This is a genomic window from Roseovarius sp. MMSF_3281 (assembly GCF_030733685.1).
Classification (GTDB): domain Bacteria; phylum Pseudomonadota; class Alphaproteobacteria; order Rhodobacterales; family Rhodobacteraceae; genus Roseovarius.
This window is the reverse complement of the sequence record NZ_JASHIM010000016.1, coordinates 1-54,421: the sequence shown is the minus strand read 5'-3', so window position 1 is coordinate 54,421 and position 54,421 is coordinate 1. Positions and strand designations below refer to the sequence as shown.

Sequence of the window (54,421 nt, the reverse complement as noted above, 5' to 3'; positions counted from 1 at the left end):
TGCCTCGGGCTGGCCCAAAACCCCGATTGACGCGGGCGCACTGGCGCTGGCCGACGGCGAGATTGCCCTTGTCGCCGATAGTGTCGACCTGGGCGATTTCAAAATCGGCAAAACCCGCACCCTGATGACACTGGACCGCGCGCGCATGGTCTTTGAACTGCGCGAATTGCAGGCCTACGACGGGATGATCACCGGGCAATTCGTGATGAACAACCGTTCTGGCCTGTCGGTCGGCGGGGACATGGCAGCACGCGGGATCGACCTTGAAACCTTCCTTGCCGATGCCATCGATGTCTCGCGTTTTTCTGCCAAGGCCGATGGCGATTTGCAATTCCTCGGTGTCGGCAATTCGCTGCATGCCATCATGAACAGCCTTTCCGGCGATGGCGCCATCAAAACCGGGCGCGGGGTGATCTCGGGCATCGACCTTGATCGCCTGATGCGCTCGGGCGATGGCACCGGCGGCACGACCGTGTTCGACAGCCTTGGCGCCAGTTTCACAATGCAAGACGGCAACCTGCGCAACGACGACCTGTTGATGACCCTGCCCCTCGCCAAGGCCGAGGGCGAGGGGCGCATCGGCCTTGGCGCACAGGACATCGATTACCTGGTCACGCCGGTGCTTCTGGAAGGCGAAAACCGCCGCGGCCTTGCCATCCCGGTGCGCATCCGCGGCCCATGGGCCAATCCGCGCATTACCCCCGACCTGGAAAAAGCCATCGACCTGAACCTCAAGGAAGAAAAGGAAAAGCTGGAACAGCGCGTGCGCGAGGAGCGCAAGGAACTGGAGGCCAAGGCCGAAGAGGAAGTGAACCGCGCCCTTGAAAAGGAACTGGGTGTCACGCGCGAAGAGGGGCAATCGGTCGAGGATGCCATCAAGAACCGTGCCGAAGATGCCCTGAAGGACGAACTGCTTAAACTCTTCGACTAAAGCGTGCCGCCTTTAAAAGGAGCGGCTGCGCCGCGCAGGATAAGCGCGCTTATGCGCGCCCAATGGGGGCTTTGCCCCCGGTTGAAAATGGGATTTTCAACCTCCCCCAGGATATTTCGGGCCAGAAGAAAGGGGCCGGAGTGGATTTGCAATCCTCTTGCTAAAGCGTTTCGCGAAAAACCTGAATCACAGATTCTCGCGAAACGCAGTGCTCCGCTCAATCGTTGCACGCGTTCCGCCTTTCGCTGATGCATCAGGTTAAAGGCGGAACGCTTTAGGCTAGCGGAGATTCACCTGGGCTGCATGTCGCGAAACGCTTTGGGCCCATCGAAAAAGGGGCCAGCCTGGCCCCTTTCATCAATAGGATATCAACACCGCTGTTACCGCTTGCGGTCGCGCCGGTTGCTCATCGGTTGGAAGGCCACGCCGACATGCGCTTCGCAATAGGGCTTGCCCGATTGGACCGGCAAACCGCAAAACCAGAAATCATCGGTCGCGGGGTCGCCCACGGGCCATTTGCAGGTCCGCTCGGTCAATTCCATCAGGCTGAGTTTCTTGGCCTTCTTCTCGACCTCGCTTACCTTGGCAAGGGCCTCGGGGGCGATTTCATTGGCCGAGGGTTGCGGCGGCAAGGGCTGCCCGGCCGGGATGATCTGCTTGGCGCGGCTCGCCGGGGCGGCGGGCGCGGGCGTGGCCTCCTCGGTCGGCTTGGCGGCGGCCTCGGTCTCGGCCTTGGGGGCCGGGGCCGGTTTTGCCGCCGCCTTGGGCTTTGGCTTGGCCGCCGGTTTCGCGGCGGGTTTGGGTTTTGCACTTTCCGCCGCGGCCCCGCCCGAGCCATTGCGGTTCGACAGGCCCAGACGATGCACTTTGCCGATCACCGCGTTGCGGGTCACCCCGCCCAGTTCCTTGGCGATCTGGCTGGCCGACTGGCCCTCGCCCCACATCTTTTTCAGCAGTTCAACGCGTTCATCGCTCCAGGACATGGCCCGTTTCCTTATCTCAAAAGGCGGCCCCCGCCGGTGCCGCCCTGCAAAAATCCTCTGGGGGCCTATTCTAATCACTCATGGGTAAGTTACAAGGCATCGAATCACAGGCGAAAGGGCAGGGCATGAGCGAATCGACCGATATGGGCACACGCCGCTTCGGGCGGGTGAACTGGCTGGGCCTCTACACCTTGGCCGGCCGCGAGGTGCAACGCTTCCTCGCGGTCTGGACGCAAACCCTCTTGGCACCGCTCGTCACCGCGGGGCTTTTCATGCTGATCTTCTCGATAGCCATCGGCCCGCGCCGGGGCGATGTCATGGGGGTCAGCTTTACCACCTTCATTGCACCGGGCATCCTCATGATGACGGTGATCCAGAACGCCTTTGCCAATACCTCCTCGTCGATCGTGATCTCCAAGGTGCAGGGCAATATCGTCGACACCCTGATGCCCCCGCTCAGTGCCGCCGAAATGGTGCTGGGCTACCTTGCGGGCGGCATCGGGCGCGGGCTTTTCGTGGCAATGGCCATCGCGATCGGCCTCTGGGTGGTTCTTGGGATCACCCCGGCGCATCCGCTTCTGGCGCTGGCCTTTGCCACGCTTGGCGGGGCCTTCCTTGGCGGGCTTGGCATCGTGGCCGGGATTTTCGCCAACAAGTTCGATCAAATGGCGGCGATCACCAATTTCATCATCACCCCGCTGGCCTTCCTGTCGGGGACGTTCTACTCGGTCGAGGCGCTGCCGCCCTTGCTGAACACGATCACGCATTTCAACCCGATCTTCTACCTGATCGACGGCGCGCGCTATGGGATGATCGGGGTGTCGGACAGCCCGCCCATGCTTGGCCTTGCGGTCGGCTGCCTTTCGACGCTTGCGATTTGCCTTGTCGCCTGGGCCATGCTTGCCCGGGGCTATCGGCTCAAGGCCTGAACAAAACCTTGGGTGACAATCGGGATGGGCGTGACAAGACCAGGTTGGACACCGCAGCCACAATGAAGATCACACTTGCACAACTTCGGGCCTTTGTCGCCGTCTCAAGGGAAGGCTCGTTCACACGTGCCGCCGAACTTCTCGACACGTCACAGCCCTCTGTAACGACAGCCATCAAACAATTGGAGGCCGAGGTCGGTTTCAAGCTTTTTGACCGATCCACAAAGGTCTTGTCGCTGACAAAGGCAAGCAAGGATTTCCTGCCCGGAATCGAACGAATCCTCGAAGATCTCGATGCAACCCTGGCTGATTTCCAGGCCACGGCGGACGGCACACAAGGAAGCGTCGCCGTCGCGGTGCTGCCGTCGGTGGCGACCGCCGTTTTGCCAAATACAATCAAAAGCTTTTCGGCCGCGTTTCCAAACACGCGCATTTCCCTGCGTGATGACAATTCCAGCGGCGTTTGCGAACGTGTCTCGACGGGCGAGGTCGACCTTGGCGTTGCCGGGCGCACCAATCACAATCCCAACCTGCAATTCGATCCCTTGTTGCGTGACCCCTTCGGCGCAGTCGTCCACAAGGCGCACTCCCTTGCCCGGGAAAGCGGCCCGCTCACCTGGAAGGAGCTTTCGGGTTACCCGTTCATCTCCTTTGCCTCGGACACGGGGTTGAGGCCAATACTCGATACCCTCACCGATGTTCCCCAGAACATTAAATCGCCGTGGATCGAGGTCTCGAACATCGGGACTGTTCTCTCGCTCTTGAAGACGAACCTGGGCATCGCGGCCTTGCCGCAAATGACCGTGGCCCAGATCGACAATGACATTGTCTTTCGGACCTTGCTGGACCCGCCATTGTTCAGGGAACTGGGGTTGATCACCCGCAAGGGGCGGTCGCTATCCCCCGCAGCCCAAAGATTTGTCGAACATATGAAAGAAACACTGCGCCCGGATTGGGCGCGTTGAACGCTGTCGGCGAATATATCATTCGCGTATCCATTTATTTGGTTTGCTTATAAAAGGGGCTTTTTAATCTGCAATTCGCATAATTTGATTGGCCTGTCACAAAAAACTGTGTCTCCCTGATTTTCATCAAACCTTGGAGGAGACCCATGAAAAATTCGATTCTCAGACGCACCATGCTTGCCGCAAGCGGGGCGCTCGTTGCCACGCTGTCTTTCGCAACGCCAAGCCTCGCCCAGGACCCGGATTTCCTGAACATCGGTGGTGGCCCAAGCGGGGGCACCTTCAATGTCGTGGCGACGGGGTTGGGTGACCTGCTGCGGGGTGAATTCTCCGACAGCATCATCGGCGTGCAACCCGGTGGCTCCGGCCCGAACCTTCTGCGGGTGTCGTCGGGGGACGTTGACCTTGGCATCACCTCGGCAAGCAATGCCGCAGATGCCTGGGCCGGGCGCGATCCGGCAACCCCGGAAAACCCGATTCAGAACGTTCGGGGTTTGATGAGCTTTTTCCCAAGCGCCATCCAGATTTGGGTTGCGGCCGATTCCGATATCCAATCGGTCGAAGATCTTGTCGGCCGCCAGATCAGCGCCGGACAACCCGGTCAGACATCGTGGCTGGCATTCCAGAACCTGCTGTCTGTCTACGACATGACGATCGAGGATATCGAAACAGACGGTGGCAAGCTGCATCACCTAAGCTGGTCGGAATCCCAGAACGCACTGCGCGACGGGCAGTTGGACGCCGTCATGTGGGTTGCCCTTTATCCGCATTCCACCGTGCTTGCGACGGAAACCGCCCGTGAAATCCGCGTCCTGTCCCTGGATGAGGATCGCGTGTCGGAATACCTCGACCTGCATGGCGCAGGGTTCTCGAAGGTGACCTTGCCAAAAGGCCTTTATCAGGGTCAAAGCGAACCTGCCTTGTCGGTGGGGACAACCACGTTCCTCTTCGCCTCCGAGGACATGACCGACGAGACAGCCTACCGGGTGACCTCCGCGATCTGGAACAACCTCGACCGCTTTCAAAAGACCCACGCGCTTTTGAAGTATATCGAGAAGGATACAGCCGGCCGTGGCATGTTCGTTCCGATGCACCCGGGCGCTGCCAAGTTCTATGACGAACAAGATATCCCGACGGATGAAGCACGCCTGAAATAACTGCATGAATACGCGGGCAGGCACCGGCCCCGGTGCCTGCCCGCGTACCCCCAACAAATGGTCCCCTGTTCCTGCACTCCGGCAGGGTGATGGTCTTGCCTGTCAGAAAAGGTATAACGATGTCCGTTTCTCTGGAGAAATTGGTGACAACCCTCGCTGTGGTGATGGCGTTGTTCCACCTTCTGGTGGCCTCACCGCTTACGCTTTTCCCGGATTTGATCGTGCGCGGCACGCATTTGCTGCTGGCCCTGGTGATCGGGTTCCTTGTCTACGGCATGAAAGGCGGCTGGGCACGCAAGGCCGTCGATCTGGGGCTTATCGCCCTGTCGGTCTTCTGCTTGGGCTACCTGATTGTCTTTCATGCCTCCATCGTGGTGCGCCCGCCCTGGACCCGCGCGGCAACCCCGATGGAGCTTTTCGTGGCCCTCGGAACCGTTGTCGTCGTTCTGGAGCTGACAAGGCGTGCCTTGGGCTTGGCCATCTCGGCGCTTTGCTTGATTTTCATTCTTTACGGCTTCTTTGGCCCTGACCTGCGCCATATCGGTTTCCTGCGGCCGCTGGCTCACAGCGGGGTCGGCATCAATGAATTCGTCGATCAGATGTATTTCAGTTTCGAAGGTATCTTCGGTGTCGCCTTGGGCGTGTCCACGAACTTCATTTTCCTGTTCGTGGTCTTCGGCGCCCTGTTGCAGGTCATCGGTGGCGGTGATTTCTTCGTGAATGTCACCAAGGCCGCAACGGGGTCAACCCGCGGCGGCCCTGCCAAGATGGCTGTTCTGGCAAGCGCGCTCATGGGGACGATGTCCGGCAGTTCCGTGGCCAACGTGGCCACGACCGGCGCCATTACGATCCCGATGATGAAAAAGCTCGGCTACCCGAAAAACTTTGCCGGTGCGGTCGAAGCGGTCGCTTCGACCGGCGGTCAGATCGCCCCGCCGATCATGGGGGCCGCAGCGTTCCTGATGGCGGCGATTCTGGGCATCAGCTACCAGGAAGTTATCACTGCAGCGGCACTACCTGCCGTGTTGTTCTTCGCCTCGCTCTTCGTCGCCGTCCATTGGGAGGCCCTGAAGCACGGTTTGCAACCGATGGAGCGCAGCGAACGTGGCGCCACCCTGCGCGAATTCATGGCCGGTTGGACCTTTCTCTTGCCGCTTGTGGTCATCATGACGTTCCTCATGATGGGCTATACTCCCAGCCTTTCGGCCTTCTATGGCGTGCTGGCCACCTTGGTCACGCCCTACCTGCGCCGCTCCACCTGGGTATCGCCAAAGGTTCTGGCCAACGGGTTGAACTTTGGCGCACGCGCCGCCGTGACGGTTGCCATTGCCTGCGCTTCGGCAGGGATCATTGTCGGTATCGTGCAGATTTCGGGGCTTGGCTTCCGCTTCAGCAGCCTGGTCCTCGCTTTTGCCAATGGCAATCTTTACGCCGCGCTGTTCCTCGCCATGATTGCGGCTTTCGTTTTCGGCATGGGGATGCCAACCACGCCTGCCTACATCATCCAGGCCACGCTTGTGGCACCTGCCTTGGTGGATCTCGGGGCCAACCCGCTTGCGGCGCATCTTTTTGTTTTCTACTACGCCGTGCTTGGGCAAATCACGCCGCCTGTCGCGGTCGCGGCTTTCGCGGCAGCGCCCATCGCGGGGGCAAGTTCCACCGCCGTTGGTTGGCGCGCCTTTGCACTGGGTATCCCGGTTTACGTGATCCCGTTCCTCTTCGTGGCCAATCCGGTGTTGCTGGGGGCAGGAGAATGGACCGATCTTTTGATCGTTTTGTCGCGCTCGGCGGCTGCAATCATCTGCCTGTCCATAACCTTGACCGGATGGTTGGGCGGGCGCCCCCTTGCTTGGATCAGCCGAGGCATCCTGTTGCTCGCCGCGGCCCTGCTGATTGCGCCTAACCACGTACTCAGCGCGATTGCCGTGATCCTGATAATAGCGGTGTGGTCCCTCCAGCGTTCGGGATTTGCCTTGCTACGGCCAAAAGGAGATGAACGTGACTGAAGTAACTGGAACCCGGGTCGGGTCTTCAACCGAAGACAGGACCGACCTTAACGCCGTGGCCGAATGCCTGCCCAAGCCCGAGGGCACGAAATACCCATATGAACTCGTGACCTTCGAGGGGCGCACAGCCTATCTTGCCGGTCAAATCCCGAAACGCGACGGCAGGCTTGCCATCGCGGGAAAAGTCGGCCGCGAGGTGGCTTTGGAGGACGCGGTAACAGCCGCCCGCATCTGCGCGGAACAGGCCCTGGCATGGCTCAACGACTCGGCTGGGGGGCTTGGAAACGTAAAGCGTATCCTCAGGGTGACCTGCTATGTCGCGCATGATGACGATTTCGAGGATATCTCGGCGGTGGCCGACGGGGCATCAAACTACCTGAACGATATGCTTGGCGACCAGGGGCGCCATGCTCGGTCGGTCGTTGGGGTGAAACGACTGCCAAGAAACGCTCCGGTGCTCATCGAACTTACGGCGGCACTCCGGGAGCCGTTGTGACGGGGTGAACGGCCATTGGCGTGCATTCCTGTACGCGGGGGGCAACCCCCCGCGCAGGTCACGCCGGGTCCGGCGCACCGCGCCGACGGGTTGAGTTGCTCCAGACCCCGATCGCCAGCGCGATCAGGGCCACGGCGGCAGCGGCGACAAAGGTCATCGTGAAGGCCTGCGCGACCTCGACCTTTTCCGCCTCTGCCGCATCACCCGTTCCCATGAGGGCCACAAACAAACTGGACATCGCCGAAGCACCCGTCATCAGCCCAAGGTTGCGCGACAGCCCAAGCAGGCCGGAAAGGCGCCCGCGCTGCTCGGGCGAGGCGCCGGACATGACCGCGGTGTTATTGGCCGCCAGGAACATTTGAAAGGCCGGTGTCAAAGCCATCAGGGCGGCAACATATCCACCGACGCCGAAATAGCGTGGCAAAAGGGCAAGACAAAGCAGGCCAAGCATTGTCTGCACCAGCCCGGCCAGCATCACGCGCCGCGCGCCGAACCGATCCGTCAATCGCCCTGCCGGCACCCCGGACAGCGCGGCGACCACCGGCCCGACAGCCAGAACCAGACCGACAACCGCCTCCTCCAGCCCAAGCGAGAAAGTCAGGAAGAACGGGCCGACCACCAGCGTCGCCATCATGACGGTACCCACCAATATGTTCATGATAAATCCGGCCCCCGTCATCCTGTCCATGAGAACCGCCATCGGCACCAGCGGCGCGCTCACGCGGGTTTCGACAACCACGAAAACCACCGTCGCGATGAAGGTGCCTGCCATAAGCATGGCCGGTGAAACCGCAACGCCCGAGGCCCCACCGCTTGTGGCAAGGGAATAGGTCACAAGCGCCACGATCAAGACAAGACTTCCCGGAATGTCCAAGGACCGGAACGATGCCCCGGCGCGCGTGCCGTCACGCCCTATGGCGAGAACAGCCAGCACCAGTGTCAGCACGGCAAACCCGGCAAGAAGCCAAAAGGCCATGCGCCAATCGCTCCAGGCCAGCACGAGGCCTCCAAGCGACGGGCCAAGCGCGGTCCCGGCGGCCGAGGTGGTTCCCAACAGGCCCATGGCCGTGCCAAGCTGCCCGGGGGGCACCATATCCCGCGCGATCGACATTGGAAGCGCGATCAGGATCGCCCCGCCCACCCCCTGCAGCGCCCGGCCCGTGATCAACGTGCCAAGGTCCGGCGCGGTCGCGCTCAGGACCGAGGCGGCAATGAATACGATCAGGCCGAAGATCATGACCCGGCGGCGGCCGAACAGGTCGCCAAGCCGCCCGGCCGAAACAATGGTGACCGTCACCGCCATAAGATAGGCCAGCACGATCCATTGGGCCTCCGACACGGTCACGTCAAAACGGCGCGTCAGGGTGGGCAGCAGCACCGAGGCGACGCTGATCCCAAGCGACGCGGTCAGGGTTGCGGCGGCCAGCGCCATCAGGATGGGAAACGGCGCGCGCGCCTTTTGCGGGTTCGTCATGGTCAACTCTCTTGCGGTCAAGGTCTGTGGCGGCTACCTTGCCACTTCAAGTCAACTTGAGGTCAACAGTGAAACTGATAGATATCGGGATTCTGTCGAAACAAAGTGGCGTCGCCCCCTCGACGCTGCGCTATTACGAGGAAATCGGGCTGATCCAATCCGTCGGGCGGCACGGGTTGCGGCGCCAGTTCGAGCCACAAGCGATCACCCAACTTGTATTGATCTCATTGGGTAAGATGGCGGGCTTTTCGCTGGAGGACATCAAGGGCATGTTCGCAAGGGACGGAACGCCGCAATTGCCGCGCGCCGAACTGCACCTGCGCGCCGATGCGCTCGATCAGCAGATTCGCGATCTCACACGGTTGCGCGATGCCCTGCGTCACGTGGCCGATTGCCCCGCCGAAACCCACATGGATTGCCCGAAATTCAAGCGCCTGATGGGGTTCGCCTCGCGCACTGCCACCAAGCACAGAACATAAGAACACCCGGCGCTGTCACGCGCGAAAAGCCGCAATGTGCCCAAGGCCTATCGCCCCCGCGTGGCGCGGCCACGCAATCGCGTCACGGGATCAACCGCACAGTTGCCGGGCGCGCGTGCCATAGTCCGCATAGGCTTCCCAGAACCGCTCATTCGAGGACCGATCCGATTGGCGGATTTCCTGCGCCGAATGCGGGTCGCGGTAGAATTTGACGGCCCGGCGCTGTTGCGACCCGCTCAGGGTCTGATCGGCGGCGGCTTGAATGCATCCGCACAGCGCCCTTGAACGGGCCTTGCGGTCCGAGGCCATGCAGGCCTTGGAAATCGGACCAAAGGCCATGGGCGCCCCGCGCGCGACCCGGTCACCGCGAAAACGGTCACCGCCGCCACAGCCCGCCAAAACCAAAACCAGTCCAAGAATAATCGCCTGCCGCATGGGTCCAATCCCCGTTTTGCCTCTTTGTGCGGCGGCCCGGTTGGCCCGGGATTGCAGCCGCTTTTTCTGCTGTTTCTATATCTGCCTCAATCGGGTTGATTTTTCAATTCACAAGATGCGCCCGGGCTGCGACACTTGCCGCGATCAAATCGGAGGCGATGCATGGACTTCAGTTTTTCAAACCTGATTTTTCTTGTCCTCGCGGTGATGCTGCTTCAACCGCTGTTGTCCGGGCGGTTTTTCGCGATCCGCCGGGAGCAGGCAATCCGCGCCATCGAGAAAAAGCGCCGAAGCCGGGTGATCACCATGATCCACCGGCAGGAAAAACGCAGCTTTTTCGGCATGAATGTCTCGCGGCAGATCGACCTTGAAGATGCGCAATCCATCATTTCGGCCATCAAGTCCACGCCCGACGACACGCCGATTGATCTGGTGCTGCATACCCCCGGAGGGCTGGTGATCGCCGCCATGCAGATCGCCCGCGCGGTCGAGGCGCACCCCGCCAAGGTCAGCGTTTTCGTGCCGATCTATGCCATGTCGGGCGGCACGCTGATCGCGCTGGCCGCCGATGAGATCGTCATGGGCGAATTTTCCATGCTCGGCCCGATTGATCCGCAGATCATGGGCATCTCGGCGGCCTCCATCATCGCCGCGCGCGATGCCAAGCCGGTGGAACATGTCTCGGACGTGGCCCTTGTTCTGGCCGATGTCAGCGAAAAGGCCGTCAATCAGGTCAAGGCCGGCGCGGTCGAGATCATGACCCCACGGATGGACCGCGCCGATGCCGAGAAACTGGCCGAAACGCTGGCCTCGGGCACATGGACGCATGATTATGCCCTCACCCCCTCCGAGGCCTCGGCGCTGGGCGTGCCGGTTACCGTGGGCCTTCCCAAGGACATCCTTGACCTGATGAAACTCTATCCCGCCCCGGTGCAGCAATCGGCAGTCGAATTCCTGCCCTTCGATCCGCCGGGCAAGCGGTTGAACTGACCGCCTTTGCCTCACACGGACGTGAGCGGTGGTAAGGGAACACCACAGCGCCCATTGCGTTTTGCGTCAAAGGAGGTAACGCAAATGGATAGATTAAGCTTGGTCCTCATTCTTGCCACCGGTCCCGTCCTCGCGGGCGGCCTGGTTACCATCCTGATGAGCCTTGGTATCTACGGATGGGCCTATGTGCTGCCCGCTGGCGTCATCGGCTGGCTTCTGGCTTGGCCTGCGGGCTACGCCATTTCGCGCCGGATCAAACGGCAAGATCCCGATTTTGACCATACCAGGGATGGCGGCGACGGCATTTTGCCCGATCCCTCCGCGCCCGAAGCATAACTCACCCTTCCGGGGCCGTGCCGCGCGCGGCCTCGGGATGGGCCTCAAGGAAATGATGCAGAACCGCGTAAAGCGATTTGGCATGGGGCAGGTCCCCGGCGTGCAACGCATCGCGTATATCCTCACAGATCATCCCCTGCACCTGCTGCGGTCCCTTGGGCATATGCATCAGGTAGTCACCGAAGGCCGAGGCATTCAGTTCGGGCAGCGCCTCATGCTCTGCCAGGGCGGCGATCTCCTCGCGGGTGAGGCAGGTCATATCCTCGATATCGTCCAACGTGATCATGCGGGTAGAATAGCACCGTCCAGATGTCTTCGACTGACATGAATCAATGTCACTGCCCGCGCTCTCGCCTAGATCGGCCAAAATCCTCTTATCCCGAAAGGCCCGCATATGACATGGCTGCTCTTTACCCTTCACCTTTTCATCGGGGCCACTCTGGCGGGGGTGGGTATCGTCGTGGTCCTTGTCGCGGGGCTGACCGGGGCAATCTGGCTCTGGGGCGCGGTGATCGCCGGGTTGGTTCTGGCCTTTCCGGTGGCATGGCTGGTGGCGCGGGCGATGCAAGGCGACTGACACAGATCAAGGTCAAATATTTCGAATCAATTATGCATCTTTGCGAACGCGCTACTGATTGCTTGAGGTCTTGAAAAATGCTTCGTCTGGGTTTGATCCTTTATCTTTTCATCGGCACCACCATGGCCGGCTCTGCCATGATCGCGGCACTGGCGGCAGGATATGACACCACCCAACCCGTCGTGGCGTCAGCGGTGGTCGGCTTCCTGGCCGCGATCCCCGTGGCATGGGTCGTGGCCCGGGCACTTTATTCCGAGTGAGCGCTATTTCGTACGACTCGTACGATGGCCAAAGCACGGCCCCCGATTTTCGTACGAAAACCGACGTTGTCGCGTACGACTCGTACGAAATTCAGGCGGTCCAAGTGCGTACTGCCGCCTCGAACTCCCGCGGCTTCTCGGCGTGCAGCCAATGACCCGCCCCGGGGATCTTGGCGAATTGTGCCTGCGGAAACAGCGCTTTGATGTGGTCGCGATCCTCGCGTTTCACATAGTCCGAATTGGCCCCGGACAAGAACAGCGTGGGCTTGTCGAACTGGCCTGAAACCTCGGGGAAGGACAGGATCCTTGGCATCTCACGGGCCAAGACATCCAGGTTCAGACGCCATTTTTTCTCTTTTATATCAATGGACTGGGTGAAGAACGTGACAAGTGTCGGATCGTCCACAACGCGTTCCAATTGCTCGGCTGCGTCCGAGCGACGCTCGACTCGTGTCAAATCCACGGCCTTCATCGCCTTGATGAATTCAATTTGCGAATGCCCATAGGCCACCGGCGCGATATCGGCCACGATCAGGCGGTTCACCACCTCGGGCCGCGTCAGCGCCAGAACCATCGCCGCCTTGCCGCCCATGGAATGGCCCAACAAGTCGAACGGCCCTTCCAGCCCTTGTAGAACCTGTGCCAGGTCATCCGCCATATCCGGGTAAGAATGCGTTTCATACCAAGGGCTTAGGCCATGGTTGCGCATGTCCACCGCCACCACTTGCCGGTCTTCCGACAACCGCTTGGCAATCACTCCCCAATTACGCGCCGAGCCATAAAGCCCATGCACGATCAACAGCCCGGGCCGGTCTGTCCGGGTCCCATGTTCGATGGTGTTCAACATGGGATCAGACATAACCGCGCAGGCCATGCACCGCCACCCCTATTGAGGCCCGCCGCCCCGCGGGCTATATTGATCGCGCCGGGGGGAAACCATGATTGATCCAAAACCGTTCCAAGGCAAAACCGCCGAGCTTGCACAGCTTCTACAGGACCGTCTGGGCATCCGGGGGAAAGGGTTCTCGGCAAAGCTCCGCCGCGCCGGGCGGGATTTGCCGCGCTTTGCCCGCAGGGCAGGGGCCGAGGTGGCGCAGGCCGAGGTGATGATGACCCATCCCCGCCTCGCGGCCCTCGTCGATGCGGATCGCTTCAACCGAGCGGCCACCGTTCTGGGCGATCACCTGAAAGGCATTGACCCGAAAGAACGCCGCAAGACCATGCTTTTGCATCGTATCGCTTCGATCGTCTTGAACCTCACGCTACTGGGCCTTGCGGTTTATGCGGTGCTGTGGGCCGTGGGGCGGATCTGACGGTCAGTGTGCCGTGCATCCCTTAAGAAGGCGTAATCGCACCGCGCGCCGGGCATGAAAAACCCCGCGCAGCCACGCCGCGCGGGGTCTTCATCAAGTATCAACCCGCTTACAGGTTCGGGTACATCGGGAAGCGGGCGCAAAGCGCCTCGACCTCGGCTTTCACCTTGGCCTCGACCTCACCGTTGCCCTCTTCGCCATTGGCGGCCAGACCGTCGACAACTTCGACGATCCAATCGGCGATCTGGCGGAATTCGGCCTCGCCGAACCCGCGGGTCGTGCCCGCTGGCGACCCCAAGCGGATACCGCTGGTCACCGTGGGCTTTTCGGGGTCGAACGGCACGCCGTTCTTGTTGCAGGTGATATGCGCCCGGCCAAGGGCCTTTTCGGTCGCGTTGCCCTTCACGCCTTTGGGACGCAGGTCCACCAACAGAACATGGGTGTCGGTGCCGTGGGTCACGGTGTCCAGTCCGCCCTTGATCAACTGGTCGCTCATCGCCTGCGCGTTGGTGACAACCTGTTGAATGTACTGCTTGAATTCAGGGCGCAGGGCCTCGCCAAAGGCCACGGCCTTGGCCGCGATCACATGCATCAGCGGGCCACCCTGAATGCCGGGGAAAATGGCCGAGTTGACCTTCTTGGCAATCGCCTCGTCATTGGTCAGGATCATGCCGCCGCGCGGGCCGCGCAGGGTCTTGTGCGTGGTGGTCGTGGCCACATGCGCATGCGGGAAGGGCGAGGGGTGTTCGCCCGCTGCCACCAGACCGGCAAAGTGCGCCATGTCCACGTGCAGGTAGGCGCCGACCATATCGGCAATCTCGCGCATCCGGGCAAAGTCGATCTGGCGCGGAATGGCGCTGCCGCCCGCGATGATCAGCTTGGGCTGATGCTCTTTCGCCAGCGATTCGATCTGGTCGTAATCAATCAGGTTGTCTTCCTTGCGCACGCCGTATTGCACGGCGTTGAACCACTTGCCCGATTGGTTGGGCGCGGCCCCGTGGGTCAGGTGACCCCCGGCATCAAGGCTCATGCCAAGGATCGTGTCGCCCGGTTGCAGCAGCGCGGTAAAGACACCTTGGTTGGCCTGGCTGCCCGAGTTCGGCTGCACGTTGGCAAAGCCGCAATCGAACAGTTTGCAGGCCCGCTCAATCGCCAGGTTTTCAGCGATATCAACAAATTGGCACCCGCCATAATAGCGGCGGCCGGGGTAGCCCTCGGCGTATTTGTTGGTCATCACGCTGCCCTGCGCTTCCATCACGGCGGCGCTGACGATATTTTCGCTGGCGATCAACTCGATCTCGTCGCGCTGACGGCCCAGTTCCTGGCCAATCGCCTTGGCGATCTCGGGATCGCGGGATTCGAGGGATTCGGTGAAAAACCCTTCGCTGACAAAGGGTTGGTTTCCGTCATGGGGCATTGGGCCACCTCCATAAAAATCTGCACTTCGCGGGATTTCCTATAGGAAACCATGGCTGTTTGAAAGGTTGTAAAGCGACAAAAGGCCCGGCATGACCGGCATTGCTGGTACAGCGGGTGGATTTATGTTTCGATCCGCCCCACAATTCGCTCTTTGGAAACGGAACCGCCCCGCCATGACAACAAGAATCGCCTTCGTTGCCAGTGATGCCCCCTCGGCCCAAACGGCGCGCGGCGCGCTTGTCACGCGGTATGGCAACACCCCCGAGGACGAGGCCGACGTGATCGTCGCCTTGGGCGGGGATGGGTTCATGCTGCAAACCCTGCACGGCACACAACACCTGCCCGCGCCGGTCTATGGCATGAACCGGGGCACCGTCGGTTTCTTGATGAATGAATACAGCGAAACCGACTTGCTGGACCGCCTCGCCGCCGCCGAAGAGGCCGTGATCAACCCTTTGAAAATGAAGGCACAAACCGTTGACGGAATGATGCACGATGCGCTGGCCATCAACGAGGTTTCGCTTTTGCGTGCCGGCCCGCAAGCGGCCAAGCTGAAGATCACGATCGACGGCCACCTGCGGCTTGAAGAACTGGTCTGCGACGGCGCGCTTGTCGCCACGCCCGCCGGCTCGACCGCCTATAACTATTCCGCCCATGGACCGATCCTGCCCATCGGCTCGGATGTGCTGGCCCTCACTGCCGTGGCCGCCTTCCGCCCCCGCCGCTGGCGCGGGGCGCTTTTGCCGAAAAAGGCGCATGTGCGGTTCGACGTGATCAACCCGGGAAGACGCCCCGTCATGGCCGATGCCGATAGCATCTGGGTGGAAAACGTCCTTTGGGTCGAAATCCAATCCGAACCCAGCATCCAGCACCGCCTGTTGTTCGATCCGGGCCACGGGCTGGAAGAACGCCTGTTACGCGAACAATTCGTCTGACATTGCGAAAAATCTGCTCTTGGGGGTTTCGGCCTTGCCGGGGCCTTCTTACGTCATAAGCAGAACGATGGCCCTGCACGATCCGCGTGACCAGGGGCCAGCCCCCGGCACTGGGGCGCACTCAAAAGAAAGGAGAGTCTTCAATGGCACGCCTTCTTATGATCCTCACATCAACCGATAAAATGGGCGACGATGGCGCCCCCACGGGATTCTATTGGGAGGAAATGGCCGTCCCTTACTGGGCCTTCCGAGAGGCGGGCTATACCGTTGACATGGCCAGCCCCAAGGGCGGCCGCCCGCCCGCCGACCCGGCCTCGGACGACGATACCATGGCCCGGCCTCGTGCCGTGAAACGCTTTCTGGAAGACGAAAAAGCCATGACAACGCTGGAAAATACCATGCGCCTGACCGATATCGACGCCAGCCAATACGACGGCGTCTTCCTGCCCGGCGGGCACGGCACCATGTGGGATTTCCACCAGACCCCGCAAATCGCCGCCACCGTGTCGAAAATCCACGAACAGGGCGGCGTCATCGGTGCGGTCTGTCACGGGCCTGCGGGCCTTCTGGGCACCAAGCGAAGCGACGGCACGCCCCTTCTGAAAGGGCGCAAGGTCAACGGCTTTACCAACTCCGAGGAAAAAGCCGCCGGGCTGACGGATGTCGTGCCCTTCCTTCTGGAAGACGAATTGAAGGCGGAAGGGGCGATTTTTGAACGCAGTACCGAAGATTTCAGCGGTTTCGCCATCCGTGATGCCCGCATCGTCACGGGCCAGAATCCCGACTCCTCGGCGCAGGTGGCGGAACAGACGCTGGCCGCGCTTAACGATACGAACCGCCAAGCGGCCTGAAACGAAACGCGCGCCGGGGCAACCGGCGCGCGCTTTCATTTACTTGGCAAAGCCGATGGTTTGCAGGGCATCCTTGATTTCATCAAGGATCGCCGGATCGTCGATGGTGGCGGGCATCTTGTACTCCGCCCCATCGGCGATTTTCACCATGATCGCCCGCAAAATCTTGCCCGAGCGCGTCTTGGGCAGGCGATCCACCACCACGGCCAGTTTGAACGCCGCAACCGGGCCGATCTGATCGCGCACCATCTTCACGCATTCCTGCACGATCTCGGCATGGTCGCGGTTCACACCCTTGGTCAGGCATAAAAAGCCAACCGGCACCTGCCCTTTAAGTTGGTCCGAGACACCGATCACGGCGCATTCCGCCACATCGGGATGCGCGGCCAGCACCTCTTCCATGCCGCCGGTCGAAAGGCGGTGACCGGCCACGTTGATCACGTCATCGGTCCGCGCCATGATCCAAAGGTATCCGTCTTCGTCCTTCATGCCCGCATCGCCGGTTTCATAGTAGCCCGGGAAGGCCTTGAGATAGGATTTACGGAACCGGTCCTCGGCATTCCAAAGCGTCGGCAGGGTGCCCGGGGGCAGGGGGAGTTTCACGGCAATCGCGCCCAACTCGCCCGCTGGCATTTCATGCCCGCCTTCGTCCAGAATCTGCACGTCATAGCCTGGCATCGGCACTGTAGGTGACCCGATCTTGACCGGCAGCGCCTCGACCCCCGCAGGGTTGCCCGCGATGGTCCAGCCGGTTTCGGTCTGCCACCAGTGATCATAGACCGGCACACCCATTATGTCCTGTGCCCATTCGATGGTATCCGGGTCGGCGCGCTCGCCTGCAAGGTACAGTGCCTTGAGGTTCGAGATGTCGTAATCCTTGATCAGTTCGCCCTTGGGGTCATCGCGCTTGATTGCGCGGAACGCCGTGGGCGCGGTGAAAAAGCTGCGCACGTTATGCTCGGAAATCACCCGCCAGAAGGTCCCGGCATCGGGCGTGCCAACGGGCTTGCCCTCGAAGACAATCGTCGTGTTCCCGTGGATCAGCGGCCCATAGCAGATATAGCTGTGGCCAACGACCCAGCCTACATCCGACGCGGCCCAGAACACATCGCCCGGATCGACGTTATAGATGTTCTTCATGGTCCAGTTCAGCGCCACCAGGTGACCGGCGGTGTGACGCACGACACCCTTGGGCGCGCCCGTCGTCCCCGAGGTGTAAAGGATATAGGCGGGATGGTTGCCCTCAACCGGCACACATTCGGCAGGCTCGACACCATACTGGAACCCGTGCCAGTCATAATCCCGGCCTTCTTCCAGGTGTGCGACCTCTTCCTCGCGTTGGAAGATCACGCAGAATTCCGGCTTGTGCTTCGCTTCTTCGATCGCCCCGTCAAGCAGCGGCTTGTAATGGACCACGCGGCCCGGTTCGATCCCGCAGGAGGCGGCGATGATGCACTTGGGCGCGCAATCGTCGATCCGTACGGCCAGTTCATGCGCCGCGAAACCGCCGAATACCACGGAATGGACTGCCCCGATCCGCGTACAGGCCAGCATGGCCTCAAGCGCCTCGGGAACCATCGGCATGTAGATGATAACACGGTCGCCCTTTTCGACGCCCTTCGCGCGCAGCGCCCCGGCCAGACGTGCCACGCGCGAGCGCAGTTGCGCATAGCTGATCTTGTGCTTGGTGCCGGTCACCGGGCTGTCGTGAATGATCGCCGCCTGCGCGCCCCGCCCGTTTTCCACATGGCGGTCAACGGCGTTCCAGCAGGTGTTCACCATCCCGTCGCTGAACCATTCATAAAGGTCGTCACCAAGGTCGAACAGCGCCTTGCTGGGCGCCTCGTCCCAGTCGATAGCCTTGGCCGCTTCCATCCAGAATCCTTCGGGATCCTGCTTCCAGCCTTCATAGACGTCATTGTATGCCATGGTATTCTCCTCCGATCCGTTAAGATCGTGTTACGAAGGAGTGGACGTTGCGGCAAGCGGCTTGACAGGCTGCGTGGCAGATTACCGCATAACCTTTGCAGTTAATGGCGTTTCGCGCCTGCAAATTTTTGCAAACCACCTAAAACTCAAATGCCGGGCCATCAAATTTCAGGGGTTTTGCATATCTGCAAATCCAAGCCGTGCAAAGTTGTGCCGGAACAGGGATGCAGATTCGCGCCGCGTCAGCCGTAATGCGCCACCGGTGTTCCGGCGATTGCCGCCATGTTCAACAGGCCCCGCGCGGTGATACCGGGGGTGACCACGTGGGCGCGGTTGCCCATCCCCATCAGGATCGGCCCAACCTCAAGCCCGCCGGCCTTCATCTTGAGGATATTGCGGACGCCGCTTGCCGCATCCGCATGGGCAAAGATCAAGATATTTGCCGTGCCCTCCATCCGGTTATCGGGAAGCAACCGCCCCCGCAATTCGGGATCAAGCGCCGCATCCACGTTCATCTCGCCTTCATAGGCAAAATCCCGTGGCTCCGCGTCCAGTATCTCAAGCGCCGCGCGCAGACGCTTGCCCGACCCCTCGGCCTGGTTTCCGAATTGCGATTGCGAACAAAGCGACACATTGGGCGTCAGGCCAAAGCGCCGCACATGCCGCGCCGCCCCGATGGCAGATTCGGCCAATTGCTCGGGCGTCGGCAGGCTATGCACATGCGTGTCGGCGATGAACAACGGTCCATCCTCAAGGATCATCATCGACAGCGCCCCATGCGGTCGATGCTCAGCCGTGCCAAGAACCTGCGTGACGTAATTGAGGTGCCAGCGATACTCGCCAAAAGTGCCGCAGATCAGGCTGTCGGCCTCTTCACGGTGCACCATCACCGCGCCAATCGCCGTGGTATTCGTGCGCATGATCGCCTTGGCCAGATCGGGCGTCACGCCCCGGCGCTTCATGATGTCGTGGTAACTGCCCCAATAATCGCGATAGCGGGGGTCGTCCTCGGGGTTGACGATGTTGAAATCGCGGCCGGGCCGTATTTCCAAACCCATCCGCTCACATCGCCGGTCAATGACCGAGGGCCGCCCGATCAGGATGGGCGTTTCCGTGGTCTCTTCCAGGATCGCCTGGGCCGCGCGCAACACGCGCTCATCCTCGCCCTCGGCAAACACGATCCGGCGCGAGGCCGTGGCCGCCGCGTCAAACACCGGGCGCATCAACAGGGCGGATTTGAACACGCTGGCGTCAAGGTCTTCCTTGTAGGCCTGCAAATCCTCGACAGGGCGGGTGGCCACCCCGGTCTCCATGGCCGCCTTTGCAACAGCGGTGGATACCACCCCCGACAGGCGTGGATCAAAGGGTTTGGGAATAAGGTAATCCGCCCCGAAAGTCAGCTGCTCGCCCTTATAGGCCGCGGCCGCCTCGGCGCTGGTGGTGGCGCGGGCCAGTTCGGCAATCCCCTCGACGCAGGCAATCTGCATCTCGTCGTTGATATCGGTTGCCCCCACGTCCAGGGCCCCCCGGAAAATGAAGGGAAAACACAGCACGTTATTGACCTGATTGGGGAAATCGCTGCGTCCGGTGGCGATGATCGCCTCGGGGGCCACGCTGCGCGCCTCGTCCGGCATGATCTCGGGCGTCGGGTTGGCAAGGGCGAAAATCACGGGCCGTTCCGTCATCTTGGCCACATGTTCAGGCTTCAAGACATTCGGTCCCGACAACCCAAGGAACATGTCCGCGCCGTCAATCACCTCGTCCAGTGTGCGCAGGTCGCTGTCTTGGGCAAAGGCCGCCTTTTGCGGGTTCATATCCTCTTCGCGGCCTTTGTAGACCAGCCCGTGAATATCGCACAGCCAGACATTCTCGCGCTTCACCCCCAGCTTCAGCAGCAGGTTGAGGCAGGCAATCCCCGCCGCCCCGCCGCCGGTGCTGACGATCTTGATATCCTCGAACCGCTTGCCAGCCACATGCAGGGCATTGGTGGCCGCCGCCCCCACGACGATCGCTGTGCCGTGCTGGTCGTCGTGGAAGACGGGGATGTTCATCCGCTCCCGGCACAGTTTTTCGACGATGAAGCAATCGGGCGCCTTGATGTCCTCAAGGTTGATCGCGCCAAAAGTCGGCCCAAGCGCACAGACAATATCGGCCAGTTTCTCCGGGTCTTTTTCATCCACCTCGATATCGAAACAGTCGATATTGGCGAATTTCTTGAAAAGAACCGCCTTGCCTTCCATCACCGGCTTACTGGCCAATGCGCCGATATTGCCAAGGCCAAGTACCGCGCTGCCGTTGGTGACAACCGCCACAAGGTTGCCGCGCGCCGTGTAGCGGCTGGCGTTCGCCTCGTTCTCCTTGATTTCAAGGCAGGCTTCGGCCACCCCGGGGCTATAGGCGCGGCTCAGGTCGCGCCCGTTGGCCAGGGGCTTGGTTGCGCGGATCTCCAGTTTTCCGGGTTTGGGATACTCATGATAGGCAAGTGCTGCCTGACGCAGGTTTTCCTTGTGGTTGTCGCTCATGATATCCTCCCTGAAGGCAATAGTTTAGTATTAAACTAATTTGCTGCGGACGCAACCGGCCCACAAAGGCAGCTTGCATCGCCGCGCTGCGCGGCGCAATCTGAAATCCGAAACAGGTTGGATCGGAGTCGCCTGATGGAGCTTTTGAAAGCCGCCCGCGCCGTGCGTGACCACGCCTATGCCCCCTATTCGGGCTTCAAGGTGGGGGCGGCCATCCGCGCGGGATCGGGCAAGATCTACACCGGATGTAACGTGGAAAACGCCTCGTACCCCGAAGGCACCTGCGCCGAAACAGGGGCCTTGGCGGCGCTTGTCGCGGCGGGCGAAACCGAATTGACCGAGGTCGCGATCATCGCCGACGGCCCCGGGCCGGTCAGTCCTTGTGGCGGGTGTCGCCAAAGATTGGCGGAATTCGGGGCAGGGCAGGTGCCAATCATCATGGGAACCCTCACAGGCGAGGTGAAAACCGCCACGCTGGATGCGCTCCTTCCCGGGGCCTTTTCCTCGCAAAACCTTGGCAAGGGCTAAGGTGATGGACGCCCGGCAAATCATCGCCAAGGCCCGAGATGGCCGCGCCCTCGGGCCCGAGGCGCTCAACTGGATGGCCCAAGGCCTCGCCGATCACGGGGTCAGCGATGCACAGGCCGCCGCCTTCGCCATGGCTGTTTTGCTCAATGGCCTTGGTTCCGAGGATCGCACCGCCCTGACGCTGGCCATGCGCGACAGCGGTCAGGTTCTGTCGTGGCCCAAGACCCGCCCGGTGATCGACAAGCATTCCACCGGCGGTCTTGGCGATTGCGTCAGCCTTGTTCTGGCCCCGGCCTTGGCGGCCTGCGGTGCGCTTGTTCCCATGGTGTCGGGCCGGGGCTTGGGCCATACCGGCGGCACGCTCGACAAACTCGAATCCATCCCCGGCCTCGGCACGACCGTTTCCGAAGGCCAATTGCGCCGCGTGCTTGATCACGCGGGATGCGCCATCGTTTCGGCCAGTGCCGATATCGCCCCCGCCGACCGGCGGCTTTACGCGATCCGCGATGTCACCGCCACGGTCGAAAGCCTTGACCTGATAACGGCCTCGATCCTGTCCAAGAAACTGGCGGCGGGGTTGGAGGGGCTAGTGCTTGACGTCAAGCTTGGCTCGGGGGCCTTCATGAAAACGCCCGAGGCCGCCCATGCCCTCGCCACGGCCCTTGTCGAGACCGCCAATGCGGCCGGATGCAAAACAAGCGCGTTGATCACGGATATGAACCAACCGCTGGCGCCCGCCTTGGGCAATGCCCTCGAAGTGGCCGAGGCGATGCGCGTTCTTACCGGGCAGGTGCAAGGGCGGCTTCACGATCTGACCTGCGCGCTTGGTGGGGTGGCGCTATCCAATGCCGATCTCGCCACCGATCCAACCGCAGGGGCCGCGCAAATTGCCGATGCGATTGAAACCGGCCGCGCCGCCGAACACTTCGGGCGCATGACAGCCGCCATGGGCGGGCCGGTACATTTCATCGACCAATGGCAACGCTTCTTGCCCGAAGCGACCGTTATCATGGAGGTTCAGGCCCCTCGCGCGGGTTATATCGCGTCGATGCAGGGCGAGGCCATGGGCCTTGCCGCCATTGCACTTGGCGCAGGGCGACAGGTGGAAAGCGATGCGGTCGACCCCGCCGTCGGCATCGACAAGGTGGTGCCGCTTGGCACGAAGGTTACCAAGGGCCAGCCGCTTTTGCGCCTTCACGCCGCCCGCATGGATCAGGCTGACCGCGCCGCCGAAATGCTTTCGCAGGCCATCGCCATCAGCGACAGCGCCCCCGAGGTGCCGCCGCTCATCCACGACCGGTTGGGTTAACCCATGCCGCGCGCCTTCCTCGTGGTTATGGACTCCGTCGGCATCGGCGGCGCACCTGACGCGGCACGGTTCTTTAACGGCGACACCCCCGATACCGGGGCCAATACCGTTGCCCATATCGCCAAGGCGCACTCCGGCGGGCTGCATTTGCCGGCGTTGGATGCCTTGGGTCTTGGCGCGGCGTTGCGTCTTGCCTCCGGGGCCACGGTCCCGGGCCTTGATGCCAAACCCACCGGGCTGTGGGGATGCGCGACCGAGGTTTCGCCGGGCAAGGATACGCCCACCGGGCATTGGGAATTGGCCGGTGTCCCCGTGCCGTGGCAATGGCATACCTTCCCCGATACAATCCCGGCCTTCCCGGCGCAGCTGGTCCAGGCCGTCAAGGCCGCGGCGGGCACCGACGGCATCCTTGGCAATTGCCATGCCGCAGGCCTCGGGATCATGCGCGAGATGGGGGCCGAACACCTGCGCACCGGCTGGCCCATCTGCTACACCTCCGCCGACAGCGTCTTTCAGATCGCCACCCACGAAGAAGCCTTCGGGCTTGATCGCTTGTTGGATCTCTGCCGCGCCGTGGCCCCGATGCTGCACGATATGCGGGTGGGCCGCGTCATCGCGCGGCCCTTCGTGGGCGACGCGAACACCGGCTTTCGCCGTACCCCCAACCGACGCGATTTTGCCATTCCGCCGCCCGACCCCACGCTTTGCGATTGGGTGCAAGGGGCGGGGGGCAAGGTCCATGCCATCGGCAAAATCGGCGATATTTTCTCCATGCAGGGCATTGATGACGTCGCCAAGGGCACCGATGCGCAACTCATGTCGCATCTCTTCGATGCGGTCGCCCACGCCGAAGATCACAGCCTCACCTTCGCCAATTTCGTCGAATTTGACAGCCTCTATGGCCACCCGCGCGACCCTGCGGGTTACGCACAGGCCCTTGAATGGTTCGACAGCCGTATTGCCGCCCTTCTGCCGCGCCTGCGCGAGGGCGATATGCTTCTGCTGACCGCCGATCACGGCAACGATCCCACTTGGGCCGGCACGGATCACACCCGCGAACGCGTGCCTGTTCTCATCGCCGGTCTGGGCGCGGGGGAGATGGGCAGGATCGCCTTTGCCGACATCGCCGCCAGCGTCGCCACCCACCTTGGCGTATCCGCCCAAGGGCCGGGCCAAAACCGCCTGCCGCCCCACCAAACCCGAACCCCGTAACCCGGAGGCCCAATGCCCGATCACCTGACCATCGTCGATCACCCCCTTGTGCAGCATAAGCTGACCATCATGCGCGAGATAGCGACACCAACCGCCACCTTCCGCCAACTCCTGCGCGAAATCAGTCAGTTAATGGCCTTCGAAGTCACCCGCGACCTGCCCGTTACCATGCGCGACATCGAAACGCCGCTCTGCAAGATGCAAGGGATCGGCCTGGCGGGGCATGATCCGGCGCTGATCTCGATCCTGCGCGCGGGCAACGGCTTTCTTGACGGGATGCTCGATCTCATCCCCTCCGCCCGGGTGGGCTTTGTCGGGCTGGAACGCGATGAAGAAACGCTGCAACCCATGCAATATTACTTCAAGGTGCCCCAGCATCTGGATAAGCGCACGGTCATCGTTGTTGACCCGATGCTTGCCACCGGCCATTCCTCGGCTGCCGCCATCGACCTTCTCAAACGCAAAGGCGCCCGGAATATCCGCCTGATGTGCCTTGTCGCAGCCCCCGAAGGCGTGGCGCATATGGGCGAAAAACACCCCGATGTGCCCATCGTGGTCGCCGCCCTCGACGATCACCTGAATGAAAAGGGCTATATCGTGCCGGGGCTAGGGGATGCGGGCGACCGGATGTTTGGCACAAAATAAGCTATCCGCTGTTTACTAAGCGGAACAAATAAGGCAAGATTCCTCAATCTGTCTTGGGGGACAAAATGCAAGTGAAACGTCTTCTGGCGAGTGTTGTCATCGCCGCGTCCATGGGTATCGGGGTCTTGCAGGCACAGGATATGGCCGATGTGCAGGTTCCGGCCGAATTCCCGCCCGCCTCCTACAAGGCGCGCCAATATGTCGACAGCCGGGGTTGCGTCTACGTCCGCGCCGGGATCGACGGCAACGTCAACTGGGTGCCGCGCGTCTCGCGCAGCCGCGAACCGGTTTGCGGGTTCAAACCCTCCTTCGCGGGTAGCTCTGCACCGGCGCGAACCACCGCCGCGCAACCCAAGGCAAAGCCCGAACAAATCCGTATTAAGCCAGCCTCGCAGCCCAAGCCAAAGGCGAAACCGGCACCGAAGCGCACGGCCAAGGCCAAAGTGGTCAAGCGCCCCGCGCCTGCTGCAAAGCCCGTTCAGATCACCACCCCGGCAGCCATGGCCCCAAAGGCCAAAACCGTCAAAGTGGTCAAGCGCAAGGATCAGGCGCCCAAGCCCACGGCACAACCGAAACGCAGCCGTACGGCCAAAACCGTTCCCGCCCCCAAGGGGCAACCGGCCTGCGCAGGGGCAAGCGCCGTCTCGCGGCAATACTACCGCACCGCACCGGGGACCAGCGTCCGGTGCGGCCCGCAGGCCGCACCGCATGTCTCGGTCGTGCAAAGCCGCACGGCGCGGGCAAATGCCATGCGCGCCCCGCGCGCTTCGCAGGTGGCAACCGATCAAACTGCGCAACCCGCGCCGCAACCGGTGATCCGTCGGGCCGCGCCGCAGGCGCGCACAGCGGCTATCGGCAATCAAACCCGCGTCGCCCCCAAGCATGTCTACGGGAAGCAAAAGCAAAGCACGGTCGGAATCTCGGTGCCCGATGGCTATAAACCCGTCTGGGAAGATGATCGCCTGAACACCAAGCGCGCGCACCAAACATTCGAAGGCATGGCCCGGATGGAAGTGGCGTGGTCCAACACCGTGCCGCGTTACCTGGTTGATCGCAACACGGGCCGCGACATCAGCTATATGTACCCCGGCCTGCAATATCCCTACACCAGCTTCGAGGCACAGCGCGCCGCGGGTGTCACTGTGGCCACCCAAGGGCGTGTCGTGATGCCACCGCAGCGGGTCGGCCAGACCAACACGCGCCGCGCAGCGGTTTCCACCCGTCAAACCGACCGGCGCAAGGCCACGGTCTCGACCCGCTCTGTCACGCCCGAGGCGTCCGGCACGGACCAAGCCGCACAGCAAAAGAAAATGGTGCGCAAAGCCGCCAGCCCTTACATTCAGGTCGGCGCCTTCCGCGATGCAGGCCACGCACAGCGCGCGGCGCAAGGTCTGGCCAATGCGGGCCTTCCCACGCGCATGGGCCGTGTTACACGCGGCAGCGACAGCTTCACGATGGTCAAGGTCGGACCCTTCCGCACCCAACCACAGTTGGACCGCGCCCTGCACAAGGTTCGCGGCAAAGGCTTCGGACAGGCCCGTCCCAGCCATTGATAAGCATGATCCGACACAGCGGAAAAGCGCCCCATGCGGGCGCTTTTTTGTTTATCCGCCGCAAATCCCCTGCAGGCGCAGCCAATTGGCATCGCTCAACACGGGTTCGGGAGCGCCCCCGGCATAGGGGTCTGCCTCGATCAGGGCCAAGGTGGTTTCACCTGAAATATCCCGGGCATAGGCATAGGGTGTGGACCGAACCCGCCAGGTTTCAAAGCCTTTCAGAAAAACGGTATCTTCAAGCGCGGGCCGTTCGCCTGTCAGAAGCTGCTTGGCATAGGCGGTCAGGGTTTCATCATCCAGTTCCCCCGTGGTCAGCAACCGAATGCTCGACCACAGGCCGCCGTGTTTCAACAGGCTGTCCAAAGGGTCATACACCTCGGCCCGCAGGCGTTCGGCCACGATATACCCGGCCACGACATCGGGATCCTCGAAATCCTCGACCAAGCTGCGGTTGATCAGGATCGTATCGCCGGGCAGGGCCACGGCATCCTTCACGCCCCCGCGCATCACTGCCAACCGTCCCGCGCCACTCGGGGCGGGCAGGCGTCGCGCCAGACGGGTCAAGGCCTCGCGCCCGCCCGCCTCGCGGCAGGCCGGGCCGGTGACATTCTGTATGCGCTTGAAAAGGGCCTCGCCGATCTCGTGGCGTTTGACGTCGGGCACGACCGATACCGCATGGGTTCGCGCTGCATCGGGCAACCAGAACAGGGCCAGACCGGCAACCGCCGCCATTGACGCCAGAAACATCACCAACCTCAAGCGTCCGGGATGGGGGCGCTGCCGTTCGATCGCTGTCCGCAGCTTCTCGATGGCCTCGACCATCTGGACCTCGTCCACGGGCAATTCCAAGGTCTCGCCCGGGTCGCCATCGGGGTGATAGATCGCCGGGGTCTCGCCGGGGTTGGCCCGTTCCACCGCCGCCAGGGACCAATGCGCAAGCGCACGGTCCTGCATGTCCGAAATCACCAGCGTCGCGTCGCCGATCGAAACGATCACCTCGCTGCGCTGATCCTCGGGCGTGGCCCGCCAAAGGCCCGAGGCCTCCAGCCGGTGATATTCGCTAAGTGCGGTCATGTTGATTGGGCCTGCTCTGCCTCTTTCACAAGACAATAGCATGGTCCGACACAAGGCGTCTATCTCCTATGGATTGGCCGGCCCCGGTGGTCATCGCTGCGGTACTTTCCAAAGGCGGCCGCACGGCGTGACCCCGGCGCAGACCGAAACGTACAAAAGTCACGTACGTTCTGTACGTTTTGTACAGGTCGTAGGCTCGACTCGGCGTGCCCTCTTTATCATGGGGCTACGGGGCAAGCCGATGTTTTAGGGGCTGGAATTTTGCAGCTAAATCAAAGGCTTGCCCGATGCGCGACAGGCTACATCTCCCGCGCGACCTTGCGCAGTTCAAATTTCTGGATTTTCCCGGTCGAAGTTTTCGGCAGTTCCCGGAAGAAAACCGCCTTGGGTGCCTTGAATCCGGCCAGCTTTTCTCGTGCAAAATCAATAAGTTCTGCCTCATTCGCCTCGGCCCCGTCCTTCATCTCGACAAAAGCACAAGGAACTTCGCCCCATTTCTCATCCGGCTTGGCCACAACCGCACAGAGCAGCACCGCAGGGTGCATCATCAACACGCCCTCCACCTCGACAGAGCTGATGTTCTCGCCACCCGAAATGATAATATCCTTGGCTCGGTCGGCGATCTGCAAATAGCCGTCTGGATGTTGAAGGGCGATATCCCCGGAATGGAAGTAACCCCCTGAAAAGCTTTCAGAAGTCGCCTTTGGGTTCTTCAGGTATCCTTTCATAACCGTGTTGCCGCGGATCATGATCTCGCCCTGCGTGGCGCTGTCCATGGGCGTTTGTTCCATGGTCTCGGGGTCCATCGCGGTGATGTTTTCGGCCATGGGCATGGTGACCCCGGTGCGCGCCTTTATGGCATAGCGTTCCTCGTCCTTCAGGTCGTCCCACTCCTGCTGCCAGATGCATTCCGTCACGTGTCCATAGGTCTCGGTCAGGCCGTAAACTTGGGTGACGTGAAAGCCCAAAGGCTCAATCGCGCGCAGGGTCGCGGCGGGGGGCGGGGCCCCGGCCGTAAAGACTTCGACCACATGATCGAAAGGCCGCCGCTCGTTGTCCTTGGCATTGACGATGGTGTTCAAGACAATCGGTGCCGCCCCGAAATGGGTGACCCCCTCGTCGGCAATCGCGTCGTAAATCGCCTTCGCCGAGACATCCCGACAGCACACAACGGTACCGCCCAGCATGGGCATCATCCATGTGTGGTTCCAGTTGTTACAGTGGAAAAGCGGTACGATTGTCAGGTACTTGGCATAACGCGGCATGGGCCATGTCACCGCCGTTCCCATGGTCATGAGGTACGCCCCGCGATGGTGATAGACCACGCCCTTGGGCCGCCCAGTGGTGCCTGAGGTATAATTCAACGCAAGGCTTTCCCATTCGTCCTCGGGCATGAGCCAAGCGAAGTCCGGGTCGCCCGAAGCCAGCAAGTCCTCGTATTCGGTATAATGCCCATGGGCGTGTACGCCGGCCTCTTCATCGGCCACTTCGATCACGGTGGGGGCAGGGCCCTCCATTTGTTCGAGCGCCTCGGCCAGGACCGGAAGAAACTGCGGGTCGGCCAGAACCACCTTGGCCTCGCCATGATCGAGGATATAGGCGATGGTGTCGGCCTCAAGCCGCGTATTGATGGTGTTCAATACCGCACCACAGGCAGGCACGCCAAAATGCGCCTCGGCATGGGCCGGCAGGTTGGGCAAGAGGGTTGCAACGACATCGCCGGGTGTCACGCCCAGCCCGGCCAGCCCCGAGGCCAGCCGCGTGCAGCGTTCATGATATTCCGAATAGGTCCGACGGGTTTTTTTATAGACCACCGCTTCGCGCGTGGGATAAAGCGTGGCGGCACGTTTCAAATGTGAAAGCGGCGTCAGCGGCACATAGTTTGCAGCGTTTTTTTCCAGCCCGGTTTCATCCCGCATCCAACCCATGGTCAACCCTCCCTGATTCCCCTGCGATCATGACAATACGAGCTTATTAAGATTGGCTGCGTATTCAATTGCCAAATGTCAGACAATTGAAGGGCCTTGCTGTCGTGGCTTGTGCCGCAACGGCCCTCACCGTAGCGTGCACGGATGATCATTTCGCCCGGGCGCAATTACATCTTCGTGCACATCCCCAAGACCGGGGGCACTTCCATGGCGCTTGCGCTTGAGGGGCGCGCGATGAAGGATGACATCCTTATCGGCGACACGCCCAAGGCCAAACGCCGGCGCAATCGTCTCAAAGGGGCGAAAGCCGCTGGGCGGCTTTGGAAACACTCCACCTTGGCAGATATTGACGGGCTGGTAACAGCAGAGCAGATCGAAAGAGCCTTTGTGTTCACCCTTGTGCGGAACCCTTGGGACCGGATGGTCAGCTATTACCACTGGCTGCGGGATCAAGGATTTGAGCATCCCGCGGTGACCTTGGCCAGAAAGGTCGATTTTTCAACCTTCCTGAATGCACCCATGACACAAGCCTCGATGACAGCCACACCCTATGGTCACTATGTTACCGATGCTCGGGGAGCCGAAAGATGCGATGCATTTATTCGGCTTGAATATCTGGAAACCGATTGTCAGTCGCTTTGCGACCACCTTGGATTCCAGCTTGAATTGCCTGTTAACAATCAGTCAGCCCGGGATCGGGACTACCGGAAATATTATTCCGACCGCGATTCCGCCTTGGTGAAAACTCTGTTTGATCAAGACATCGCCAGATTTGGCTATTCTTACTGATGTCGGATTAGCGCGAAAGCGGCGATCAATCCAAGTTTTATCCGATCATTGATGACGTGGTGCGAACAGTGCCTCGTTTTTGTCTTTTTCCCGACCAAGGAGCGGCATGAGAATCACGCTTCATGATTTCATCAACGCGAACGGTCGGCTGCCGCTGGTCGAGATTGAGGGGATTGGACAATGCTTGGTTGGATGTCTGCACAATCTACAGAAACCAAACGTAAACCAGACGTCACTGGGGCACTTGAGGGTGCCAGTACGGGGGTCATGACGGGACTTATGACAGGAACGCGCGTGGCAACGGCCATGGGGTGGCGCAAGATTGAAAGGCTTGGTGCGGGTGACATGGTTTTGACTTTTGATCACGGGATGCGGGAAGTGACCAAGGTAACCCGTGTTCGTCTGTGGCGCGGTGAGGGCGCGTGCCCGCGCCGTTTCTGGCCGCTTGAAGTGCCCGCCAAGGTTTTGGGAAACCGCACCATTATGCGTATCCTGCCCGGACAGGCCGTTATGCTGGAAAGCGATATCGCCGAAGAGGCATATGGCGACCCCTTCGCCCTCGTGCGCGCCCGTGTGCTTGAAGGTATCCGTGGGATCGAACGCACGCCGCCGGTCGGCGACGCCGAAGTGATCATGCTGTATTTCGCGGATGAGCAAGTGATTTTCGGGGAAGATGGCGCATTGTTCTTGTGCCCCTCGTCGCGGGACCTGATCGCACGCGCCTTGGACGGCGATGACTCGCTTTATTCGATCTTGCCGGTGCATGAGGCGCTGCGCCTTGTCGATCAGATCGAGAGTGAAGACACCTGTTCTGGTCCGGCCACGCCGCAGGACATCGGTGCGGCGGTCGCGGCCTGAGACAAATCATCCGCAAAGCAGCGGGCGCGTCGGGATAACTTCCGGCGCGCCTTTTTCGTCAGGAGCGCGCAAAGCGCACAATCCCCGACACAAGACAATCCAGGCTGTCGCTCCAGGCAGCCCCGGTCGGCAGGCTGTTGGTAAGCAATGATAGTTCGGTACAAGCGACCAGCAAGTGATCGGCGCCTTGGTCCAACAGGGCCTGTGCGATCATGCGCAATTCGGGGCCTGTCTCATGGGCGGGCTTGCCCGCTTTCACCGCGCGTATCACCTCCAAAAGTGCGTCATCGTCCGGCAAGGTGACCGGGTGCATACCCCGTGCGGCAAAGGGGGCCTTGAAAACCCCGGTCAATCGTGTCGCCGGTGAGGCCAGCATGCCCACGGATTTCGCCCCGGCCTGGGCCAGGTGGTCGGCTGTCAGTTCCAGCATGTTCAGAAACGGCAGCGTGCTTGCCGCTTCGACCGCAGGTGCATAATGATGGGCCGTGTTGCAGGGCATGGCCAAGGCGGACGCGCCTGCCTTTTCAAGGTCTTGCGCCATATTTCCAAGCACCGCCCCCGGGTCTTCGCCGGTGCCTTCGATCAGCGCCTTGATCCGGCTGGGTACCTGTGGATTTTGATGCACGATCAATGGGATATGATCCGCGTCGTCCCGGGCATCCGGCACCGCATCGAATACCTTTTGCATCAACAGGATCGTGGCTTCTGGCCCCATCCCGCCAAGAATGCCGACTGTTTTCATGATCGTGGTCCTTACCTGCCCTGATTGGCGGACAGTTTGCCGGTATCGGCCAGACGATCAAGCCGAATATCGGCGCTGCGGGCGTGGCCCTCCATACGTTCTTCGCGGCTGATGCGGGCACTGACACGGGCCAGATCGGGCAAGGCGCGTTCATCCACCTGCTGCCAGGTTACTGTTTTCAGGAACTTATGCACCGAAAGCCCGCCCGTATATCGTGCGGCCCCCGAGGTGGGCAGCACGTGGTTTGGCCCCGCGGCCTTGTCTCCGAAGCTGACGGTGGTGTTCTCGCCTAGGAACAATGAGCCATAGGCGCGCAAGCGCTCGCGCCAGAAATCCAGATCGCGGGCCTGCACATGCAGGTGTTCGGGGGCTTTCCGATCGGCATATTGCGCCATGTCTTCCGCCGTGTCGCACAAGACCACCTCGGCCATATCGCGCCACGCCACCTCGGCGGCGCTTCGGTTCGGGTCGGGCAAATCAGCAATCAGGCGCGGCACCTCGGCCATCACCGCCTCGGCCAGTGGGCGGTGTGTTGTGGCCAGCCAAACAGGGCTATTGGCCCCGTGTTCGGCTTGGCTGACCAGATCGACGGCAACGGTCAGGGGATCGGCCGTGTCATCGGCCAGAACCAAGCTATCGGTTGGGCCTGCAAACATGTCGATCCCGATGGGGCCGAACAATTGTCGCTTCGCTTCCGCGACATAGGCATTGCCGGGACCAACCAGAATATCCGCAGGCGGCGCGCCGAACAGGCCAAAGGCCATGGCCGCCACGCCCTGCACCCCACCGATGCACAGGATCCGGCTCGCCCCGGCAAGATGCATGGCATAGAGCATTGGGGCGGGGATGCCCTTGGCCCCGTTGGGCGGCGAACAGGCGGTGATATCGGCCACGCCAGCCTCGCGCGCCGTGGCGATCGACATCAGCGCCGAGGCGATATGCGTGTATCGCCCGCCGGGCACATAGCAGCCCGCCGCAGACAGCGGGATTTGCTTTTGCCCGGCGATTAGCCCGGGGCGTAGTTCAACCTCCATATCCTGCGCCGTGGCGCGTTGTGCGGCGGCAAAGCGGCTGATGTTGTCATGCGCCCATTGGATATCGTCCTTGAGGTCTTGCGGCACCTTGGCCACGGCCTTGGCAATCGCATCGCTGGAGACCGTGATCTCGCCTTGCCAATTGTCCAGTGTCCGGGCGTATTCAAGCGCCACTTGCCCGCCGCCCTGACGCAGCCTTGTCAGCATGACTTGCACCGTGTCGATGATATCGGCGGCGGTTTGCGGGGCTTCTCCGGGGGCGGTTTTGAGCGGTGTGATCGGCATGGCGCATCTCTCCTTGGCTGCACCATGAATGGGGCCGCTTCAGTACGCGGGGCAAGGGATAGCTTTGAAGGTACCGCCTGTTTTTTCAGGCGTCGAAACTCAGGTTCGGAAAAGCCGAAAGCAAGCGGTCAGCCCTTACAAACTGGCGCGCAGCCCCTTGGCAGCGTCCTCGATGAGGTCCAGCACCCCGTTAAAATCCCTTGTGTAATAAGGGTCAGGTACATGATCCACCCCGCAGCCGGGGGCATAATCCGTGAAGCGTTTGACAGGCGTTGTATCCCCCGACGGACGCAGGCGTTCGATCTCTGCGATGTTGGCGTCGTCCATTCCGATGATCAGATCGAAAGCCATGAAATCCTGCGCTTTGAATTGTCGTGCGCGCAGGTTCGAGATGTCATGCCCGCGCGCCCGCGCCGCCGCCTGCATAGGGCCATAGGGCGGTTCTCCGATATGCCAGCTTCCCGTGCCTGCGCTGTCGGTTTCAAGCTCTGGCGCCAGTGTCCGAAACACCCCTTCGGCAGCGGGGGACCGGCAGATATTGCCAAGGCAAACGAACAGAATTTTGGTGGTCATCGCAGTCTCCTTTGGGCACAAAGGCATAAGCTAAGGAGGGGTCATGGAAAAGATCGTCATTTTGACCGGCGCCGGAATTTCTGCCGAAAGCGGGTTGGGAACCTTTCGCGATGAGGGTGGGCTATGGGCACAGCACCGGATCGAGGATGTGGCCACGCCTGAAGGGTTCGCGCGCAATCCGCAGCTTGTGCATGATTTTTACAACGCCCGCCGGGCACAGGCCTTGGAGGCCAAACCAAACCCTGCCCATGACGCGCTTGCGCGGTTGCAGCGCGAGGCCAAGGGCGAGGTGGTGATTGTCACGCAGAACGTGGATGGATTGCACGAAGCGGCGGGGGCAACAGGGGTTATGCATATGCACGGGGCGCTGAACGCTGCGTTTTGCGCCGCCTGTGAGCATCGTTGGGACGCGCCTTTGGCTATGGCCCCGGATGATCGGTGTCCGGCCTGTCAGGCGACAGCGACGCGGCCCGATATCGTCTGGTTCGGCGAGATGCCCTACGACATGGAGGAGATCTGGCAACACCTTGAGGAAGCGGATGTTTTCGCCGCGATCGGCACCTCGGGTCAGGTCTATCCGGCGGCGGCTTTCGGGCAACATGCCGGGCGGGCCGGGGCGCATACGGTGGAATTGAACCTTGAGCCTTCCGTCAACTCTCGGGATTTTGCCGAGGCGCGGCACGGGTCCGCATCCGAAGTGGTGCCGCTTTGGGTGGAAGAGGAGCTTTCCCGGCAGAAATGACAGGCGATGCCGGGCCAGTGGCGGCCCGGCAAATGCTTGAAATCAATTGGACATTTGCCCGTGATCGTGGCCATGCATCGGTTGGCGTTCCAGATCGACGGGCACTTCGATTTCCATCTCGCCCGCCGTTTCGAAAGTCAGGGTAAGGGGAATCATAGCGCCTTGTTCGAAGGGCTGGGTGATGCCCATGAACATGACGTGTTGGCCGCCGCGTTGCATTTTGATCATGCCATCGGCGGGCAGGGCAAAACCTTCTTCCACATGCATCATTTTCATCACGCCGTTGGCGCCTTCTTTGTGGGTGTGAAGCTGCACCAGATCGGCGGCCGGGGAGGCGACGCCGATCAGGCGGTCGTCGGTGTTTCCGTGATTGTGAATCATCATGAACGCCGCGCCGGTCTTGGCGGACACGGCCGCCGAGCGGGCGTAGGCATCATCGACAGTGATATCGGCGGCCAAGGCCGGCAGGGTGGTTGCAAGGGTCGTGAGGGTCGCGAAAGCGGTGGATTTGAAGGACATCGGTCTCTCCTGAAATTTGAACATTGTCTCAAGGCCTAGGGGATCAGACCACTTCGGGAGGCGCGCGCGCGGCAAAGGCTGCTGGCAAGGATGGCAGGATTTCCGATTTAAAATCAAGTACCTGGGCAGAGGGTTCCTGCGGCGAGGTGACAATGGCCGCGGGCGGTGGGGTCATGCCGTCAAGAACATGCAAGGCGCAATCGGGGCAAATATGTACTTGGCCCGTGGGCTGTCCTTCGGCATCGACAAGCACCGTGACCGGGCCGGTGCCGGTGCAAAGGATCGCTTGGCCGACGGGGGGCGGGGCGCCGCGGGCGATGGCCATGGTCTGACTTGTGAGGGTCAGAAGCAGGGCGAGGCAAAGGGCCAGGTATGGTCGCAAGCTGCGCGTCATGCCTACGATATAGGCATTCGGGGGCGCCAAAGAAAAGCGACAAAATGCAACAGCCCCGACCAAAAGGACGGGGCTGCGAAAACAGTTTTTAAAATCGCGTTGCTTAGGCGCTCGCGGCCTGTGCCTTGGCGATTTCTTTCTTCACTTTCAGAGCGTTGGCCGAAAGCTCGGTGTCTTTTGCCTTGGCAAGATAGCCGTCCAGACCACCACGGTGGTCGACGCTGCGCAGGGCAGAGGCAGTGATTCGCAGCTTGATCGCGCGGCCCAGGGTTTCGGACTGCAACGACACGTCCTGCAGGTTGGGCAGGTAGCGGCGCTTGGTTTTGTTGTTGGCGTGGCTGGAGTTGTTGCCAACCATCGGGCCTTTTCCGGTCAGTTCGCAGCGGCGCGACATGGGCTTTTCCTCGTGTTTGCTGGGGCTTGACGAAGCCCTGCTCAATACAAACGGGCACCGCCATAGGCAGCGCCCCGAATTCATCACCGGGTCTTTAGGGGCAAAACCGGGGGGCGTCAAGGGATTCGGGATGCCCCCGTCAAGCCCTTCGTGACTTTTGTACGGTTTGTACGTTCGGAGGGCCAGTTTTGTACGAAACTCCGGGGGAGGCCAAATAGTTTTGTACGTTTTGTACAGACTAGAGCTAATTTCGGAGCATGTGATGTGGTCAATGGAGGTGAGGCGATGAAGATCATGCGAGCCGGAGAGCGGCCCTGCAAACTGGCCAATCCGGAGTGGTTTGCCGGGCGGGTTTGGCAAGAGCGGGTGGTGGAGGCCGAGGCCCCGGCGCGGCTGCGTGCCCTGAAGGTGACCTTCGAGCCCGAGGCGCGGACCGCGTGGCACACCCATCCCTTGGGGCAGACCCTGCACGTGCTGTCGGGTGTCGGGCTTGTGGGGCTGCGCGGCGAGCCGCCAAAAGTGATCCGCCCGGGCGATACGGTCTGGATCCCGCCGGGGGCGGAGCATTGGCATGGCGCCGCGCCAGACAGCCAGATGTGCCATCTGGCCATGCAGGAGGCCGATGACGCGGGCCGGGTGGCCGATTGGCTGGATCAGGTGAGCGAGGCAGAGTATCGGCGGACCACGCGGTAGCGCGGTCGGTTTACCGCTTGGCAAGCTTTCTGTGGCGCAATGCGATGTGTCGCGTGAGGTGATTTGAGTGTGCACCTTGGGGGCGTTGCCCCCGCCGCCCTGCGGGCGACTCCCCCAGGGTATTGGGACCAAGAAAAAACTGCCCCTGTTTTTTCTTGGCAAAAATACCCATAAAGCCACGCCTGCCCCGGGTGGCGGGGTTTGTTGTTTCAAGCGCCCCGCCCATGGTCCGACATCAGGTCAAGCCTTGGCCCGATGGGGACGATGCGGTGCGGGTTGATGGTGTCGTGGCTGTAGTAATAATGCCGCGTGATGTGGTCGAAGTTCACCGTCTCGGCCACGCCGGGCCATTGGTAAAGCTCGCGCAGGTAGCCCCAGAGGTTGGGGTAATCGACGATCCGCGCGCGGTTGCATTTGAAATGCCCGTGGTAGACGGCATCGAAGCGGATGAGGGTGGTGAACAGCCGCCAGTCGGCCTCGGTCAGCCGGTCGCCCATGAGGTAGCGGTTGGTCGATAGCCGGTCTTCCAGCCAGTCGAGGCTATCGAACAGGGGCGCGACGGCCTCGTCATAGGCCTTTTGGGTGGTGGCGAAGCCGGATTTGTAGACGCCGTTGTTGACGGTGTCGTAGATGCGGGCGTTCACCGGCTCGATCGCCTCGCGCAGGTCTTGCGGCCAATAGTCATCGGTATTGCCGGTGATCCCGTCGAAGGCGGAATTGAACATGCGGATGATCTCGGCCGATTCGTTGGAAACGATGGTCTCAAGGGTCCTGTCCCAGAGGATCGGCACGGTGACACGGCCCGAGGCATCCGGTTGGGCCTTGGTGTACAGGTCGCGGGCGTAGGGCAGGTCATAGAGCGTGTCGCCGGTGGCCCCGGGGTAATCGGTGCGGAACTCCCACCCGTCCGAGAGCATTTCGGGGTGAACGACCGACAGGCCGATATGTGCCTGCAGGCCCTTGAGCGCGCGAAAGATCAGGGTGCGGTGCGCCCAGGGGCAGGCGAGCGAGACATAGAGGTGGTAGCGCCCGGATTCGGCGGGAAAGCCGCCCTTGCCGCTGGGGCCGGGCGCGCCGTCGGGCGTTATCCAGTTGCGGAATTTAGACGTGTCGCGTTGGAATTTTCCGCCGGTGCTTTCGGTGTCATACCAGCGGTCGTGCCATTCGCCGTCGATCAAGAGACCCATTTTGCGCTCCTCCTTTTGGACAAATCTAGGAGTGGTCGCGGGATGCTGACAGCCCTGCCGCCGCGCAGGGGACGTGCGGGGCTGCACATCATGTCGGTCGTCGTCGCATGGATGGCGTTTCACGGTTTGCGTGTGGGCCGCTTGGGGCGTATACGGAAAGTGACGATGCCCCATGGGGCCGGAAAGGTGTGCAGGCGGGATCGACCCAATCCGGGGGTCTTGTGCTGGAGTCGTCGATGCGGTGGGATCTGCCGCGACCCGCCTTTCCGGGGCCTAAAGGGGCGAAACGGTAAAAAGGGGGCAAACCCATGAAATACGCAATCCTTCTGGTGACTCTTGCCGCGGCAAGCGGCGCGCAGGCGCATCCCGGTCACCTGGCCGAAGCGGCGGGTCACAATCATTGGCTGGGCGCTGCGGCCTTGGGGGCGGCCATTGCCATCGGGCTTTGGGCCGGGCTGAAGGGCCGCAAGGACGAGGCCACGGAAGAGGCCGAGGGCGACGAGGCCGCCGACGAAGACTTGCAGGAGGCCTGAGCGCATGGGCAAGACAGGTGTGATGATCTGTGGGCATGGCTCGCGCAGCCAGTCGGCGGTGGATGAATTCGCGACTCTGGCCGAGAAGCTGCCGCCCTATCTGCCCGGGGATTGGGCGATGGAGTATGGATATCTCGAATTTGCCAACCCGGTCATTCGCGACGGTCTGGACAAGCTGCGCGAGGCAGGGTGCGAGCGGATTCTGGCAGTGCCGGGGATGCTTTTTGCCGCGATGCATTCCAAGAACGACATTCCCACGGTTCTGAACACCTATGCCACCAAGCATGGCATCGACGTGCAATATGGCCGGGAACTGGGGGTGGACCCCAAGATGATCGAGGCCGCCGGTGGGCGTATTCAGGAGGCTGTTGAACGCGCCAATGCCGAGGCCGGGGAGGTCTCGTTGCATGATACCTGCCTGGTGGTGATTGGGCGCGGGGCCTCGGACCCGGATGCCAATGGCAATGTCGCCAAGATCGCCCGGATGTTGCAGGAGGGCATGGGCTTTGGCTGGTGCGAAGTGGGCTATTCGGGTGTCACCTTCCCGCTGGTCGAACCCTGCCTGCAGCATGTGGCGAAGCTGGGCTATAAGCGGGTGATCGTTTTCCCGTATTTCCTGTTCTCGGGCATCCTGATCGACCGGATTTACGGCTTTACCGACCAGGTGGCCGCCGAACATCCGCATATCCAGTTCTTCAAGGCGGGGTATCTGGGGGATCACCCGAAGGTATTGGAAACCTTTGCCGAGCGGGTGATGGAACAGACCAGTGCGACACCGCCGCCCAATTGCGGCACCTGCCAGTATCGCACGCAGGTTTTGGCCATCGAGGGCGCGCGGGAGATTACGCCCGAGCAGCGCCGCGCCCTGGCCGAGGCGAAGGGCGCGGGCCATGTGGCCTTTAGCGACACGCCGCCGCCGACCTGTGTGCTGTGCAAGTATCGCACCACCATTCTGGGCTTCGAGGCCGAGGTGGGCGCGGTGCAGGAAAGCCACCACCATCACGTGGAAGGGCAAGGGGCCAGTGCGCCGGGCTCGAACGTGGCCGATTGCGCCCTGTGCGATACATTCTGCACCGGGTTGTGCCGCTTGGAAGGGCCGGGGCATCACCACCACCATCATCACCACGACCATGATCACGGTCACGATCATCACCACCATGATCACGACCATCATCATCACCATGCCGAGTACCCCCATGCCGACCACCCGCATGGGCCGGAGAGCGCGCGGAAAACCCGGGCCTGATGCTTTCTTCTTTTTCAAAATATCCCCGCCGGAGGCATCCGACGGGGGCCGCATCGTGAAGGGTTAAGGCCGTGCGTCCCTACGAAAAGAACCCCAAGACCATCTATGCCGAGAGCTTTGCCACCGTGCGCCGCGAGGCGCGGCTTGATCGGTTCGGGCCGGGAATGGAGGCGCTTGCCATTCGCCTGATCCATGCCTGCGGCATGGTGGAGGTGGCCGACCGGTTGGCCTTCTCGGCCAATGCCTATGAGGCGGGGCAGGCGGCCTTGCGGGCCGGTGCGCCGGTGCTGTGTGATTGCGAGATGGTGGGCGCGGGGATCATCCGGCGGTATTTGCCCGCCGGAAACGAGGTGATCGTCACCTTGAACGATCCGAAAGTGCCGGGTATCGCGGCAGGCATCGGCAATACCCGGTCGGCGGCGGCGGTCGAGTTGTGGGCCGAGCATCTGGAGGGTGCGGTTGTGGCCATCGGCAATGCGCCGACGGCCTTGTTTCACCTGTTGGAAATGCTGGACGAGGGCGCGCCGAAACCGGCGGTGATCCTTGGGTTTCCCGTGGGCTTCGTGGGGGCCGCCGAAAGCAAGGCGGAACTGGCGGCCAACCCGCGGGATTGTGATTTCGTCGCCCTGCGCGGGCGGCGCGGCGGATCGGCCATTGCCTCGGCGGCGGTCAACGCGCTGGCCGCGGGGTTGCCGGAGCTGACAGCATGAGGGAGGCAAGGATGAATGAGCCGTGGTTGCATATCGTGGGCATTGGCGAGGATGGCATGGCCGGGCTGTTGCCCGCGACCCGTGCCGTGGTCGAGGCCGCCGAGGTGATCGTGGGCGGCGACCGGCATCACAAGCTGTCGGAGAATGTGAGTGCCGAGCGCGTGGCATGGCCCAGCCCCTTCAATGCGCTGATCGAGATGCTGGAAGGGTTAAAGGGTCGCCGGGTCGTGGTGCTGGCCACGGGGGACCCTTTGTGGTTCTCGGTTGGCGCGCGGATCGGGCGGGCGATTGACCCCGCCGAGATCACCTATCACCCGCAATTGTCGGCGTTTCAATTGGCGGCGGCGCGCATGGGGTGGTCCTTGCCGGATGTGGAAACGCTGACCGTGCATGGCCGGCCCGTGGAGCAGATGATCGCCTTTATCCAGCCCGATGCGCGGTTGTTGATCCTGACCACCGGGGCCGAGACCCCGGCGCAGATCGCGGGCTTTTTGACCGAGCGGGGTTTTGGCCGCTCGAAGCTGACGGTGCTGGCCAATATGGGCGGCGCGGAGGAAGCGCGGTTCGACGGGGTGGCCGAAGACTGGGACCACGAGGTGCCGGCCTTCAACACCATGGCGGTGGACTGTGTTGCCGCCCCCGATGCTGCGCTTTTGCCGCGTGTACCGGGATTGGCCGATGAATTGTTCCAGCATGACGGCACCATGACCAAGCAAGAGGTGCGCGCGGCCACGCTGGCCAAGCTGATGCCGATGCGGGGCGCCTTGCTGTGGGATATCGGCACGGGCTGTGGATCGGTCGCGGTGGAATGGATGCGCGGTGCGCGCTACGCCCGCGCGGTGGGGATCGAACCGCGCGCCGACCGCCGCGCGATGGCGGCGGCCAATGCGCTGGCGCTTGGGGTGCCCAAGTTGGAACTGGTCGAGGGCCGGGTGCCCGAAGCCTTGGAGGGTTTGGCCGCGCCGGATGCGGTGTTCATCGGCGGGGGCCTGAGCCGTGAGACCTTTGAGGCGGCATGGGAGGCGCTGCGCCCCTTGGGGCGGATGGTATGCAATGCGGTGACGCTGGAAAGCGAGGCGCTGTTGCTGGAGCTGCACAAGGAACGCGGTGGGCAGCTTGTGAAGCTGATGGTCAACCGGGCCGAACCTGTTGGCGGGCTGACCGGCTGGCGGCCCTTGATGCCGGTCACCCAGTGGAGCCTTGTGAAGCGGTGACCGGGCGCTTGGCCCCATGACAGGCGGTCGATGCTTGCGGCGGGGCGTTTCAAGCTGGACCGGTCAGTAAAATCCACTGGCAACTGTCCGCGCAAATGGTCTAATATTCCAAGATAATGGATATGTCCGACTCGATCCTTACCCGTCTTCCTGCCCGTCTGAAACAGGCGCGGCAGGCGCAGGGCCTTTCGCTGGATGCCGTGGCCAAGCTTTCGGGCGTGTCGCGCAGCATGGTCAGCCAGATCGAGCGCGGGAACTCTTCGCCCACCGTTGCGACATTGTGGAACCTGACACGTGCGTTGCAGGTGGATTTCGCGGGTCTGCTGGAAGATCAGCAAACCGCCCGAGTGCATGTTTTGAGGGCGCAGGATGTCCCGACAATCGAAAATCAGGGGACAGGTTGCTGTATCCGTATCCTTTCGCCGCCCGAAGATGCCGGGACGCATGAAGTTTATGAATTGCGATTTGCAATGGACGGCGTGCTTGAATCGCCGTCGCATGCGCATGGAACGCAGGAAAACCTTACGGTCATAGATGGCAAGATCGCGGTGACATCCGGTGAGCATTCCGAGCTTCTCAAGGCCGGGGAAACCGCAAGATATGCGGCCGATGTCCCGCATCAATTGCGGGCCGTTGGAGAGGCGCGTGCCTTTCTCGTGGTAAAGGGTGGATGACGACATAGCGGATACATATCCAATAAATTGAACTCCGATATTGAAGAAACTCGTCCGCTATGACAGAATTGCCGTCATGAAAGACAAGGAGCCGCTTCATGTCCGATCAATTCCTGGCCGATCTAAAGACGACACTTGCCGCAATCGAGGCCGATGGCCTGACGAAGCGCGAGCGCTTGATAAACTCGCCTCAATCCGCCGAAGTCACGGTTGACGGGCGCGAGGTTATCAACCTGTGCGCCAATAATTACCTTGGACTAGCCAACCATCCGGACCTGATACGCGCGGCGCGGCAGGCGATGGAGGATCACGGCTTTGGCATGGCGTCTGTCCGGTTCATCTGTGGTACCCAGGATCTGCATCGCGGCTTGGAGCAAAAGCTGGCCGATTTCCTGAACAAGGATGACGCGATCCTTTTCGCGGCCTGTTTCGACGCGAACGGCGGGCTTTTCGAACCCTTGCTTGGCCCGGAAGATGCCATTGTTTCAGACAGCCTGAACCATGCGTCGATCATTGATGGAATCAGGCTCTGCAAAGCCAAGCGGTACCGGTATGCCAATAATGACATGGGCGATCTGGAGGCGAAGCTGATCGAGGCGCGTGCGGCGGGGGCACGGCATGTCATGATCGCGACGGACGGCGTTTTCTCGATGGATGGATACCTGGCGAACCTGCCGGCGATTACGCGGCTTGCCAAGGCCCATGATGCCACCGTCATGGTCGACGATTGCCATGCGACCGGTTTCATGGGCGCGCGCGGGACAGGAACCCCGGATCATTTCGGGGTTGATGTCGATATCCTGACCGGAACCCTTGGCAAGGCGCTTGGCGGTGCGCTGGGCGGTTATATTGCCGGGCCGCAACCGGTTATCGACCTGCTGCGCCAGAGGGCGCGCCCCTATCTGTTTTCCAATGCGCTGCCGCCGTCCATTGTCGCCGCCGGGATCGAGGCGATCCGGTTGGTGGAAGAGGGGCGCGACCTTCGTGACCGGCTGTTCGAGAACGCGGCACGGTGGCGCGAAGGCCTTGCGGAGTTGGGCTTTGACCTGTTGCCCGGGGAGCATCCGATCATACCGGTCATGTTGGGCGAGGCGCCCTTGGCGCAGGAAATGGCGGCAAGGTTGTTTGACGAGGGCGTGTATGTGTCCGGCTTTTTCTATCCGGTGGTCCCGCATGGGCAGGCGCGTATCCGCACACAGATGAACGCCGCGCTGACCGACGCGCAACTGGACCGTGCGCTGGCCGCCTTTTCCAAGGTCGGGCGTGACCTGGGAGTGATCGGATGACCCATCACAACACGATGAAGGCCCTGGAAAAATCGCGGCCGGAAGAGGGGCTTTGGATGGTGCAGGCCCCGGTGCCGGAGATTGGGCCGGACGATGTGTTGATCCGGATCAACGCCACCGGAATCTGCGGCACCGATATCCATATCTGGAACTGGGACGACTGGGCCGCCGCGACCGTGCCGGTGCCGCTGATCACGGGCCATGAATTCGCCGGTGAAATCGTCGAGGTCGGGCGCAACGTGACGGACCTGAAGATCGGTCAACGCTGTTCCGGCGAGGGGCATGTCGTGGGGATGGAAAGCCGCCAAAGCCGGTCGGGCAAGTTTCACCTTGACCCGGGCACCCGGGGGATCGGCGTCAATGCGCAGGGGGCCTTTGCCGAATACCTGAAACTACCCGCTTTCAACGTGGTTCCGCTGCCGGATGACATACCCGACGAGATCGGCGCGATTCTCGATCCGTTGGGCAATGCCGTGCATACCGCGCTGAGCTTTGACCTGCTGGGAGAGGATGTTCTGATTACCGGGGCCGGGCCGATCGGCATCATGGCAGCCGCGGTGGCGCGCCATGCAGGCGCGCGCAACGTGGTGATTACGGATGTGAACCCCGAGCGGCTGAAACTGGCGGAGCATGTTTGCGGCAACGTGCGGACGGTGGACGCAAGGCAGGACGATCTGCATGACGTCGTTGATGAGCTTGGTATGAAACAGGGCTTCGACGTGGGGCTGGAGATGTCGGGCAGTCAGCAGGCGCTGGACCAGATGGTCGAGGTCATGATCATGGGCGGCAAGATCGCACTTCTGGGGATTCCGCCGGGAAAATCGCCTGTCGACTGGTCGCGGATCGTGTTCAAGGCGATTACGATCAAGGGTGTCTACGGTCGCGAGATGTTCGAGACATGGTACAAGATGATCGCGATGCTGCAAAACGGGCTGGATGTCAGCCGGGTTATCACGCACCGGATGCCGGTAGATGATTTCCGCGACGCCTTTGGCGCGATGAAATCCGGCAAGACCGGCAAGGTCGTGCTGGACTGGCGGTGAAGGCTGTCCGAGGCGATGGCGGTTTTCAACTCGCGCCGTGGATCATTCGGCGTTTGACCGCGACCTTGCGGCCCTTGCCGCCGCAGGCCGGGCATTGATTTGAACGGCGGCATTGCATTTGATTTTGCGATGACATTATCCCTGCATTTGTATAGGGTCCGGCGTGGCGCTGTCCGGCGTATATCCGGGATATGATGACACATTAACTCATTGGAATTTAACGACGATTGGTTCCGGTGACACTCAGTGAGAACGTATGACACAAGAAGATTGCCCCTCAGTTGCGCGTAATCGTGCCCAAAAAACACCGGGGCCTGTGCTGTGAGCGGTGTTTTGTGTGGTGTCGGGCTTGGCCCGGGGGATCCCGAATTGATGACCTTGCGGGCGCATCGGTTGATTTCCCGGGCGCAGGTGGTGGCCTATCCCAGCCTGGCAGGGGGTGAAAGTTTCGCGCGGTCGATCGCGGCGGGGGTGATCCCGGCGGGGGTACGCGAGATCGTGATGGATGTGCCGATGACCACCGACCGCGCCCCGGCGCAGGCGGCCTATGACAAGGGGGCCGAGGAAATTGCCGGGGCTTTGGCGGCGGGTTATGACGTGGTGTGCCTGTGCGAGGGCGACCCGTTTTTCTATGGCTCTTTCATGTATGTTTTCGCGCGGTTGTCGGAGCGGTTCGAGGTCGAGGTGGTGCCCGGGGTCACCTCGATCACCACCTGTGCCGCCCGCGCAGGCATGCCATTGGCCGCGCGCAACGAACGTTTGACGGTTTTGCCCGGTCCCTTGCCGGAAGCGGAATTGCGCGCCCGGATCGAAGGGGCCGAAAGTGTTGCCATCATGAAGGTGGGGCGGCATCTGGAGAAAATCCGCGGGGTGATCGGTGATTTGGGCCTGACGGAGCGCGCGGTATACATCGAGCGCGCCAGCCTGCCCGAAGAGGTGGTTTGCCCGCTTGACGAGGCGCCGGGGACGGCGCCCTATTTTTCGATGATCCTGCTGACGAAAGGGGCCGATCCATGGCTGTGAAACCTGTTGTTCTGGCCCTGAGCCGGTCGGGGGAAGATATGGCGCACCGCGTAGCGGCCCTGTTGGGCGCGCAGGTGCATGGCCGCGAGGGGCGGGTGGAAAAGGCGGATGCTTATTTTCCCAATGCACTGGATCATGCGCGGGATCTGTTTGCCGCCGGTGTGCCGGTGGTGGGCGTTTGTGCCAGTGGGATTTTGATCCGGGCGGTGGCGCCTTTGCTGGTGGATAAGACCAGTGAGCCGCCGGTGGTATCGGTCAGCGACGATGGCGCGGTTGTGGTGCCCTTGTTGGGCGGGCATCGCGGGGCCAATCGTTTGGCCAGCGAAATCGCCGCCGGGTTGGAGGCAGTTTCAGCCGTGACCACGGCGGGGGACGTGGCGATGGGCGTGGCGCTGGATGCGCCGCCCTTGGGGTATCGTTTGGCCAATCCGGGTGACGCCAAAGGCGCGATGGCGGCGATGCTGTCGGGGGCCGGGGTATCGGTTTCGGGTGAGAATATCTTTGGCATCGAGGATACCGGCGGCGCGGTTGAGCTTTGCGTGAGCGACGCCCCGGTCGAGGGTAGCGAGGCGCGGCTTGTCTACCATCCGCAGCGGTTTGCGCTGGGCCTTGGATGCGCGCGCAATGCCGACCCCGAGGAGCTTTGGGCGCTGGTGCAGGAGGTTCTGGACGGTGCGGGCGTTGCCCCCGGTGCGGTGGGCTGTGTGGCCTCGATCGACCTCAAGGCGGATGAACCTGCGATGAACGTGGTGGCGGCGCGGTTGGGTGTGCCCTTGCGCCTGTTCACGGCGGCAGAACTGGAGGCGCAGGCGGTGCCGAACCCCTCTGACGTGGTCTTTGCCGAAGTGGGGTGCCATGGAGTGAGCGAGGGGGCCGCGCTGGCCTGTGGCGGGGCGTTGGTGACCGAGAAGCGCAAGACGGCGAATGCCACCTGCGCGCTGGGCCGGGCCGCTGAGCCGTTGACCGAGATGCCGGGCCGGGCGCGCGGGCGCCTGTCTGTTGTCGGTATCGGGCCGGGGCAGGCCAGTTGGCGGACGCCGGAGGTCAGCCGCCTTGTGGCCGAGGCCGAGGAACTGGTGGGCTATGGGCTTTATATCGACCTTCTGGGGCCATTGGCGGCGGGCAAAGAGCGCAGCGATTTCCCCTTGGGCGGAGAAGAGGCGCGCTGCCGCTATGCCTTGGAGCGGGCGGCGGAGGGCCGCAACGTGGCCTTGGTGTGCTCGGGCGATGCCGGGATTTACGCCATGGGGGCGCTTGTTTTCGAGCTGCTGGATCGTGCGCCCGAAAGTGAGGGCGTGAGCGATGCGGCGCACCGGGTGGATGTGGTGTGTTCGCCGGGGGTAAGCGCGCTTCAGGGGGCTGCGGCGCGGGCCGGGGCACCCTTGGGGCACGATTTCTGCACCATCTCGCTGTCGGATCTGCTGACCCCGCGGGCGGATATCCTGCGCAGGTTGCAGGCGGCGGCGGAGGGGGACTTCGTGATCGCCTTCTACAACCCGGTCAGCAAGACGCGGCGGACGCTTCTCGCCGAGGCACGCGATATCCTGTTGCAGCACCGCCCGGCGGAGACACCTGTTATGCTGGCCAGCAACCTGGGCCGCCCGGAGGAGCAGGTGCGGTACCGCCGGTTGGAGGATTTGCAGGTGGACGAGGTGGATATGCTGACCGTGGTCTTGGTCGGGTCGAGCAATTCGCGGCTGGCGCAACTGGGCGAGGGGCCACGGATGTTCACGCCGCGCGGCTATGCGCGCAAGATTGACGGGGATTTGGCCCAAGGCCGGGGATGACGCGCGGCGCTGTTTGCCCCGGTGGGGCAAAGGCGCCCCGCCCGCCATCCCGTGAAGGAGAGATGACATGACGGTGTATTTTATCGGCGCGGGTCCGGGTGACCCGGAACTTTTGACCAAGAAGGCCGAGCGGGTGATCGGGGAATGCCCGGTGTGCCTTTATGCGGGCAGTCTGGTGCCTGCCGAAGTGGTGGGCTGTGCGCCGGAGGGGGCCTTGGTGATGGATACGGCGCCGATGACGCTGGACGATACCCATGGCGTGATCAAGCAGGCCCATGCCAAGGGGCAGGACGTGGCGCGCGTGCATTCGGGCGATCCGTCGCTTTACGGCGCGATTGCCGAGCAGATTCGCCGCCTGCGTGCCGACGGGATTGATTACCAGATCATCCCCGGCGTGCCCGCCTATGCCGCCGCTGCCGCCGCCCTGGGCCAGGAATTGACCGTGCCGGAGATCGGGCAATCCATCGTGCTGACGCGGGTGAGCATGAAATCCACCTCGATGCCTGCCGGCGAAACGCTTGAGAATTTCGCGCGCTCGGGCACCACGCTGGCCATCCATCTGGGCGTGCGCGCCCTGCGTGAGATCGAGCGGGTTCTGACGCCTTACTATGGCGCGGATTGTCCGGTGGTGGTGGCCTATCGCGTCGGCTGGCCCGATCAGATGTTCATCCGGGGCACGCTGAGCGATATTCGCCTGAAGGTGCGGGATGAAAAGATCACGCGCACCGCGCTTATCCTGGTGGGGCCGGTGCTGGGCCAGATCAGCGAGTTTACCGAGAGCGCGCTTTATGATCCTGAAATGCCACATGTTCTGCGCCCGAAAGCCACCGAGCGCGCTTGATCTCCGACAATGACCTGTTTGTCATTGGCGGTTTACATCTATGGTCTATGTTAGGGTCCACGCGGAGGGGATGGATACCATGATGACAGTATTGCCAAGCGAGGTTCAGGCGGGGCTGGATCAGGCGCGCAAGCGCGCCTTGAAGCGGTCCAGCCGGTTGGTGATCGAGACCGGGGGGCAAAGGTTGAAGGTTTTGCGCCTGTCGGACGATGGTTTTAGCGTTGAGGCCGAAGCCGCGCCGCACCTGCGCGGCCTGGTGGATATTTACGACGGGGCGCGGCATTTGTCGCGTTGCCTGATCGTGGCCTCGGAAGAGGACGGCGGCGAGATTCGCTATGAGGTGAAGCAGATGACCGCCGCCGCGGATGTGCAGCCCCTCGATTACGAGCGGCCCGAGGGTGCGCCGGTGGGGTTGATCGAGAACTGGGGCTAATTTGCCTGCCCCGTGGCATCGCGGTTGATGCGATTGTGGGTGTCCACGACCCGGCGGGGCCATGTGGATTTGATATAGGCCAGCACCTCGAGAATTTCCTGATCTGACAGGATGTCGCCAAAGCCGATCATGTTGCTTTTGTAGCCATTGCCGACGATGGCCTCGGTGCCGTGCTTGGTGATCATGAAAAGCTGTGTGTCGGGGTGGTGCCATGTGTGGCCGGTTTCATCATGTGGCGGCGCGGGCAGGTACCCCGATGCGTCGCGGTCGCGCCAGTTGTCTTCGCCTGCAAGGTTTGTGCCGTGGCAGGCGGCGCATTGCGCCTGATAGATGGCTTGGCCGTTTTCGACCGCGGCGGCATCTGTATAGGGCAGGATGCCCGCAGGGGTTTCGGCCCAGAGGGGCGAGGCGATGAGGCACAGGGCGAGGGGCAGGCGGGGCATGGGATCTCCGTTATATGCAGTTGGCGGTAGGTTCCCGAGGTGGCGGGGCAATGCAAATCACCCTTGCGTGAGGGTATCGCCACTGGACGCCGGGGCACTGGGGATTTACCTGTGGGGCAACAGGAGGCTGCCCTTATGACCACCAAACCGCCTTTGACCCTATACCTTGCCGCACCGCGCGGGTTTTGCGCCGGTGTGGACCGGGCGATCAAGATCGTCGAGATGGCCCTGCATAAGTGGGGCGCGCCCGTCTACGTGCGCCATGAGATCGTGCACAACAAATACGTGGTGGACGATCTGCGCGAGAAAGGGGCGGTTTTCGTCGAGGAGCTGGAAGAATGCCCCGATGACCGGCCGGTGATCTTTTCGGCGCATGGCGTGCCCAAGGCGGTGCCCGCCGAGGCGGCGCGGCGCGAGATGCTTTTCGTGGATGCCACATGCCCCTTGGTGTCAAAAGTGCATATCGAGGCAGAACGGCATCACGAGAATGGCCTTCAGATCGTGATGATCGGGCATGCGGGCCACCCCGAAACCATCGGCACCATGGGACAGTTGCCCGCGGGCGAGGTCTTGTTGGTGGAAACGGTGGCGGATGTGGCCGGGTTGCAGGTGCGCGACCCTGAAAAACTGGCTTTCGTGACGCAAACGACGCTGTCGGTGGATGATACGATTGATATCGTTGCGGCCTTGCAGGCGCGTTTCCCGGCCATCAAGGGGCCGCACAAGGAAGATATCTGTTACGCCACCACCAACCGGCAGGAGGCGGTGAAGGCCATGGCGCCCAAGGCCGATGCGATGCTGGTGGTGGGGGCGCCCAATTCGTCGAATTCCAAGCGGTTGGTCGAGGTGGGCGCCAAGGCGGGCTGCAACTATTCGCAACTGGTTCAGCGCGCGGGGGATATCGATTGGCGCGCCTTGGAGGGGATTTCGAGCATCGGAATCACCGCTGGCGCCTCGGCCCCCGAAGTTTTGGTCAACGAGGTGATCGACGCCTTTCGCACCCGCTATGACGTGACAACCGAGGTGGTTGAAACCGCGCAGGAGAACGTGGAGTTCAAGGTGCCCCGCGTGATGAGGGAAGCGTCGTGAGCCTGCAGTTCCTGCTGACTGCCCTTGTGGTGGTCGTGGCGCCCGGCACGGGGGTGATTTACACGCTTGCCATCGGGCTTGGGCAGGGGCGACGCGCGGCGATCATGGCTGCCGTGGGTTGTACCTTCGGGATCGTTCCGGCACTTTTGGCCGCCGTGCTGGGACTGGCGGCGATCATGCATACCTCGGCCCTGCTGTTTCAGGTGATCAAGTTCGCCGGTGTGGCCTATCTTCTGTATCTGGCGTGGCAGATGTTGCGTGATGAAGGCGGCGTGGCGGTGCGCGCCGAAACACGGGCAAGCGCGGATTGGGCGATTGCACGGCGCGGGGCCTTGATCAATATCCTCAATCCCAAGCTGTCGATCTTCTTTCTGGCGCTGTTGCCGCCGTTCCTGTCGGGGAACCCGGCCACGGCGAGTGCCGAGATGCTGGCCATGGGGGCGGTGTTCATGCTGCTGACCTTCGTGGTTTTCGTGGGCTATGGCGCGTTCGCCGCCGCCGCGCGGGACAAGGTGTTGTCCTCGCCGCCGGTGATCCGTTGGATCAACCGGGGCTTTGCCGCAGTTTTCGCGGGGCTGGCGGCGCGATTGGCGATGGAGAAAGCGGCATGACGGGCATCCCGCGCGCGCCTTTGATCCTTGGGCTGGCGGGGGTGACGCCCTTTGTTTGGGGGGCGTTGACCGTGCTGTTGCCGGGGCTGGCCGATTGGACGCTGGCCAATATCGGGGCGCGGTTTGTCGGGCCCTATGTCATGCTGTTTTACGGCGCGATCATCTTGTCGTTCATGTCCGGGGTGCTGTGGGGCTTTGCCGCGCAGCTTGAGGGCGCGCGGGCGGCCACCGGTTATGCCCTGTCGGTGATCCCGGCGCTATGGGCGTTTTTCATGACCGGCGGCGGGCCGACCAGTTCGGGCATTTCCCTGATGGCTGGGTTCATCGGCATTCTGGGGCTGGACTGGATGTTCTGGCATCATGGCGCGGCGCCCGCGTGGTGGATGCAGTTGCGGGTGCTGTTGACGGTGATCGTGGTAACCTGCCTTGCCATCGGAGTTTTCCTGTGAGCCAGGACAACGAGACGCTGGCCTATTACGGGCGGGCCGCCGGGGATTATGCCGAGCGCACTGCGCATCTGGATGAAGACCCGGCGCTGGAGGCCTTTATCGCCGCTTTGCCCAAGGGCGCGCGGGTATTGGACCTTGGCTGTGGCCCCGGGGTGATGGCCGCGCGCATGGCGGCAGAGGGGTTTGCGGTGCTGGCCACGGATGCGGTGCCCGAGATGGTCAAGATGGCAGGCGCGCACCCCGGCGTGGAGGCGCGGGTTGCGCGGTTTGACGACATCGACGGCGAGGCGGAATTTGACGGAGTTTGGGCCAATTTCTCGCTTTTGCACGCGCCGCGCGGGGATTTGCCGGGGCATCTGGCCGCCATTCACCGGGCGTTGCGGCCCGGGGGGCTGTTTCATATCGGGATGAAACTTGGTGATGGTGAAAAGCGCGATGAACTGGGGCGGCTTTACACCTTTGTCACCGAAGACGAATTGCGCGGGCTTTTGCACGATACCGGTTTCGGCGTTGTCGAGACCACGCAGGGACGCGAGGCGGGCATGACCGGCGTGCCCGAAGATTGGATAACGATTTTGGCGAAAGCGGTTTAGACGTATGAGCGATTTAACTCTCTATTCGATGCCTTCGTCGGGCAATAGCTACAAGGTGCGGCTGTTGCTGGCGCTTTTGGGGCGGGACTATTGCCATGTGCCGTGCGAGACCCAATCGGCGGAGCTGAAGCAGGCAAAGGCCGAGGGGCATTTGCCCTTGGGAAAGCTGCCCGCGCTGCATTTGGGCAATGGGACGATTCTGTCGGAATCCAATGCCATTCTTTGGTATCTGGCGGCGGGTAGCGATTGGGTGCCGAACGACCCCCTGACACAGGCGCAAATGCTGGGTTGGATGTTCTTTGAGCAAAACCGGCACGAGCCGGTGGTGGCGGTGCGCGCCTCGCTCAACACCTATCCGCACCTCAAGGATGAGGCGACGCCGCGGGTCATGGCGGAGCTTTTGGAGACCGGTCACGCCTTGTTGCAATTGATGGAGGATCACATGCAGGGGCGGGCGTGGTTTGCGGGCGCATCCGCAAGCCTTGCCGATATCGCGCTTTATGCCTACACCCACACCGCCGGCGACCGGGGCGGTTTCGAGATGGCGCGGTTTCCGGCGCTCAATGCGTGGTGTGCGCGGATGGCGGCACTGCCGGGATATGTGGGGTTGTGGGATCATGCCTGAGCTTTTTGCCTATACCGATGGGGCCTGTTCGGGGAATCCCGGCCCGGGGGGCTGGGGTGTTCTGTTGCAGGCCAAGGAGGGCGACAGCGTTGTGAAAGAGCGCGCGTTGCAGGGCGGCGAGGCGGAGACCACCAACAACCGGATGGAGCTTTTGGCGGCGATCAATGCGTTGGAGGCATTGAACCGGGCCTCAACAGTGACCGTGGTGACCGATAGCGCCTATGTGAAGAACGGCGTGACGGGCTGGATTCACGGCTGGAAGAGGAATGGCTGGAAAACCTCGGCCAAGAAGCCGGTGAAAAACGCCGAATTGTGGCAGCGGTTGGATGCCGCCCAGGCCCGCCATGACGTGACGTGGGAATGGGTCAAGGGCCATGCCGGCCACCCCGAGAACGAGCGCGCCGATGAATTGGCGCGCGCAGGGATGGCCCCGTTCAAGCCGAACGCGCGGGCCGAATGAGCGCGCTATCGCTTCTTGATTATGCCTCGGTGCTGATTTTCGCGCTGACCGGGGCCTTGGCGGCCTCGCGCAAGCAGTTGGACTTGGTGGGCTTTGCCTTTCTGGCCTGCCTGACGGCGGTGGGCGGTGGCACGTTGCGGGACGTGTTATTGGATCGTAACCCCGTCTTCTGGATCGGCAACCCCGGTTATATCGGTATCGCCTGTGTCGCGGCGGCGGTGATTTTCGTTACCGCACATCTGGCCGAAAGCCGCTATCGGTGGCTTTTGTGGTTGGACAGTTTTGCCTTGGCCGTGGCGGTTGCGGCGGGGGCGGCTGCGGCGCTGACCATGTTGCAGCCTTGGCCGATCGTGGTGATCATGGGGATATTGACGGGCTGCGCCGGGGGCTTGATGCGCGACGTGGTCTGCAACGAGGTGCCGCTGGTTTTGAAACAGGGGGAGCTTTATGTCTCGGCCGCTTTCGCGGGGTCGCTTCTGGCGGCGGGGCTGGCGGCCCTGAACAGTGACATGGCCGTGATTCTGGGCGGTTGCGCGGTACTGACCTGGGGGCTGCGAGCCGGGTCGCTTGCCTTTGGATGGCGCTTGCCGGTCTATCGCGCGCGCCCACCGAAGGGGTAAGCCATTACTTCTTCGCGGTCACGGCCTGGTAAATCCAGATCAGCAGGATCGCGCCAAGCACCGCGCCGATGATGCCGCCCAAGAGGCCCGCGACGGTCAGGATCACCTGAAGGATGAACCCGCCGACCAAGGCCCCGGCAATGCCGATGGCGATGGTTTTCAGCGGGTCCGCCTTGATGTGCATGATGCGGGTGGCAAGGTATCCGGCCACGGCCCCGATCACGATGAGGTAGAGCACGGTCATCGGTTACCGGCCCCGGCGCCAGTGGAAGGGCACGATCACAAGCGCCCCGATGGAGGAGATGATGGCATCCACGCCGGGCGAGCCGAAATTGAAACCGAACATGATGCGGATGAAGTAAAACAGGAAAGCACCGCCCACGCAGATGATAATGGATTGCAGGTATCCATTGCGGGTGAAGCCGGATTTTTCGCTGATATAGCCGACGATACCAGCAATCACGACGGTGCCGAAAAGCCTTAGAAACAAGGGTCGTGCCTCCTGTTCAGGTCAGTTTGCTTCCTGCGGGAAGGGCCATGCCGCGCAGGAAGGTTTCCGCATCCTGTGCGCCCTTGCCCGCCCGTTGCAAGCGCAAAAGACGGATGGCCCCATCACCGCAGGCGACGGTCAGGGTATCGTCAAGGATTTCGCCGGGGGTGCCTTGGCCATCTGCCAGTTGCGAGGCCAGAAGTTTGATCCTTTGTCCCTCGACCTCGGTCCATGCACCGGGGAAGGGGGAAAGGCCGCGAATATGGGCGTCTACCTCGACCGCGGGGCGGGTCCAATCCACGCGGGTTTCGGATTTGTCGATCTTGTCGGCGTAGGTGATGCCATCCTCGGGTTGAGTTTGGGGTTTGAGTGTGTCGAGCTTGGCAAGCGCCTCAACAATCGCCTCGGCGCCCACGGCGGAAAGGCGGTCGTGCAATTCGCCGGTGGTCTCAGTGGCCCCGATGGCGGTGGTGTGGCGCAGTAGGACAGGGCCGGTATCAAGCCCTGCCTCCATTTGCATGATGCAGACGCCGGTTTCGGCATCGCTTGCCATGATCGCCCGGTGAATGGGCGCGGCCCCGCGCCAGCGGGGCAAAAGCGAGGCGTGGATGTTGAGACAGCCGTGGGTAGGGGCCTCCAGCACCGCTTGCGGCAGGATAAGGCCATACGCCACGACAACGGCGACATCGGCGTCGAGGGCGGCGAAGGCGTGCTGCTCCTCGGTTCCTTTGAGGCTGACCGGGTGGCGGACCTCAAGGCCCAGTTCCTCGGCGCGGGCATGCACCGGGGTGGGGCGGTCTTT

At 62.1% G+C, this 54,421-nt stretch carries 62 protein-coding genes (1 of these 62 cut by a window edge); 41 read left to right on the top strand and 21 right to left on the bottom strand.

Annotation, left to right across the window (positions count from 1 at the left end; all coding sequences use genetic code 11):
• Positions 1-931, top strand: the end of a protein-coding gene (locus RBB32_RS14795; RefSeq protein WP_306153822.1) for an AsmA family protein. It extends 1,052 nt beyond the left edge of the window; the window shows 931 of its 1,983 coding nt (coding positions 1,053-1,983); its start codon lies off the left edge, out of view; its stop codon occupies positions 929-931.
• Between the two features lie 380 nt (positions 932-1,311).
• Here the strand turns inward: RBB32_RS14795 and RBB32_RS14790 are convergent, their stop codons facing one another.
• Complete coding sequence (locus tag RBB32_RS14790) at positions 1,312-1,914, bottom strand: GcrA family cell cycle regulator (RefSeq protein WP_306153820.1); 603 nt, start codon at positions 1,912-1,914, stop codon at positions 1,312-1,314.
• Positions 1,915-2,057: 143 nt separating this feature from the next.
• Here RBB32_RS14790 and RBB32_RS14785 point away from each other — a divergent pair, with 143 nt between their 5' ends.
• The 5 genes from RBB32_RS14785 (at position 2,058) to RBB32_RS14765 (ending at position 7,467) form a co-directional block, all read left to right on the top strand.
• Positions 2,058-2,843: an ABC transporter permease gene (locus tag RBB32_RS14785; protein ID WP_371931068.1), complete on the top strand. Its 786-nt coding sequence runs from the start codon at positions 2,058-2,060 to the stop codon at positions 2,841-2,843.
• Positions 2,844-2,905: 62 nt separating this feature from the next.
• Complete coding sequence (locus RBB32_RS14780) at positions 2,906-3,808, top strand: LysR family transcriptional regulator (RefSeq protein WP_306153818.1); 903 nt, start codon at positions 2,906-2,908, stop codon at positions 3,806-3,808.
• Positions 3,809-3,954: 146 nt separating this feature from the next.
• A complete protein-coding gene (locus RBB32_RS14775; RefSeq protein ID WP_306153816.1) occupies positions 3,955-4,965 on the top strand; it encodes a TAXI family TRAP transporter solute-binding subunit in 1,011 nt (336 codons plus the stop codon).
• A gap of 143 nt (positions 4,966-5,108) precedes the next feature.
• Entirely contained in the window at positions 5,109-6,971 is a 1,863-nt protein-coding gene (locus tag RBB32_RS14770; RefSeq protein WP_306153814.1) for a TRAP transporter fused permease subunit, read from the top strand.
• The gene (locus RBB32_RS14765; RefSeq protein WP_306153812.1) at positions 6,964-7,467 is read left to right on the top strand and encodes a RidA family protein; all 504 of its coding nucleotides are present in this window, start codon (positions 6,964-6,966) and stop codon (positions 7,465-7,467) included. The genes RBB32_RS14770 and RBB32_RS14765 overlap by 8 nt, the downstream gene beginning before the upstream one ends.
• 58 nt (positions 7,468-7,525) lie before the next feature.
• Here the strand turns inward: RBB32_RS14765 and RBB32_RS14760 are convergent, their stop codons facing one another.
• The gene (locus tag RBB32_RS14760) at positions 7,526-8,941 is read right to left on the bottom strand and encodes an MFS transporter (protein ID WP_306153810.1); all 1,416 of its coding nucleotides are present in this window, start codon (positions 8,939-8,941) and stop codon (positions 7,526-7,528) included.
• Positions 8,942-9,009: 68 nt separating this feature from the next.
• Between RBB32_RS14760 and RBB32_RS14755 the strand changes: the two genes are divergently transcribed.
• A complete protein-coding gene (locus tag RBB32_RS14755) occupies positions 9,010-9,420 on the top strand; it encodes a helix-turn-helix domain-containing protein (RefSeq protein ID WP_306153808.1) in 411 nt (136 codons plus the stop codon).
• Between the two features lie 90 nt (positions 9,421-9,510).
• Here RBB32_RS14755 and RBB32_RS14750 read toward each other — a convergent pair whose 3' ends face one another.
• Positions 9,511-9,855: a hypothetical protein gene (locus tag RBB32_RS14750; protein ID WP_306153806.1), complete on the bottom strand. Its 345-nt coding sequence runs from the start codon at positions 9,853-9,855 to the stop codon at positions 9,511-9,513.
• A 162-nt stretch (positions 9,856-10,017) separates the two neighbouring features.
• Between RBB32_RS14750 and RBB32_RS14745 the strand changes: the two genes are divergently transcribed.
• On the top strand, positions 10,018-10,845 hold the full coding sequence (locus RBB32_RS14745) for an ATP-dependent Clp protease proteolytic subunit (RefSeq protein ID WP_306153804.1): 828 nt from the start codon (positions 10,018-10,020) through the stop codon (positions 10,843-10,845).
• An 84-nt stretch (positions 10,846-10,929) separates the two neighbouring features.
• Positions 10,930-11,181, top strand: a complete 252-nt coding sequence (locus RBB32_RS14740) for a hypothetical protein (protein WP_306153803.1) — start codon at positions 10,930-10,932, stop codon at positions 11,179-11,181.
• 1 nt (position 11,182) lies between these two features.
• Here the strand turns inward: RBB32_RS14740 and RBB32_RS14735 are convergent, their stop codons facing one another.
• Entirely contained in the window at positions 11,183-11,467 is a 285-nt protein-coding gene (locus tag RBB32_RS14735) for a hypothetical protein (RefSeq protein WP_306153800.1), read from the bottom strand.
• A gap of 108 nt (positions 11,468-11,575) precedes the next feature.
• On the opposite strand from RBB32_RS14735, the gene RBB32_RS14730 reads away from it, so the two are divergent.
• Entirely contained in the window at positions 11,576-11,758 is a 183-nt protein-coding gene (locus RBB32_RS14730) for a hypothetical protein (protein ID WP_306153798.1), read from the top strand.
• Between the two features lie 92 nt (positions 11,759-11,850).
• A complete protein-coding gene (locus RBB32_RS14725; RefSeq protein WP_371931067.1) occupies positions 11,851-12,018 on the top strand; it encodes a CTP synthetase in 168 nt (55 codons plus the stop codon).
• Between the two features lie 91 nt (positions 12,019-12,109).
• On the opposite strand, the gene RBB32_RS14720 is transcribed toward RBB32_RS14725, so the two are convergent.
• Positions 12,110-12,865 carry an alpha/beta fold hydrolase gene (locus RBB32_RS14720; protein ID WP_306153942.1) on the bottom strand — a complete coding sequence of 252 codons (756 nt, stop codon included), beginning with the start codon at positions 12,863-12,865 and terminating at the stop codon, positions 12,110-12,112.
• A gap of 91 nt (positions 12,866-12,956) precedes the next feature.
• On the opposite strand from RBB32_RS14720, the gene RBB32_RS14715 reads away from it, so the two are divergent.
• Positions 12,957-13,331: a hypothetical protein gene (locus RBB32_RS14715; protein WP_306153795.1), complete on the top strand. Its 375-nt coding sequence runs from the start codon at positions 12,957-12,959 to the stop codon at positions 13,329-13,331.
• Positions 13,332-13,440: 109 nt separating this feature from the next.
• Here the strand turns inward: RBB32_RS14715 and glyA are convergent, their stop codons facing one another.
• On the bottom strand, positions 13,441-14,748 hold the full coding sequence (gene glyA / locus RBB32_RS14710) for a serine hydroxymethyltransferase (protein ID WP_306153793.1): 1,308 nt from the start codon (positions 14,746-14,748) through the stop codon (positions 13,441-13,443).
• A gap of 175 nt (positions 14,749-14,923) precedes the next feature.
• Here glyA and RBB32_RS14705 point away from each other — a divergent pair, with 175 nt between their 5' ends.
• Together RBB32_RS14705 and RBB32_RS14700 are read left to right on the top strand one after the other, a co-directional pair.
• Positions 14,924-15,685 carry an NAD kinase gene (locus tag RBB32_RS14705; protein WP_306153791.1) on the top strand — a complete coding sequence of 254 codons (762 nt, stop codon included), beginning with the start codon at positions 14,924-14,926 and terminating at the stop codon, positions 15,683-15,685.
• 143 nt (positions 15,686-15,828) lie between these two features.
• Positions 15,829-16,536, top strand: a complete 708-nt coding sequence (locus RBB32_RS14700; RefSeq protein WP_306153787.1) for a type 1 glutamine amidotransferase domain-containing protein — start codon at positions 15,829-15,831, stop codon at positions 16,534-16,536.
• Between the two features lie 39 nt (positions 16,537-16,575).
• Here the strand turns inward: RBB32_RS14700 and prpE are convergent, their stop codons facing one another.
• Both prpE and RBB32_RS14690 read right to left on the bottom strand, forming a co-directional pair.
• Positions 16,576-18,465 carry a propionate-CoA ligase PrpE gene (gene prpE / locus RBB32_RS14695; RefSeq protein ID WP_306153785.1) on the bottom strand — a complete coding sequence of 630 codons (1,890 nt, stop codon included), beginning with the start codon at positions 18,463-18,465 and terminating at the stop codon, positions 16,576-16,578.
• 242 nt (positions 18,466-18,707) lie between these two features.
• The gene (locus tag RBB32_RS14690; protein ID WP_306153783.1) at positions 18,708-20,987 is read right to left on the bottom strand and encodes an NADP-dependent malic enzyme; all 2,280 of its coding nucleotides are present in this window, start codon (positions 20,985-20,987) and stop codon (positions 18,708-18,710) included.
• A 135-nt stretch (positions 20,988-21,122) separates the two neighbouring features.
• Here RBB32_RS14690 and RBB32_RS14685 point away from each other — a divergent pair, with 135 nt between their 5' ends.
• From RBB32_RS14685 to RBB32_RS14665, 5 genes are all read left to right on the top strand, one after another.
• Positions 21,123-21,515, top strand: a complete 393-nt coding sequence (locus RBB32_RS14685) for a cytidine deaminase (protein ID WP_306153781.1) — start codon at positions 21,123-21,125, stop codon at positions 21,513-21,515.
• Between the two features lie 4 nt (positions 21,516-21,519).
• Positions 21,520-22,824, top strand: coding sequence for a thymidine phosphorylase (locus tag RBB32_RS14680; RefSeq protein WP_306153779.1), 1,305 nt, complete (start codon positions 21,520-21,522; stop codon positions 22,822-22,824).
• A gap of 3 nt (positions 22,825-22,827) precedes the next feature.
• Complete coding sequence (locus RBB32_RS14675; RefSeq protein WP_306153777.1) at positions 22,828-24,036, top strand: phosphopentomutase; 1,209 nt, start codon at positions 22,828-22,830, stop codon at positions 24,034-24,036.
• 12 nt (positions 24,037-24,048) lie between these two features.
• Complete coding sequence (gene upp, locus RBB32_RS14670) at positions 24,049-24,681, top strand: uracil phosphoribosyltransferase (protein WP_306153775.1); 633 nt, start codon at positions 24,049-24,051, stop codon at positions 24,679-24,681.
• A gap of 65 nt (positions 24,682-24,746) precedes the next feature.
• Complete coding sequence (locus RBB32_RS14665) at positions 24,747-26,234, top strand: SPOR domain-containing protein (protein WP_306153772.1); 1,488 nt, start codon at positions 24,747-24,749, stop codon at positions 26,232-26,234.
• A 51-nt stretch (positions 26,235-26,285) separates the two neighbouring features.
• Here RBB32_RS14665 and RBB32_RS14660 read toward each other — a convergent pair whose 3' ends face one another.
• Positions 26,286-27,311 (bottom strand): hypothetical protein, encoded by a 1,026-nt coding sequence (locus tag RBB32_RS14660; protein WP_306153770.1) that lies wholly within the window; start codon positions 27,309-27,311, stop codon positions 26,286-26,288.
• Between the two features lie 299 nt (positions 27,312-27,610).
• Positions 27,611-29,239 carry an AMP-binding protein gene (locus RBB32_RS14655; RefSeq protein ID WP_306153768.1) on the bottom strand — a complete coding sequence of 543 codons (1,629 nt, stop codon included), beginning with the start codon at positions 29,237-29,239 and terminating at the stop codon, positions 27,611-27,613.
• A 144-nt stretch (positions 29,240-29,383) separates the two neighbouring features.
• On the opposite strand from RBB32_RS14655, the gene RBB32_RS14650 reads away from it, so the two are divergent.
• Together RBB32_RS14650 and RBB32_RS14645 are read left to right on the top strand one after the other, a co-directional pair.
• Entirely contained in the window at positions 29,384-30,028 is a 645-nt protein-coding gene (locus RBB32_RS14650) for a sulfotransferase family 2 domain-containing protein (protein ID WP_306153766.1), read from the top strand.
• 279 nt (positions 30,029-30,307) lie between these two features.
• The gene (locus RBB32_RS14645; RefSeq protein ID WP_306153764.1) at positions 30,308-30,886 is read left to right on the top strand and encodes a Hint domain-containing protein; all 579 of its coding nucleotides are present in this window, start codon (positions 30,308-30,310) and stop codon (positions 30,884-30,886) included.
• A 58-nt stretch (positions 30,887-30,944) separates the two neighbouring features.
• Here the strand turns inward: RBB32_RS14645 and RBB32_RS14640 are convergent, their stop codons facing one another.
• From RBB32_RS14640 to RBB32_RS14630, 3 genes are all read right to left on the bottom strand, one after another.
• A complete protein-coding gene (locus RBB32_RS14640; protein WP_306153762.1) occupies positions 30,945-31,628 on the bottom strand; it encodes an aspartate/glutamate racemase family protein in 684 nt (227 codons plus the stop codon).
• An 11-nt stretch (positions 31,629-31,639) separates the two neighbouring features.
• Positions 31,640-32,947 (bottom strand): histidinol dehydrogenase, encoded by a 1,308-nt coding sequence (gene hisD / locus RBB32_RS14635; RefSeq protein WP_306153760.1) that lies wholly within the window; start codon positions 32,945-32,947, stop codon positions 31,640-31,642.
• 135 nt (positions 32,948-33,082) lie between these two features.
• Positions 33,083-33,520 (bottom strand): low molecular weight protein-tyrosine-phosphatase, encoded by a 438-nt coding sequence (locus RBB32_RS14630; protein WP_306153758.1) that lies wholly within the window; start codon positions 33,518-33,520, stop codon positions 33,083-33,085.
• Between the two features lie 43 nt (positions 33,521-33,563).
• Here RBB32_RS14630 and RBB32_RS14625 point away from each other — a divergent pair, with 43 nt between their 5' ends.
• Positions 33,564-34,262 carry an NAD-dependent deacylase gene (locus RBB32_RS14625; protein ID WP_306153756.1) on the top strand — a complete coding sequence of 233 codons (699 nt, stop codon included), beginning with the start codon at positions 33,564-33,566 and terminating at the stop codon, positions 34,260-34,262.
• Positions 34,263-34,304: 42 nt separating this feature from the next.
• On the opposite strand, the gene RBB32_RS14620 is transcribed toward RBB32_RS14625, so the two are convergent.
• From RBB32_RS14620 to rpmB, 3 genes are all read right to left on the bottom strand, one after another.
• Positions 34,305-34,781, bottom strand: coding sequence for a copper chaperone PCu(A)C (locus RBB32_RS14620; RefSeq protein ID WP_306153754.1), 477 nt, complete (start codon positions 34,779-34,781; stop codon positions 34,305-34,307).
• Positions 34,782-34,824: 43 nt separating this feature from the next.
• Positions 34,825-35,175 carry a hypothetical protein gene (locus RBB32_RS14615; RefSeq protein ID WP_306153752.1) on the bottom strand — a complete coding sequence of 117 codons (351 nt, stop codon included), beginning with the start codon at positions 35,173-35,175 and terminating at the stop codon, positions 34,825-34,827.
• Positions 35,176-35,278: 103 nt separating this feature from the next.
• A complete protein-coding gene (gene rpmB / locus RBB32_RS14610) occupies positions 35,279-35,569 on the bottom strand; it encodes a 50S ribosomal protein L28 (RefSeq protein WP_306153750.1) in 291 nt (96 codons plus the stop codon).
• Positions 35,570-35,854: 285 nt separating this feature from the next.
• On the opposite strand from rpmB, the gene RBB32_RS14605 reads away from it, so the two are divergent.
• Entirely contained in the window at positions 35,855-36,262 is a 408-nt protein-coding gene (locus RBB32_RS14605) for a cupin domain-containing protein (RefSeq protein WP_306153748.1), read from the top strand.
• A gap of 209 nt (positions 36,263-36,471) precedes the next feature.
• Here the strand turns inward: RBB32_RS14605 and RBB32_RS14600 are convergent, their stop codons facing one another.
• Positions 36,472-37,449, bottom strand: a complete 978-nt coding sequence (locus RBB32_RS14600; protein ID WP_306153746.1) for a glutathione S-transferase family protein — start codon at positions 37,447-37,449, stop codon at positions 36,472-36,474.
• Positions 37,450-37,757: 308 nt separating this feature from the next.
• Here RBB32_RS14600 and RBB32_RS14595 point away from each other — a divergent pair, with 308 nt between their 5' ends.
• From RBB32_RS14595 to RBB32_RS14545, 11 genes are all read left to right on the top strand, one after another.
• The gene (locus tag RBB32_RS14595; RefSeq protein WP_306153744.1) at positions 37,758-37,982 is read left to right on the top strand and encodes a DUF6732 family protein; all 225 of its coding nucleotides are present in this window, start codon (positions 37,758-37,760) and stop codon (positions 37,980-37,982) included.
• Between the two features lie 4 nt (positions 37,983-37,986).
• Positions 37,987-39,228, top strand: coding sequence for a sirohydrochlorin chelatase (locus tag RBB32_RS14590; RefSeq protein ID WP_306153742.1), 1,242 nt, complete (start codon positions 37,987-37,989; stop codon positions 39,226-39,228).
• A 71-nt stretch (positions 39,229-39,299) separates the two neighbouring features.
• Positions 39,300-39,938: a precorrin-8X methylmutase gene (locus RBB32_RS14585; protein ID WP_306153740.1), complete on the top strand. Its 639-nt coding sequence runs from the start codon at positions 39,300-39,302 to the stop codon at positions 39,936-39,938.
• 11 nt (positions 39,939-39,949) lie between these two features.
• Positions 39,950-41,152: a precorrin-6y C5,15-methyltransferase (decarboxylating) subunit CbiE gene (gene cbiE, locus RBB32_RS14580; RefSeq protein WP_306153738.1), complete on the top strand. Its 1,203-nt coding sequence runs from the start codon at positions 39,950-39,952 to the stop codon at positions 41,150-41,152.
• 113 nt (positions 41,153-41,265) lie between these two features.
• Positions 41,266-41,826, top strand: coding sequence for a helix-turn-helix domain-containing protein (locus tag RBB32_RS14575; RefSeq protein ID WP_306153940.1), 561 nt, complete (start codon positions 41,266-41,268; stop codon positions 41,824-41,826).
• 98 nt (positions 41,827-41,924) lie between these two features.
• Positions 41,925-43,112 carry a glycine C-acetyltransferase gene (locus RBB32_RS14570; protein ID WP_306153737.1) on the top strand — a complete coding sequence of 396 codons (1,188 nt, stop codon included), beginning with the start codon at positions 41,925-41,927 and terminating at the stop codon, positions 43,110-43,112.
• 14 nt (positions 43,113-43,126) lie between these two features.
• Positions 43,127-44,155, top strand: a complete 1,029-nt coding sequence (gene tdh / locus RBB32_RS14565) for an L-threonine 3-dehydrogenase (RefSeq protein WP_306153938.1) — start codon at positions 43,127-43,129, stop codon at positions 44,153-44,155.
• Positions 44,156-44,476: 321 nt separating this feature from the next.
• Positions 44,477-45,178 (top strand): precorrin-2 C(20)-methyltransferase, encoded by a 702-nt coding sequence (gene cobI, locus RBB32_RS14560; RefSeq protein WP_306153734.1) that lies wholly within the window; start codon positions 44,477-44,479, stop codon positions 45,176-45,178.
• The gene (cobJ, locus tag RBB32_RS14555) at positions 45,169-46,965 is read left to right on the top strand and encodes a precorrin-3B C(17)-methyltransferase (protein WP_306153732.1); all 1,797 of its coding nucleotides are present in this window, start codon (positions 45,169-45,171) and stop codon (positions 46,963-46,965) included. The genes cobI and cobJ overlap by 10 nt, the downstream gene beginning before the upstream one ends.
• 67 nt (positions 46,966-47,032) lie before the next feature.
• On the top strand, positions 47,033-47,806 hold the full coding sequence (gene cobM, locus RBB32_RS14550; protein WP_306153730.1) for a precorrin-4 C(11)-methyltransferase: 774 nt from the start codon (positions 47,033-47,035) through the stop codon (positions 47,804-47,806).
• A gap of 79 nt (positions 47,807-47,885) precedes the next feature.
• Entirely contained in the window at positions 47,886-48,239 is a 354-nt protein-coding gene (locus tag RBB32_RS14545; RefSeq protein WP_306153727.1) for a hypothetical protein, read from the top strand.
• Here the strand turns inward: RBB32_RS14545 and RBB32_RS14540 are convergent.
• The gene (locus RBB32_RS14540; RefSeq protein WP_306153725.1) at positions 48,236-48,682 is read right to left on the bottom strand and encodes a cytochrome c; all 447 of its coding nucleotides are present in this window, start codon (positions 48,680-48,682) and stop codon (positions 48,236-48,238) included. The two genes, RBB32_RS14545 and RBB32_RS14540, sit on opposite strands and share 4 nt — an antisense overlap.
• Positions 48,683-48,817: 135 nt before the next feature.
• Between RBB32_RS14540 and ispH the strand changes: the two genes are divergently transcribed.
• From ispH to RBB32_RS14505, 7 genes are read left to right on the top strand one after another with little or no spacing between them, the layout of a single operon-like run.
• The gene (ispH, locus tag RBB32_RS14535; protein ID WP_306153722.1) at positions 48,818-49,771 is read left to right on the top strand and encodes a 4-hydroxy-3-methylbut-2-enyl diphosphate reductase; all 954 of its coding nucleotides are present in this window, start codon (positions 48,818-48,820) and stop codon (positions 49,769-49,771) included.
• Positions 49,768-50,382: a LysE family translocator gene (locus RBB32_RS14530; RefSeq protein ID WP_306153720.1), complete on the top strand. Its 615-nt coding sequence runs from the start codon at positions 49,768-49,770 to the stop codon at positions 50,380-50,382. Before ispH ends, RBB32_RS14530 begins: the two co-directional genes overlap by 4 nt.
• Entirely contained in the window at positions 50,379-50,831 is a 453-nt protein-coding gene (locus RBB32_RS14525; RefSeq protein ID WP_306153718.1) for a DUF3429 domain-containing protein, read from the top strand. Before RBB32_RS14530 ends, RBB32_RS14525 begins: the two co-directional genes overlap by 4 nt.
• Positions 50,828-51,424 carry a bifunctional 2-polyprenyl-6-hydroxyphenol methylase/3-demethylubiquinol 3-O-methyltransferase UbiG gene (locus RBB32_RS14520; protein ID WP_306153716.1) on the top strand — a complete coding sequence of 199 codons (597 nt, stop codon included), beginning with the start codon at positions 50,828-50,830 and terminating at the stop codon, positions 51,422-51,424. The genes RBB32_RS14525 and RBB32_RS14520 overlap by 4 nt, the downstream gene beginning before the upstream one ends.
• 4 nt (positions 51,425-51,428) lie before the next feature.
• Entirely contained in the window at positions 51,429-52,049 is a 621-nt protein-coding gene (locus tag RBB32_RS14515; RefSeq protein WP_306153714.1) for a glutathione S-transferase family protein, read from the top strand.
• Complete coding sequence (gene rnhA / locus RBB32_RS14510; RefSeq protein ID WP_306153712.1) at positions 52,042-52,509, top strand: ribonuclease HI; 468 nt, start codon at positions 52,042-52,044, stop codon at positions 52,507-52,509. The genes RBB32_RS14515 and rnhA overlap by 8 nt, the downstream gene beginning before the upstream one ends.
• Positions 52,506-53,129, top strand: coding sequence for a trimeric intracellular cation channel family protein (locus RBB32_RS14505; protein WP_306153709.1), 624 nt, complete (start codon positions 52,506-52,508; stop codon positions 53,127-53,129). Before rnhA ends, RBB32_RS14505 begins: the two co-directional genes overlap by 4 nt.
• Positions 53,130-53,133: 4 nt before the next feature.
• Here RBB32_RS14505 and RBB32_RS14500 read toward each other — a convergent pair whose 3' ends face one another.
• The 3 genes from RBB32_RS14500 to fmt form a co-directional block, all read right to left on the bottom strand.
• Entirely contained in the window at positions 53,134-53,373 is a 240-nt protein-coding gene (locus tag RBB32_RS14500) for a GlsB/YeaQ/YmgE family stress response membrane protein (RefSeq protein ID WP_306153708.1), read from the bottom strand.
• 3 nt (positions 53,374-53,376) lie between these two features.
• On the bottom strand, positions 53,377-53,619 hold the full coding sequence (locus tag RBB32_RS14495; RefSeq protein ID WP_306153707.1) for a hypothetical protein: 243 nt from the start codon (positions 53,617-53,619) through the stop codon (positions 53,377-53,379).
• Positions 53,620-53,635: 16 nt separating this feature from the next.
• The coding region (gene fmt / locus RBB32_RS14490; RefSeq protein WP_306153706.1) for a methionyl-tRNA formyltransferase at positions 53,636-54,421 on the bottom strand (786 nt) is incomplete at its 5' end.

What these genes read in the sequence shown, in the direction of transcription:
- RBB32_RS14790 (WP_306153820.1), bottom strand. Translation starts at nt 1,914, where the DNA reads ATGTCCTGGAGCGATGAACGCGTTGAACTGCTGAAAAAGATGTGGGGC.
- RBB32_RS14785 (WP_371931068.1), top strand. Translation starts at nt 2,058, where the DNA reads ATGGGCACACGCCGCTTCGGGCGGGTGAACTGGCTGGGCCTCTACACC.
- RBB32_RS14780 (WP_306153818.1), top strand. Translation starts at nt 2,906, where the DNA reads ATGAAGATCACACTTGCACAACTTCGGGCCTTTGTCGCCGTCTCAAGG.
- RBB32_RS14775 (WP_306153816.1), top strand. Translation starts at nt 3,955, where the DNA reads ATGAAAAATTCGATTCTCAGACGCACCATGCTTGCCGCAAGCGGGGCG.
- RBB32_RS14760 (WP_306153810.1), bottom strand. Translation starts at nt 8,941, where the DNA reads ATGACGAACCCGCAAAAGGCGCGCGCGCCGTTTCCCATCCTGATGGCG.
- RBB32_RS14750 (WP_306153806.1), bottom strand. Translation starts at nt 9,855, where the DNA reads ATGCGGCAGGCGATTATTCTTGGACTGGTTTTGGTTTTGGCGGGCTGT.
- RBB32_RS14745 (WP_306153804.1), top strand. Translation starts at nt 10,018, where the DNA reads ATGGACTTCAGTTTTTCAAACCTGATTTTTCTTGTCCTCGCGGTGATG.
- RBB32_RS14740 (WP_306153803.1), top strand. Translation starts at nt 10,930, where the DNA reads ATGGATAGATTAAGCTTGGTCCTCATTCTTGCCACCGGTCCCGTCCTC.
- RBB32_RS14735 (WP_306153800.1), bottom strand. Translation starts at nt 11,467, where the DNA reads ATGATCACGTTGGACGATATCGAGGATATGACCTGCCTCACCCGCGAG.
- RBB32_RS14730 (WP_306153798.1), top strand. Translation starts at nt 11,576, where the DNA reads ATGACATGGCTGCTCTTTACCCTTCACCTTTTCATCGGGGCCACTCTG.
- RBB32_RS14720 (WP_306153942.1), bottom strand. Translation starts at nt 12,865, where the DNA reads ATGTTGAACACCATCGAACATGGGACCCGGACAGACCGGCCCGGGCTG.
- RBB32_RS14715 (WP_306153795.1), top strand. Translation starts at nt 12,957, where the DNA reads ATGATTGATCCAAAACCGTTCCAAGGCAAAACCGCCGAGCTTGCACAG.
- glyA (WP_306153793.1), bottom strand. Translation starts at nt 14,748, where the DNA reads ATGCCCCATGACGGAAACCAACCCTTTGTCAGCGAAGGGTTTTTCACC.
- RBB32_RS14705 (WP_306153791.1), top strand. Translation starts at nt 14,924, where the DNA reads ATGACAACAAGAATCGCCTTCGTTGCCAGTGATGCCCCCTCGGCCCAA.
- RBB32_RS14700 (WP_306153787.1), top strand. Translation starts at nt 15,829, where the DNA reads ATGGCACGCCTTCTTATGATCCTCACATCAACCGATAAAATGGGCGAC.
- prpE (WP_306153785.1), bottom strand. Translation starts at nt 18,465, where the DNA reads ATGGCATACAATGACGTCTATGAAGGCTGGAAGCAGGATCCCGAAGGA.
- RBB32_RS14690 (WP_306153783.1), bottom strand. Translation starts at nt 20,987, where the DNA reads ATGAGCGACAACCACAAGGAAAACCTGCGTCAGGCAGCACTTGCCTAT.
- RBB32_RS14685 (WP_306153781.1), top strand. Translation starts at nt 21,123, where the DNA reads ATGGAGCTTTTGAAAGCCGCCCGCGCCGTGCGTGACCACGCCTATGCC.
- RBB32_RS14680 (WP_306153779.1), top strand. Translation starts at nt 21,520, where the DNA reads ATGGACGCCCGGCAAATCATCGCCAAGGCCCGAGATGGCCGCGCCCTC.
- RBB32_RS14675 (WP_306153777.1), top strand. Translation starts at nt 22,828, where the DNA reads ATGCCGCGCGCCTTCCTCGTGGTTATGGACTCCGTCGGCATCGGCGGC.
- upp (WP_306153775.1), top strand. Translation starts at nt 24,049, where the DNA reads ATGCCCGATCACCTGACCATCGTCGATCACCCCCTTGTGCAGCATAAG.
- RBB32_RS14665 (WP_306153772.1), top strand. Translation starts at nt 24,747, where the DNA reads ATGCAAGTGAAACGTCTTCTGGCGAGTGTTGTCATCGCCGCGTCCATG.
- RBB32_RS14660 (WP_306153770.1), bottom strand. Translation starts at nt 27,311, where the DNA reads ATGACCGCACTTAGCGAATATCACCGGCTGGAGGCCTCGGGCCTTTGG.
- RBB32_RS14655 (WP_306153768.1), bottom strand. Translation starts at nt 29,239, where the DNA reads ATGGGTTGGATGCGGGATGAAACCGGGCTGGAAAAAAACGCTGCAAAC.
- RBB32_RS14650 (WP_306153766.1), top strand. Translation starts at nt 29,384, where the DNA reads ATGATCATTTCGCCCGGGCGCAATTACATCTTCGTGCACATCCCCAAG.
- RBB32_RS14645 (WP_306153764.1), top strand. Translation starts at nt 30,308, where the DNA reads ATGACAGGAACGCGCGTGGCAACGGCCATGGGGTGGCGCAAGATTGAA.
- RBB32_RS14640 (WP_306153762.1), bottom strand. Translation starts at nt 31,628, where the DNA reads ATGAAAACAGTCGGCATTCTTGGCGGGATGGGGCCAGAAGCCACGATC.
- hisD (WP_306153760.1), bottom strand. Translation starts at nt 32,947, where the DNA reads ATGCCGATCACACCGCTCAAAACCGCCCCCGGAGAAGCCCCGCAAACC.
- RBB32_RS14630 (WP_306153758.1), bottom strand. Translation starts at nt 33,520, where the DNA reads ATGACCACCAAAATTCTGTTCGTTTGCCTTGGCAATATCTGCCGGTCC.
- RBB32_RS14625 (WP_306153756.1), top strand. Translation starts at nt 33,564, where the DNA reads ATGGAAAAGATCGTCATTTTGACCGGCGCCGGAATTTCTGCCGAAAGC.
- RBB32_RS14620 (WP_306153754.1), bottom strand. Translation starts at nt 34,781, where the DNA reads ATGTCCTTCAAATCCACCGCTTTCGCGACCCTCACGACCCTTGCAACC.
- RBB32_RS14615 (WP_306153752.1), bottom strand. Translation starts at nt 35,175, where the DNA reads ATGACGCGCAGCTTGCGACCATACCTGGCCCTTTGCCTCGCCCTGCTT.
- rpmB (WP_306153750.1), bottom strand. Translation starts at nt 35,569, where the DNA reads ATGTCGCGCCGCTGCGAACTGACCGGAAAAGGCCCGATGGTTGGCAAC.
- RBB32_RS14605 (WP_306153748.1), top strand. Translation starts at nt 35,855, where the DNA reads ATGAAGATCATGCGAGCCGGAGAGCGGCCCTGCAAACTGGCCAATCCG.
- RBB32_RS14600 (WP_306153746.1), bottom strand. Translation starts at nt 37,449, where the DNA reads ATGGGTCTCTTGATCGACGGCGAATGGCACGACCGCTGGTATGACACC.
- RBB32_RS14595 (WP_306153744.1), top strand. Translation starts at nt 37,758, where the DNA reads ATGAAATACGCAATCCTTCTGGTGACTCTTGCCGCGGCAAGCGGCGCG.
- RBB32_RS14590 (WP_306153742.1), top strand. Translation starts at nt 37,987, where the DNA reads ATGGGCAAGACAGGTGTGATGATCTGTGGGCATGGCTCGCGCAGCCAG.
- cbiE (WP_306153738.1), top strand. Translation starts at nt 39,950, where the DNA reads ATGAATGAGCCGTGGTTGCATATCGTGGGCATTGGCGAGGATGGCATG.
- RBB32_RS14570 (WP_306153737.1), top strand. Translation starts at nt 41,925, where the DNA reads ATGTCCGATCAATTCCTGGCCGATCTAAAGACGACACTTGCCGCAATC.
- tdh (WP_306153938.1), top strand. Translation starts at nt 43,127, where the DNA reads ATGAAGGCCCTGGAAAAATCGCGGCCGGAAGAGGGGCTTTGGATGGTG.
- cobJ (WP_306153732.1), top strand. Translation starts at nt 45,169, where the DNA reads ATGGCTGTGAAACCTGTTGTTCTGGCCCTGAGCCGGTCGGGGGAAGAT.
- cobM (WP_306153730.1), top strand. Translation starts at nt 47,033, where the DNA reads ATGACGGTGTATTTTATCGGCGCGGGTCCGGGTGACCCGGAACTTTTG.
- RBB32_RS14545 (WP_306153727.1), top strand. Translation starts at nt 47,886, where the DNA reads ATGATGACAGTATTGCCAAGCGAGGTTCAGGCGGGGCTGGATCAGGCG.
- RBB32_RS14540 (WP_306153725.1), bottom strand. Translation starts at nt 48,682, where the DNA reads ATGCCCCGCCTGCCCCTCGCCCTGTGCCTCATCGCCTCGCCCCTCTGG.
- ispH (WP_306153722.1), top strand. Translation starts at nt 48,818, where the DNA reads ATGACCACCAAACCGCCTTTGACCCTATACCTTGCCGCACCGCGCGGG.
- RBB32_RS14525 (WP_306153718.1), top strand. Translation starts at nt 50,379, where the DNA reads ATGACGGGCATCCCGCGCGCGCCTTTGATCCTTGGGCTGGCGGGGGTG.
- RBB32_RS14515 (WP_306153714.1), top strand. Translation starts at nt 51,429, where the DNA reads ATGAGCGATTTAACTCTCTATTCGATGCCTTCGTCGGGCAATAGCTAC.
- rnhA (WP_306153712.1), top strand. Translation starts at nt 52,042, where the DNA reads ATGCCTGAGCTTTTTGCCTATACCGATGGGGCCTGTTCGGGGAATCCC.
- RBB32_RS14505 (WP_306153709.1), top strand. Translation starts at nt 52,506, where the DNA reads ATGAGCGCGCTATCGCTTCTTGATTATGCCTCGGTGCTGATTTTCGCG.
- RBB32_RS14500 (WP_306153708.1), bottom strand. Translation starts at nt 53,373, where the DNA reads ATGACCGTGCTCTACCTCATCGTGATCGGGGCCGTGGCCGGATACCTT.